The organism is Streptomyces sp. NPDC001380, assembly GCF_042895785.1.
Lineage (GTDB): Bacteria > Actinomycetota > Actinomycetes > Streptomycetales > Streptomycetaceae > Peterkaempfera.
The window spans coordinates 1-44581 of the sequence record NZ_JBIAWP010000032.1; the positions used below are offsets into that span (position 1 = coordinate 1).

At 75.6% G+C, this 44581-nt stretch carries 34 protein-coding genes; 25 read left to right on the forward strand and 9 right to left on the reverse strand.

Going from position 1 to position 44581, the window contains the following annotated elements:
* The first annotated feature begins 390 nt into the window (after positions 1-390).
* The 3 genes from ACFY07_RS26535 (at position 391) to ACFY07_RS26545 (ending at position 3435) form a co-directional block, all read left to right on the forward strand.
* Positions 391-1245 carry a GNAT family N-acetyltransferase gene (locus ACFY07_RS26535; protein ID WP_390872079.1) on the forward strand — a complete coding sequence of 285 codons (855 nt, stop codon included), beginning with the start codon at positions 391-393 and terminating at the stop codon, positions 1243-1245.
* Between the two features lie 21 nt (positions 1246-1266).
* Positions 1267-1812 (forward strand): GNAT family N-acetyltransferase, encoded by a 546-nt coding sequence (locus ACFY07_RS26540; RefSeq protein WP_390872080.1) that lies wholly within the window; start codon positions 1267-1269, stop codon positions 1810-1812.
* Between the two features lie 201 nt (positions 1813-2013).
* Entirely contained in the window at positions 2014-3435 is a 1422-nt protein-coding gene (locus ACFY07_RS26545; protein WP_390872081.1) for an FG-GAP and VCBS repeat-containing protein, read from the forward strand.
* Positions 3436-3498: 63 nt separating this feature from the next.
* Here ACFY07_RS26545 and ACFY07_RS26550 read toward each other — a convergent pair whose 3' ends face one another.
* The 3 genes from ACFY07_RS26550 to ACFY07_RS26560 all read right to left on the reverse strand — a co-directional run bounded on the left by ACFY07_RS26550 (position 3499) and on the right by ACFY07_RS26560 (position 5707).
* Entirely contained in the window at positions 3499-4413 is a 915-nt protein-coding gene (locus tag ACFY07_RS26550) for an aminoglycoside phosphotransferase family protein (RefSeq protein WP_390872082.1), read from the reverse strand.
* Positions 4414-4493: 80 nt separating this feature from the next.
* Positions 4494-4973 (reverse strand): ferritin-like domain-containing protein, encoded by a 480-nt coding sequence (locus tag ACFY07_RS26555; protein ID WP_390872104.1) that lies wholly within the window; start codon positions 4971-4973, stop codon positions 4494-4496.
* A gap of 173 nt (positions 4974-5146) precedes the next feature.
* Positions 5147-5707: a hypothetical protein gene (locus ACFY07_RS26560; protein ID WP_390872083.1), complete on the reverse strand. Its 561-nt coding sequence runs from the start codon at positions 5705-5707 to the stop codon at positions 5147-5149.
* Positions 5708-6002: 295 nt separating this feature from the next.
* Here ACFY07_RS26560 and rimP point away from each other — a divergent pair, with 295 nt between their 5' ends.
* The 9 genes from rimP (at position 6003) to ACFY07_RS26605 (ending at position 15637) form a co-directional block, all read left to right on the forward strand.
* Entirely contained in the window at positions 6003-6620 is a 618-nt protein-coding gene (rimP, locus tag ACFY07_RS26565; RefSeq protein WP_390872084.1) for a ribosome maturation factor RimP, read from the forward strand.
* Between the two features lie 2 nt (positions 6621-6622).
* Positions 6623-7591: a transcription termination factor NusA gene (gene nusA / locus ACFY07_RS26570; protein WP_390872085.1), complete on the forward strand. Its 969-nt coding sequence runs from the start codon at positions 6623-6625 to the stop codon at positions 7589-7591.
* Between the two features lie 95 nt (positions 7592-7686).
* Positions 7687-7965: a YlxR family protein gene (locus ACFY07_RS26575; protein ID WP_230748216.1), complete on the forward strand. Its 279-nt coding sequence runs from the start codon at positions 7687-7689 to the stop codon at positions 7963-7965.
* A gap of 186 nt (positions 7966-8151) precedes the next feature.
* Positions 8152-11268 (forward strand): translation initiation factor IF-2, encoded by a 3117-nt coding sequence (gene infB, locus ACFY07_RS26580; protein ID WP_390872086.1) that lies wholly within the window; start codon positions 8152-8154, stop codon positions 11266-11268.
* A 153-nt stretch (positions 11269-11421) separates the two neighbouring features.
* Positions 11422-11718 carry a DUF503 domain-containing protein gene (locus ACFY07_RS26585; protein WP_230747724.1) on the forward strand — a complete coding sequence of 99 codons (297 nt, stop codon included), beginning with the start codon at positions 11422-11424 and terminating at the stop codon, positions 11716-11718.
* A gap of 154 nt (positions 11719-11872) precedes the next feature.
* Positions 11873-12346: a 30S ribosome-binding factor RbfA gene (gene rbfA / locus ACFY07_RS26590; RefSeq protein WP_390872087.1), complete on the forward strand. Its 474-nt coding sequence runs from the start codon at positions 11873-11875 to the stop codon at positions 12344-12346.
* Between the two features lie 2 nt (positions 12347-12348).
* Positions 12349-13539 (forward strand): bifunctional oligoribonuclease/PAP phosphatase NrnA, encoded by a 1191-nt coding sequence (locus tag ACFY07_RS26595; RefSeq protein ID WP_390872088.1) that lies wholly within the window; start codon positions 12349-12351, stop codon positions 13537-13539.
* A 104-nt stretch (positions 13540-13643) separates the two neighbouring features.
* Positions 13644-14543 carry a tRNA pseudouridine(55) synthase TruB gene (truB, locus tag ACFY07_RS26600; RefSeq protein ID WP_390872089.1) on the forward strand — a complete coding sequence of 300 codons (900 nt, stop codon included), beginning with the start codon at positions 13644-13646 and terminating at the stop codon, positions 14541-14543.
* A 140-nt stretch (positions 14544-14683) separates the two neighbouring features.
* A complete protein-coding gene (locus ACFY07_RS26605) occupies positions 14684-15637 on the forward strand; it encodes a bifunctional riboflavin kinase/FAD synthetase (RefSeq protein ID WP_390872090.1) in 954 nt (317 codons plus the stop codon).
* Between the two features lie 119 nt (positions 15638-15756).
* Here ACFY07_RS26605 and ACFY07_RS26610 read toward each other — a convergent pair whose 3' ends face one another.
* The 3 genes from ACFY07_RS26610 to eccE all read right to left on the reverse strand — a co-directional run bounded on the left by ACFY07_RS26610 (position 15757) and on the right by eccE (position 20752).
* Positions 15757-18219, reverse strand: a complete 2463-nt coding sequence (locus tag ACFY07_RS26610; RefSeq protein WP_390872091.1) for an AAA family ATPase — start codon at positions 18217-18219, stop codon at positions 15757-15759.
* Between the two features lie 383 nt (positions 18220-18602).
* A complete protein-coding gene (locus ACFY07_RS26615; RefSeq protein ID WP_390872092.1) occupies positions 18603-19400 on the reverse strand; it encodes a hypothetical protein in 798 nt (265 codons plus the stop codon).
* Positions 19400-20752: a type VII secretion protein EccE gene (gene eccE / locus ACFY07_RS26620; protein ID WP_390872093.1), complete on the reverse strand. Its 1353-nt coding sequence runs from the start codon at positions 20750-20752 to the stop codon at positions 19400-19402. Before eccE ends, ACFY07_RS26615 begins: the two co-directional genes overlap by 1 nt.
* A gap of 203 nt (positions 20753-20955) precedes the next feature.
* Between eccE and eccB the strand changes: the two genes are divergently transcribed.
* The 4 genes from eccB (at position 20956) to mycP (ending at position 25012) form a co-directional block, all read left to right on the forward strand.
* Complete coding sequence (gene eccB, locus ACFY07_RS26625) at positions 20956-22593, forward strand: type VII secretion protein EccB (RefSeq protein ID WP_390872094.1); 1638 nt, start codon at positions 20956-20958, stop codon at positions 22591-22593.
* A 279-nt stretch (positions 22594-22872) separates the two neighbouring features.
* Positions 22873-23184, forward strand: coding sequence for a WXG100 family type VII secretion target (locus tag ACFY07_RS26630; RefSeq protein ID WP_390872095.1), 312 nt, complete (start codon positions 22873-22875; stop codon positions 23182-23184).
* Between the two features lie 75 nt (positions 23185-23259).
* Positions 23260-23556 (forward strand): WXG100 family type VII secretion target, encoded by a 297-nt coding sequence (locus ACFY07_RS26635; RefSeq protein WP_230747738.1) that lies wholly within the window; start codon positions 23260-23262, stop codon positions 23554-23556.
* 148 nt (positions 23557-23704) lie between these two features.
* Entirely contained in the window at positions 23705-25012 is a 1308-nt protein-coding gene (gene mycP, locus ACFY07_RS26640) for a type VII secretion-associated serine protease mycosin (RefSeq protein WP_390872096.1), read from the forward strand.
* 168 nt (positions 25013-25180) lie between these two features.
* Here the strand turns inward: mycP and ACFY07_RS26645 are convergent, their stop codons facing one another.
* The gene (locus tag ACFY07_RS26645) at positions 25181-26599 is read right to left on the reverse strand and encodes an APC family permease (protein ID WP_390872097.1); all 1419 of its coding nucleotides are present in this window, start codon (positions 26597-26599) and stop codon (positions 25181-25183) included.
* 581 nt (positions 26600-27180) lie between these two features.
* Positions 27181-31128 carry a type VII secretion protein EccCa gene (gene eccCa, locus ACFY07_RS26650; protein ID WP_390872098.1) on the reverse strand — a complete coding sequence of 1316 codons (3948 nt, stop codon included), beginning with the start codon at positions 31126-31128 and terminating at the stop codon, positions 27181-27183.
* Between the two features lie 453 nt (positions 31129-31581).
* Here eccCa and eccD point away from each other — a divergent pair, with 453 nt between their 5' ends.
* The 6 genes from eccD to ACFY07_RS26680 all read left to right on the forward strand — a co-directional run bounded on the left by eccD (position 31582) and on the right by ACFY07_RS26680 (position 39185).
* A complete protein-coding gene (gene eccD, locus ACFY07_RS26655) occupies positions 31582-33057 on the forward strand; it encodes a type VII secretion integral membrane protein EccD (protein ID WP_390872099.1) in 1476 nt (491 codons plus the stop codon).
* Between the two features lie 270 nt (positions 33058-33327).
* The gene (gene rpsO / locus ACFY07_RS26660; RefSeq protein WP_230747748.1) at positions 33328-33618 is read left to right on the forward strand and encodes a 30S ribosomal protein S15; all 291 of its coding nucleotides are present in this window, start codon (positions 33328-33330) and stop codon (positions 33616-33618) included.
* A 442-nt stretch (positions 33619-34060) separates the two neighbouring features.
* Positions 34061-36265: a polyribonucleotide nucleotidyltransferase gene (locus ACFY07_RS26665; RefSeq protein ID WP_230747749.1), complete on the forward strand. Its 2205-nt coding sequence runs from the start codon at positions 34061-34063 to the stop codon at positions 36263-36265.
* A gap of 212 nt (positions 36266-36477) precedes the next feature.
* A complete protein-coding gene (locus ACFY07_RS26670; protein ID WP_390872100.1) occupies positions 36478-37836 on the forward strand; it encodes a M16 family metallopeptidase in 1359 nt (452 codons plus the stop codon).
* 125 nt (positions 37837-37961) lie between these two features.
* Complete coding sequence (gene dapB / locus ACFY07_RS26675) at positions 37962-38717, forward strand: 4-hydroxy-tetrahydrodipicolinate reductase (protein WP_390872101.1); 756 nt, start codon at positions 37962-37964, stop codon at positions 38715-38717.
* Between the two features lie 6 nt (positions 38718-38723).
* Positions 38724-39185: a tetratricopeptide repeat protein gene (locus tag ACFY07_RS26680; protein WP_230747752.1), complete on the forward strand. Its 462-nt coding sequence runs from the start codon at positions 38724-38726 to the stop codon at positions 39183-39185.
* Between the two features lie 128 nt (positions 39186-39313).
* On the opposite strand, the gene ACFY07_RS26685 is transcribed toward ACFY07_RS26680, so the two are convergent.
* On the reverse strand, positions 39314-39937 hold the full coding sequence (locus ACFY07_RS26685) for a GNAT family N-acetyltransferase (RefSeq protein ID WP_390872102.1): 624 nt from the start codon (positions 39935-39937) through the stop codon (positions 39314-39316).
* Positions 39938-40298: 361 nt separating this feature from the next.
* Between ACFY07_RS26685 and thyX the strand changes: the two genes are divergently transcribed.
* The 3 genes from thyX (at position 40299) to ACFY07_RS26700 (ending at position 44172) form a co-directional block, all read left to right on the forward strand.
* Entirely contained in the window at positions 40299-41030 is a 732-nt protein-coding gene (gene thyX / locus ACFY07_RS26690) for an FAD-dependent thymidylate synthase (protein ID WP_230747754.1), read from the forward strand.
* A gap of 336 nt (positions 41031-41366) precedes the next feature.
* Entirely contained in the window at positions 41367-42266 is a 900-nt protein-coding gene (dapA, locus tag ACFY07_RS26695) for a 4-hydroxy-tetrahydrodipicolinate synthase (RefSeq protein WP_390872103.1), read from the forward strand.
* A 220-nt stretch (positions 42267-42486) separates the two neighbouring features.
* On the forward strand, positions 42487-44172 hold the full coding sequence (locus ACFY07_RS26700; protein WP_230747756.1) for a ribonuclease J: 1686 nt from the start codon (positions 42487-42489) through the stop codon (positions 44170-44172).
* Positions 44173-44581: the final 409 nt, after the last annotated feature.

Here is a 44581-nt window from a genome sequence, read left to right on the forward strand (position 1 = left end):
CCTCATCGAGGAGGCCCTCAAGCTCGCCGAGCAGATGGAGGCCGACGGCGTCGCCTCCGGCGAGCCCACCGTCACCCCCCTCGGCTGACCCCGCAGGCCCGGTCCTCCTCGGGCCGGCCCCCGCGGCCGGCCCCGTCCCGGGACCGCCCTCCCGGGAACGCCCGCGCCGGGGCCGGACGGCACCCGCCCTCCGGCCCCGCGCGCTCTCCGGCCGCCCGGGGGTAGGGTGCCGTCCGCAGGACCCGTACCCTCGGAAGCCGGGCCCCGAGACCGGGGCCCCGCAGCCCGGGACCCCGGAGCCCGGATCCCGCGGCCGACCCGGCCGCCGGGCGCCCGCACGGGGACGGGTGCTGCGGCACGGGCAGCCCGACGGCATGGTGAGGCGCGCAGATGCTGGGAAGTTCGGTGTCGACCACCCGCGTCCTCGAGGCGCCCGACCTCGAGGACGCCCTCGACGTGCTCGACCGCGACCCGGTGGCCAACGCCTTCGTCGCCGCCCGCGTCCACGTCGCTGGCCTCGACCCCTGGCGGCTCGGCGGCGAGATGTGGGGCTGGTACGACGACGCCGGCCGCCTCGACGCCCTCTGCTACGCCGGAGCCAACCTGGTGCCCATCTGCGCCGGGAGCGACGCCGTCCGCGCCTTCGCCGAGCGGGCGCGCCGCCAGGGGCGGCGCTGCTCCTCCATCGTCGGCCCCGCCGAGGCGACCGCCGAGCTCTGGTCGCTGCTGGAGCCCGGCTGGGGCCCGGCCCGCGACGTCCGCGCCCGCCAGCCGCTCATGACCATCACCGAGCCCTCGCCCACCGTCGCCCCGGACCCCCGCGTGCGCCGGGTCCGCCGCGACGAGATCGAGCTCCTCATGCCCGCCTGCGTGGCGATGTTCACCGAGGAGGTCGGCGTCTCGCCGACGGCCGGGGACGGCGGCCTCCTCTACCGGGCGCGGATCGCCGAACTCGTCACCGGCGGCCGGGCCTTCGCCCGTTTCGAGGAGGGCCGGGTCGTCTTCAAGGCCGAGATCGGCGCCGTCACCGACCGGGCCTGCCAGATCCAGGGGGTCTGGGTCGCCCCCGACCGCCGCGGCCAGGGGCTGTCGGAGACCGGCATGGCCGCCGTCGTGGAGTACGCCCTGCGCGAGGTCGCGCCCGTCGCCAGCCTGTACGTCAACGACTTCAACCTCCCCGCCCGCGCCGCCTACCGGCGGGTCGGCTTCCGCGAGGTCGGGGCGTTCATGAGCATTCTCTTCTGAGGCGCGGGTAACGTCCCCGCGATGGACGACGACGTGGTGGACGACGTGGTGATCGAGCCCTTCGGCCTCGCCGCCCGCGCCGAGGAGGCGCTCGCGGTGCAGGCCCTCGCCTTCGGGCTCACCGACGAGGAGGTCGCGGTCCGGCTGCAGATCGTGATCCGCCACGCCTCCTGCCCCGGCGTCGTCGCCCTCGGGGCGTTCCACCGCGGCCGCATGGTCGGCTTCGGGTACGGGATGCCGAACGACCGCGCCCACTGGTGGAGCACGGTGATCCAGCCCTTCCTGGAGGCGCGCGGCCACGGCGACTGGCTCGACGGCTCCTTCGCCGTCACCGAGCTGCACGTCCACCCCGGCTGGCAGCGCCGCGGGCTGGGGCGGGCCCTGATCACCGGCCTGTGCGCACGCTCCGGGCTGTCCCGCTCCATCCTGTCGGCGATCGACGAGGAGACCCCGGCGCGGCGCCTCTACCGGTCGCTGGGGTACGTGGACCTGGCCCGGCCGGTGCTCTTCCCCAACACGGCGCGCCCGTACGCGGTGATGGGGGCGGAGCTGCCGCTGCGGGGGTGACGGCGCCGGTGCCCGGCCGGCCGCGCCGAGGGGCGGTGCGGGGCGGGGCCGGACGGTACGGGAGGCCGCGCCGGTGCCGGGTCGTACAGGGGTGCCGGGATTCTGCCCGGGCGCGTGCAACCTTCGGACGCCGTCGGACGTCTCCTGGGCGCGCCGGGCCGTCGCGGCCCGCCCCGCCCCTGCACAGGAGGAGACCACCGCGTGCACCAGCACCTCCGTACCGTCCTGGCGGCCGCCGCCACCGCCGCCCTGGCCGGCGGCGCCCTCACGGCGTCCGCCGGCACCGCCGTCGCAGCCCCGGCCGTCGGCTCCGACTTCAACGGCGACGGCTACCGCGACCTCGCCGTCGGGGCCCCGAACGCCACGGTCGGGGGCCACGCCGGGGCCGGGGCCGTGGTGATCCTCTGGGGCTCCTCCGCCGGTGTCTCCCCCACGCGGCGCACCGTGTTCACCCAGGACACGACCGGGGTCCCGGGCGTTGCGGAGGAGCTCGACGGCTTCGGCACCTCGGTCACCTCCGCCGACCTCGACGGCGACGGCCGTACCGACCTGCTGGTGGGCTCCGGGAGGGAGACCGTCGGCACCCGGCAGGGCGTCGGCAGCGTCACCGTCCTGTGGGGCGGCACGAGGGGGTTCGCCGGCGGCGCGATCCTGCCGCAGCCCACGCTGCGGGAGTGGGCGGGCTTCGGACAATCCATTGCCGCGGGCGACTTCGTCAACAGCGCCGCCGCCGAGGTGACGGTCGCCTGCTGGGACGGCGCCTACCACTACCAGGGCCCCTTCACCCGCGCGGGCGTCCCGGCCTCGCGCGGCTGGGACGGCCGTCTCGGCAGCACGGACGACGCCGTCGCCGGTGACCTGACCGGCGACGGCCGGCCCGAGCGGGTCATGCTCCCCGGCAGCGTCGACGGCGACGCCAACGGCGACGTGTACGTGGACCGCTGGACCGCGAGCGGGGCGGTGCGCACCGAGCTGCCGAACGCCGACGGCATCGCCGGTGCCGTCGGCGACATCAACCACGACGGCTACGGCGACCTCGTGCTCGGAGCGCCCTACGACCCGGACGCCATCAGCCGGGGCGGCCACCTCGGCGGCCAGATCAGCGTCTGGTACGGCGGTCCGTCCGGCCCCTCGACCACCCAGCACCCGACCGTGGTCCACCAGGACACCGCCGGGGTCCCCGGCGTGGGGGAGGCGTACGACCGGTTCGGCTCCTCGGTGAGCGTGGGCGACATCAACGGCGACGGCTTCGCGGACGTCGCGGTCGGCGCCGGGAACGAGGGCGTGTCCGGCAGGTCCGGCGCGGGCATGGTCACTGTGCTGTACGGCTCCGCCGCCGGCCTGACCACCAGGAACGCCGCCGTCTACAGCCAGGACACCGCCGGGGTCCCGGGCAGCACCGAGCCCGGGGACGCGTTCGGCCTGCAGGTCCGTCTGGCCGACCTGAACGGGGACGGCCGCGCGGAGCTGTCCGTCGGCTCCCCCGAGGAGAACGGCTCCGGCTCCCTGACCGTGCTGCGCGGCACCGCCTCGGGCGTCGGGACCACCGGCGCCGTGAGCATGCTCGCGAAGGACGCCGGGGTCTCCGGCAACGCCTGGTTCGGCCAGGTCCTCGACCGCTGAGGGCGGCCCGCCCGGTGCCGCGGGCCGATCCGCGCGCGGCACCGGGACGGGACCCGGCCGGGCTCACAGCCGGCCCGCGAACTCCAGGAAGAGCTCGGCGGAGGCCCTGCCGCCGACGGACAGGCTCCACAGCCCCGCCTCGACGGTGCGGAAGAGCGTCCAGCCGCGCAGCCGCTCCCGGTCCACCTCCAGGGACTCGGCGAGCCGGTGCAGTCGGCGGCGCACGGCCGCCTCCGGCCCCGGGGAGCCCACCAGTGTGTCCTTCCGGTCCTGGACCAGCCAGGCCAGGTCGTACGCCCGCTCCCCGACCAGGGGTTTGGGATCGATCGCCAGCCAGGGGAACCGCTCGGCGGCCAGGACGTTGCCGTGGTGGAAGTCGCCGTGCAGCAGGTGGTCCTCCCGGGCGTCGGCGAGCAGGCCGGCCGACACCTCCAGGGCCTCGTCCACCAGCGCGCCGGCGTCCGCCGCCCCCGGCAGGCCGCGGCGGGAGCGCAGCTCCTCGCGCAGGCCGCCGACGTGCTCCGCCACGGTCCGGAAGGGGTGCCCGGCGGGCGGCGCCACCCACAGCCGCTGCAGGATGCCGGCCGCCTCCAGCATCGCCTTGGCCTCGGGCAGCGAGCGCAGGGTGATGTCGCCGTGCAGCCGCTCCAGCAGCAGGACGGCCCGTTCCGGCTCGGCCTCCAGCAGGCGGGCGGCGCCGCGCCCCGCCCAGTGGGCCAGCGCGGCGTGCTCCTGGGCCGTCTCCGGCGTCACCATGCCGGCCTTGAGCGCCGCGGGGGTGCCGTCGGCCCGGCGGACGTACACCACCAGGCTGATCTGGCCGCCGGGCTCGCAGACGCGCTCCGCGGTGAGCCCCCAGCGCTCCAGGTGGGCCTCCACCAGGGACGGCAGCGCGGAGAGCCAGGTGCTCCCCGCCTCCCCCTCCCACTGGCTCAGGGTGCGCTCCAGGCGCTCGGGGACGGTGATCGCCGGCTGCATGCTGTCCTCTCGTCGTGCTCCCCCGTGGCGCGGACGCCGTACCCATTGTCGGGCACGGCGCCCCGCACGGAGGCGCACGCTCACCGCGCCGCGCCCCCGGACGGCGCGGGGGACGCCGGTGCGGACGCCGGCGCGGACGGCGCGGCGGGCGTCGCGGCCCGCTCGGGGAGGCCCGGGAATGCGGGCCCGGGCGCGGCCGGGCCCCGCCAGCGCGCCGCGCGCACGGCGGCGCCGCACAGGGCGTCGGCCGCGGTGCGCCGCAGCGGGCCGCGGGCGGCGGCCACCAGGTCGGCGTGGACCGCGGCCAGGCGCTCCTCCAGCAGGACGGCGAGCCGCACGGCCGAGGCCGGACCGGTGACGGGGAACGGCAGCTCGTAGCCGGCCGCCGCGGCGGCGGGCGTGCCCCGGCGGGCCGCGATCTCGCGGTGGAGCGTGTCGCGCAGCGCCCGGTGGGCGTCGTAGGCGGCCCGGGCGGCGGCGAGGCGGGCGCCGGTGAGGTGGGCGCCCACGACGCCGTACCCGTAGACCGCGGCGTGCTCGGCGGCGAGGGCGGCCTGCAGGGCGGGCGGTACGGGGCCCGGGGCGGAGGGGCCGGGTCCGGCGGGGCCCGGGGCGGTGGCGGAGGGGGCGCTCGGCGTGGTCACGCGGTGGCTTTCGGGTCGTCGGGGCGGTGGTCCGCCGCGCCGGCGGGTGCGCCGGGCGCGGCGGCGGTCCGGGTGCGGGGCCGGGGCGGTCAGGGGCCGAGGGCGAGTGCGTGCACCGTGCCGCAGGCCGCGAGCGAGGCGAGCAGGCGGGCCAGCTCCGGGGAGGCGGCGTCGAGGGCCGCCGTCCGGGAGGCGGCGGTCCGGCGCTCGGCGGCGGCCAGGGACGCCAGCGCCGCCGCGGGCGCGGCCGGGACCGCGGCGGCGGAGGCGGTCGGCGGGGCGGCGGGCGCGCCGGTACCGGACGCTCCGGTACCGGACGGGCCGCCCGGCGCGGGGGCGGTGCCCGGGGCCGTCGCGGCCGGCGGCGTACCGGCCTCGGGGAGGCCCGCGGCGAGGGCCGCCCGGTGCCGCAGGACCTGGTCGCGCAGCGGCCGCAGCCGCCCGGCCAGCGCCGGGTGCGCGGCGAGGACCGCGTCGTAGGCGGCGGCGAGCGCCGCGGTGGCCTCGACCGCCCGGCGGCGGACCGCCCGGTCGGGGTCGGGCGGGGCGGTCCCCGCGGGCGCCGGGGCGTCCGCCGAGCAGGCGCCGAGGGTGAGGACGGCTCCGCCGACCGCGGCGCCGAGGACGGCCCGCCGGGTGGGGGACTGCATGCGCGCTCCCGCTGGTCTCTCGGGACGGTGGGGGTGACGGTGGGGTGACGCTGGGGGTGCCGTGGGGTGCGACGGTGCGGCCCCCGGGCCGGCGGGTGCGTGCCGGTACGGGGGGCGCGGAGGTGCAGGGGGCGGCGGAGGGCCGCCGAACGGAAGGTACCCGCAGGCGGGGCGCGCACCGGCGGCGGGGTGGCCGCTCGCCGGGACGGGTGCGCGGAATCGGCACCACGGGGCCCGACCGGATAGGCTTTGCAGCGCTTCCGACAACAGCAGACGCGGCCGAGGAGTCACCCGGATGAGCACCCACCAGAACGACCGGCTGCGTGCCCTGATCGAGCCGCTGGCCGTCGGAGCGGGACTGGACCTCGAGGAGGTCCGGGTCACCCAGGCAGGCAGGCGCCGCCAGCTCCAGGTCGTCGTGGACGCCGACGGCGGCGTCGGGCTCGACACCGTGGCCGAGCTGAGCCGGGAGATCGGACAGGCCCTGGACGACGCGGACGCCATGGGCGGCGCCCCGTACGTGCTGGAGGTCGGCTCGCCGGGCGTGGACCGGCCGCTGACCGAGCCCCGCCACTGGCGCCGGGCCGCCGGGCGCCTGGTGAAGGCGCAGCTGGCCGCGGGAGGCGAGCTGGTCGCCCGGGTGCTGGAGGCCGACGACGAGGGCGTCCTGGTCGAGGTGCAGCCGGTGAAGGGCCGGGGCAGGCCCGCCGAGCGGCGCCTGGAGTACGCCGAGGTGGCGAAGGCCCGGGTGCAGGTGGAGTTCGGCCGCAAGGACGCGAAGGACGAGGACGCCGGGGCCGCCGCCGGCGCCCCGGACGACGAGCACGACGAGCACGACGAGTACGACGAGCAGGACGACGAGCAGGACGTCGACGCCTCCGACGAGGGCGACGAGAGCAAGGAGGAGGCGTAGCCGTGGACATCGACATGAGTGCCCTGCGCGGGCTGGTGCGGGAGAAGGAGATCTCGTTCGACCTGCTGGTCGAGGCGATCGAGTCGGCCCTCCTCATCGCCTACCACCGCACGGAGGGCTCGCGCCCCAAGGCGCGGGTCGAGCTGGACCGCAAGACCGGCCACGTGACGGTGTGGGCGCTGGAGGAGTCGGACGAGGCGCAGGAGCCCCGTGAGTTCGACGACACCCCGAGCGGCTTCGGCCGCATCGCGGCGACCACGGCCAAGCAGGTCATCCTGCAGCGGCTGCGGGACGCCGAGGAGGAGCGCACCTTCGGGGAGTACGCCGGCCACGAGGGCGACATCGTCACCGGTGTGGTGCAGCAGGGCAACGATCCCAAGAGCGTGCTGGTCGACATCGGCAAGCTGGAGGCGATCCTCCCCCCGCAGGAGCAGGTCCCGGGGGAGGACTACAAGCACGGCACCCGCCTGCGGTCGTACGTGGTCGCGGTGCGCCGCGGCGTGCGCGGCCCGTCGGTGACGCTGTCGCGCACCCACCCCAACCTGGTGCGGAAGCTCTTCGCCCTGGAGGTGCCCGAGATCGCGGACGGCTCCGTGGAGATCACCGCGATCGCCCGGGAGGCCGGCCACCGCAGCAAGATCGCGGTCCGCTCCCACCGGCAGGGGCTGAACGCCAAGGGCGCCTGCATCGGCCCGATGGGCGCCCGGGTGCGCAGCGTCATGGCGGAGCTGCACGGTGAGAAGATCGACATCGTCGACTGGTCGGACGACCCGGCGGAGATGGTGGCCAACGCCCTGTCGCCCGCCCGGGTGACCAAGGTGGAGATCGTCGACCTGCAGCAGCGCTCCGCCCGGGTGACCGTGCCGGACTACCAGCTGTCGCTGGCCATCGGCAAGGAGGGCCAGAACGCCCGCCTGGCCGCCCGGCTGACCGGCTGGCGGATCGACATCCGGCCGGACACCGAGCAGTAGCCCCGGACCCCCGCCGGACGGGGGTGCCGGGGGTCCGCGGCCCCGGTGGGATCACCGGGGCCGCGGGAACCACCAGTGGAGGAGTAGACTTGGACGTGTCTGGCCGGACGCGTGCCCGTGCATGCCCTGAACGCACCTGCGTGGGCTGCCGCAGGCGGGCGGCCAAGCGCGAACTGCTGCGCGTCGTGGCGGTGGAGGGCGTGTGCGTCCCCGACCCCCGCGGCGCGCTGCCCGGCCGAGGGGCGCACCTGCACCCCGACCCGGGCTGCCTCGACCTCGCGGTGCGCCGCCGGGCGTTCCCGCGGGCCCTGCGCCTGCAGGGCCCGCTCGACACGGCGGCGCTCGACCGGTACGTCGGGGAGCGCACCCGCTGAACGCGGGAGGGTTCGCTGCACGGAACAGCACGGTGCGCGGGCATGCAGGTGCCCGCGCCGACACCAGGTACCTCGCGAGATGGAAGTAGGTCGAGATTGCGATGAGCACTCGATGAGTACGCGATGAGTACGCCCATGAAGTAGCAACGGTCCGGCGGACGACCACCCCGGACCAGAAGGAGCGATGTGGCTAAGGTCCGGGTATACGAGCTCGCCAAGGAGCTCGGCGTGGAGAGCAAGGTCGTCATGGCCAAGCTCACCGAGCTGGGCGAGTTCGTCCGTTCGGCGTCCTCGACGATCGAGGCGCCGGTCGTTCGCAAGCTGACCGACGCTTTCCAGGGGGGCGGCTCCGGCCGTTCCTCCGCCAAGCCTGGCCCGCGGAAGCCCGCGGCGCCCCAGCCGTCCGGCGACGCCGGCACGGCCCGTCCCGCACCCGGCCCGCGGCCCGCGCCGCGTCCGGCCGCCGGTGCCCCCGCGCCGGCTCCGCGCCCGGCCGCCGGCGCTCCCGCGCCCGGCCCGCGCCCGGCGGCGACGCCGGGTCCGCGTCCGGCGCCGGCCCGTCCGGCGGCTCCGGCCGCGCCCGCGGCGGAGTTCTCCTCGCCCGCTCCGGCCGAGCAGCCGGCCGCCGAGGCCCCGCGCCCGGCCGCCGCGCAGCAGCAGCCGCGCAGCGAGGCGCCGCGCGGTGACGCCCCGCGTCCGGGCGGTGCCCGTCCGGGCCCGCGCCCGTCGGGTCCGCGTCCGGGGAACAACCCCTTCACCTCCAGCAACACCGGCATGGCCCGCCCCGGCGGCGACCGCCGTCAGGGCGGCCCCGCCCAGGGCGCCCCGCGTCCGGGCGGCCAGGGTGCTCCGCGTCCGGGCGGTCCCGGTGCCGGTGCCGGTGCGCCGCGTCCGGGCGGTCCGGGTGCGGGTGCCCCGCGTCCCGGCGGCGCCCCGCGTCCCGGTGGCCAGGGTGCTCCGCGTCCGGGCGGTCCCGGTGCCGGTGCGCCGCGTCCGGGCGGTCCGGGTGCGGGTGCCCCGCGTCCCGGCGGCGCCCCGTCCCCGGGCGGGATGCCGCGGCCGCAGGGCCCGCGTCCCACGCCCGGCGGCATGCCGCGCCCCAACCCCGGCATGATGCCGCAGCGTCCCGCTGCCGGCCCCCGTCCCGGCCCCGGCGGCCGCGGTCCGGGCGGTCCCGGCGGGCGTCCCGGCGGTCCGGGCGGCCGTCCCGGCGGCGGCGGCTTCGCCGGCCGTCCCGGTGGCGGCGGCGGTGCCGGCCGTCCCGGTACCGGCGGCGGCTTCGGCGGTCCCCGTCCGGGTGGCGGCGGCGGCTTCGGCGGCCCGCGTCCCGGCGGTTTCGGCGGGCGTCCGGGCGGCCCGGGCGGCCGTGGCGGCACGCAGGGCGCCTTCGGCCGCGGTCCGGGCGGGCGTCCGGCGCGCGGTCGCAAGTCGAAGCGGGCGAAGCGCCAGGAGTACGAGGCCATGCAGGCCCCGTCCATCGGCGGCGTCATGCTGCCGAGGGGCAACGGCCAGACCGTGCGCCTCTCCCGCGGCGCCTCGCTGACGGACTTCGCGGAGAAGATCAACGCCAACCCGGCGGCGCTCGTCTCGGTGATGTTCAACCTGGGCGAGATGGTCACCGCGACCCAGTCGGTCTCCGACGAGACGCTGCGGCTGCTCGCCGAGGAGATGGGCTTCGTCCTGGAGATCGTCTCCCCGGAGGACGAGGACCGCGAGCTGCTCGAGTCGTTCGACATCGAGTTCGGCGAGGACGAGGGCGACGAGGACGACCTCATGGTCCGTCCGCCGGTCGTCACCGTCATGGGTCACGTCGACCACGGAAAGACCCGCCTGCTGGACGCGATCCGCAAGTCCAACGTGGTGGCGGGCGAGGCCGGCGGCATCACCCAGCACATCGGCGCCTACCAGGTGACGGCGGAGGTGAACGGCGAGGAGCGTCCGATCACCTTCATCGACACCCCCGGTCACGAGGCGTTCACCGCCATGCGTGCCCGTGGTGCCAAGTCCACCGACATCGCGATCCTGGTGGTCGCGGCGAACGACGGCGTCATGCCGCAGACGGTCGAGGCGCTCAACCACGCCAAGGCCGCGGGTGTGCCGATCGTGGTCGCGGTCAACAAGATCGACGTCGAGGGCGCCGACCCGACCAAGGTCCGCGGCCAGCTGACCGAGTTCGGCCTGGTGGCCGAGGAGTACGGCGGCGACACCATGTTCGTCGACATCTCCGCCAAGCAGGGTCTGCACATCGACTCCCTGCTGGAGGCCGTGGTCCTCACCGCCGACGCCTCGCTCGACCTGCGCGCCAACCCGACGCAGGACGCCCAGGGCATCGCGATCGAGGCCCACCTGGACAAGGGCCGCGGCGCCATGGCGACCGTCCTGGTCCAGCGCGGCACCCTGCGGGTCGGCGACTCCATGGTCGTCGGCGACGCGTACGGCCGCGTCCGGGCCATGCTGGACGAGAACGGCAACAACGTCACCGAGGCGGGCCCGTCCCGTCCGGTGCTGGTGCTCGGTCTCACCTCGGTCCCCCGCGCCGGCGACAACTTCATCGTCGTCGAGGAGGACCGCACCGCCCGGCAGATCGCCGAGAAGCGGGCCGCCCGCGAGCGCAACGCGGCCTTCGCGCAGCGCCGCGTCCGGATCTCGCTGGAGGACCTGGACAAGGCCATCGCCGCCGGCTCCATCGAGCAGCTCAACCTCATCATCAAGGGTGACGTCTCCGGTTCCGTGGAGGCCCTGGAGGACGCGCTGCTCAAGCTGGACGTCGGCGAGGAGGTCGAGCTCCGGATCCTGCACCGCGGTGTGGGTGCCATCACCGAGTCCGACGTGGACCTGGCGATGGGCTCGGACGCCATCATCATCGGCTTCAACGTGCGGGCCGAGGGCCGTGCACGGACCGCGGCCGACCGCGAGGGCGTCGACATCCGGTACTACTCGGTCATCTACCAGGCGATCGAGGAGATCGAGGCGGCCCTCAAGGGCATGCTCAAGCCGGAGTACGAGGAGGTCCGCCTGGGCTCCGCGGAGATCCGCGAGGTCTTCCGCTCCTCCAAGTTCGGCAACATCGCCGGTGTCCTCGTCCGCGAGGGCCTCATCCGCCGCAACGCCAAGGCCCGCCTCATCCGGGACGGCGCCGTGGTGGCGGAGAACCTCACCATCGAGGGCCTGCGTCGCTTCAAGGACGACGCGACCGAGGTGCGCGAGGGCTTCGAGGCCGGTGTGACCCTGGGGTCGTTCAACGACATCAAGGTCGACGACGTCATCGAGACCTTCGAGATGCGCGAGAAGCCGCGGGCGTAAGCACGCGGAGGTCGTCCGGGGCCGGGCGGCGGAACAGGGGCTTCCCCGAATTCCGTCGCCCGGCCCCGGGCGCGCTGTGTACGGTTCACCGTATGCACCGGCCCGTCCGCGGGCCGCCCTACGAGGCCTCCAGGCCGGCCAGGCCTGTCACACATGTTCGTGGGAACACTCACCTTCGACCTGCTCCTCGGCGACGTCCACTCGCTGAAGGGGAAGCGGTCGGTGGTCCGCCCGATCGTGGCCGAGCTCCAGCGCAAGTACGGCGTCAGCGCGGCCGAGGTCGGGAACCAGCAGCTGCACCGCAGGGCCGAGATCGGCTGCGCGGTGGTGTCCGGCGACGCCGGGCACGTCGGGGAGGTCCTGGACGGCTGCGAGCGGCTGGTCGCCGGCCGCCCCGAGGTGGAACTGCTCTCCGTGCGGAGGCGGTTCCACGGCGACGACGACGATTGAGGACGATGGAAGGGATGCGGCGCCCCCGCCGCACCCGAGGACCGAAAGCGCCCCACGGTTGCGGGCGCGGGCCGGTACACCGGGGCCGGGCCCCGGTGCCTCCGGCCGGCCACAGGCGCCGGCCGGTACCGTGCCCACAGCACGAGGAGGACACGTGACCGACACCGCGAGGGCGCGCAAGCTCGCCGACCGGATCCAGGTGGTCGTCGCGGAGACCCTGGAGCGGCGGATCAAGGACCCGCGCCTGGGCTTCGTCACCATCACCGACACCCGCGTCACCGGGGACCTGCGGGAGGCCACGGTCTTCTACACGGTCTACGGCGACGAGACCGAGCAGGCCGCCACGGCGGCCGCCCTGGAGAGCGCCAAGGGCATCCTGCGCTCCGAGGTCGGACGGCAGACCGGGGTGCGCTTCACCCCGTCGCTGACGTTCGTCGCGGACGCGGTCCCCGACAACGCCCGCCACATCGACGAGCTGCTCGACCGGGCCCGGATCTCCGACGCCCGGGTGCGGACCGCCGCTGCCGGGGCCGCCTACGCGGGCGAGGCCGACCCCTACCGGGCCCCCGCCGACGCCGACGCCGACGCCGACGCCGACGCCGACTCCGCCGACGACGAGGACGCGTAGCCGTGGCCGGCGAGCCGCCCGCGGCAGCCGCCGGGGCGCCCTTCGCCGAGCCGGCGGAGGGCGCCCCCGGCGTCCCGCTGCCCCGGGTCCCGGCCGGGGCCCCCGACGGCTCCGGACCCGACGGCTCCGGACCCGACGGCTCCGGACCCGACGGCTCCGGACCCGACGGCTCCGGCTCCGGCGGCCACACCGCCCCCGGCGACCGCGAGTGGGACGAGGTGGCCGCCCTGGTCGCGGCGGCCCGCGAGGTGGACCTGGTCTGCCACGTCCGCCCCGACGGGGACGCGCTCGGCTCCGCGCTGGCCGCCGGCCTCGCCCTGCGGTCGCTGGGCCTGCCCGTGCGGGTCTCCTTCGGCGACGACCCGCAGGTCGTCCCCGCCTCGCTGGCGTTCCTGCCCGGCCAGGAGCTGCTGGTGCCCGCCGCCGAGGTCCCGGACCGGCCCGACCTGGTGATCACCTTCGACGTCGCCGCCGAGGGTCGCCTGGGCCTGCTGCGGCACAAGGCGCTCGCCGCCCGCGCCACGGTGGTCCTGGACCACCACGCCTCCAACCCCGGCTTCGGCACCCACCGGCTCATCGACCCGGCCGCCCCCGCCACCGCCGTCCTCGTCGACGAGCTGCTGCGGCGGCTCGGCGTCCCGCTGGACGAGGCGATCGCCACCTGCCTGTACACCGGCGTGGCCACCGACACCGGCTCCTTCAAGTACCGGGCCACCACCCCCGGGACCCACGAGCTCGCCGGCCGCCTGCTGGCCACCGGCATCCGGCACGACCTGATCTCCCGCACCCTGTGGGACACCTCCTCCTTCGGCTACCTCAAGGTGCTCTCCGCCGCCCTGGAGCGCGCGGCACTGGACCCGGCGGCCGCCGGCGGCCTGGGGATGGTGTGGACCTGGGTGCCGCACGCGGACCTCGCCGCCCACGGCGTCGCCGTCGAGGAGGTCGAGGGCCTGATCGACGTCGTCCGGCGCACCGCCGAGGCCGACGTCGCCCTGGTCCTCAAGGAGGACCCCGACGGCACCCTGCGCGGCTCCTCCCGCTCCAAGGGTGCCGTCGACGTGGCCGCGGCCTGCGGCGCGCTCGACGGCGGCGGCCACGTGCACGCGGCGGGATTCTCCTCCCGGCACGGCCTGGAGCGGACGCTGGAGCTCTTCCGCAGCGCCCTGCGGCCCTCCGCCGGGCCGCCCGCCTGAACCGCCCCCGCACCGGCGGCATCGGGGTCACCGCCGTCACCACCTGCAGCACCCACCGATCGAACCGGAAGGGAAGTGCGGCGCACCCGCGCCGCCGCCACCTGATGAAGCGCAAGGGAACGGGCCCCGACGGCCTGGTCATCGTCGACAAGCCGGCCGGCATCACCTCCCACGGCGTGGTCGCCCGGCTCCGCCGCCTCGCGGGCACGCGCCGCGTCGGCCACGCCGGCACGCTGGACCCCATGGCGACGGGGGTGCTGGTCATCGGAGTCGAGAAGGCCACCCGCCTGCTCGGCCACCTCATGCTGACCGACAAGACCTACGAGGCCACCATCCGGCTCGGGCAGACCACCGTCACCGACGACGCCGAGGGCGAGGTCACCGCGACCGCCTCCGCCGCGCACGTCACCCCGGAGGCCGTCGACGCCGGGATCGCCGCCCTCACCGGCGACATCCTCCAGGTCCCGTCCAAGGTCAGCGCCATCAAGATCGACGGGAAGCGGTCCTACGCCCTCGTCCGGGAGGGCGAGGAGGTGGAGCTCAAGGCGCGGCCGGTGACCGTCTCCCGCTTCACCGTGCACGGGCGCCGGCCCGCCGAGGCCGAGGACGGCACCCCGCTGCTCGACCTCGACGTCACCGTCGACTGCTCCTCCGGCACCTACATCCGGGCCCTCGCCCGCGACCTCGGCGCCTCCCTGGGCACCGGCGGCCACCTCACGGCGCTGCGCCGCACCCGGGTGGGCCCGTACGGGCTGGAGCAGGCGCGCACCCTGGAGGAGCTGGAGGAGTCCTTCACCCACCTGCCGATCGAGGAGGCCGCCGCGGCCGCCTTCCCCCGCTGGGACGTCGACGCCGACCAGGCCCGGCTGCTGGCCAACGGCGTGCGGCTGAAGTCCCCCGGACTGGCGCCGGGGCCGGTCGCCGTCTTCGGACCCGAGGGCCGCTTCCTCGCCCTGGTGGAGGAGAAGCACGGGCAGGCCCGCCCCCTGGCGGTCTTCGCCTGAGGCCTGCCCGCGCCCGTGCCCGTCCGGGCCGGCCCGCCGCACGTCCGGGCGGGCCCGTCCGGTGCGGAGCCCGGCGGGCGGGCATGGCACGCTATAGGGGTAGATCGGCGAGCGAATGTGCGGACAAGGAGCGGGTCAGGGTGCAGCGCTGGCGTGGCCTGGAGGAAGTCCCCGACGGCTGGGGGCGCAGCGTCGTCACCATCGGTTCCTTCGACGGGGTGCACCGGGGGCACCAGTTGATCATCGGACGGGCCGTGGAGCGCGCCCGCGCCCTGGGCGCGGCCTCCGTGGTCGTCTTCTTCGACCCGCACCCCAGCGAGGTCGTCCGCCCCGGCAGCCACCCGCCGCTGCTCGCCGCCCCGCACCGCCGGGCCGAGCTCATGGGTGAGCTGGGCGTGGACGCGGTGCTGATCCTCCCGTTCACGCAGGAGTTCTCGCGGGAGACCCCCGAGGAGTTCGTCCGGCAGGTCCTGGTCGACGCCCTGCACGCGTGCGCCGTCGTGGAGGGGCCCAACTTCCGCTTCGGCCACCGCGCGGCCGGCGACGTCGCCCGCCTCGCCGAGCTGGGTGAGAAGCACGGCTTCGACGTCGAGGTCGTCGACCTCTACCTCGACGGCCGGGCCGGCGGCGGTGCGCCCTTCTCCTCCACCCTCGCCCGGCGGCTGGTCGCCGAGGGCGAGATGGGCGGCGCCGCCGAGGTCCTGGGCCGCTGCCACCGGGTCGAGGGCGTCGTGGTCCGCGGGGCCCAGCGCGGCCGCGAGCTCGGCTACCCCACGGCCAACGTGGAGACGCTGCCGCACACCGCGATCCCGGCCGACGGCGTGTACGCGGGGTGGCTCACCGCGGACGGGGAGCGCATGCCCGCGGCGATCTCGGTCGGCACCAACCCGACCTTCGACGGCACCGCCCGCACCGTGGAGGCGTACGCCATCGACCGGGTCGGCCTGGACCTGTACGGGCTGCACGTGACCGTGGACTTCCTGGCCTTCCTGCGCGGCATGGAGCGGTTCGGCACCGTCGACGCCCTGCTGGAGCGGATGGCCGACGACGTCAAGCGCGCGCGGGAGCTGACGGACGGCCACGACGGCCGCTGACGGCCGGGACGGCCGCCGCACGCCGGAGCCCCGCGACCCGTCCGGCGGGTCGCGGGGCTCCGGCGCGTTCCGGCCCGGGCCCGGCGGCCGCCCGCGGGGCGGCCGCCGGGGACCCGGGGTCACTGCTGCGGCGGGGGCGGCGGGTAGCCGTAGCCCTGCGGCGCGTCCTCCGGGCCGGCCGGTCCGGGACGGCCGTCGTGTCCGGCCTGCTCCGGGTGCCCGGCCTGTCCCGGATGCCCCGGGTGGCCGGGCGGGGGCGGCGGTGCGCCGGGGCCGGGCGGCTGGGCCCAGCCGGGCGGCATCGACTGCTCCGCCGGCGGCTGCGGCGGCTGCTGCTGGGGGTGGCCGTAGCCGCCGGGCTGCGGCTGGGGGCCGCCCGGCGCCCCCCAGGGCGCACCCGCCGCCGGACCGCCCGGACCGCCCCACGGCGCACCCTGCTGCGGCGCGCCCGGACCGCCCCACGGCGCGCCCGCCTGCTGCGGGGGCGTGCCCGGCTGCCCGCCCCAGGCAGGCCCGCCGGGCATGCCCGGCGGCGCCGGCTGCGGCGGCATCCCCGGCCAGCCGCCCTGCTGCTGCCACACGCCCGCGGCCTGCTGCGCCCGCTGGAAGTCCTCGGCGACCAGGGCGGCCAGGTCGAAGTAGGCCTCGCGGACCTTGGGCCGCATCATCGCGATGTCGACCTCGGCGCCGGCCGCCAGGTGCTCGTCGAAGGGCACCACGACCACGCCGCGGCAGCGCGTCTCGAAGTGGGCGACGATGTCCTCGGTCCGGATGAGCTTGCTCGTCTCGCGCACCCCGGAGACGACCGTGATGGACCGCTGCACCAGGTCGGCGTAGCCGTGCGCGGAGAGCCAGTCGAGGGTGGTGCTGGCGCTGCTCGCGCCGTCCACGCTGGGTGTGGAGACGATGATCAGCTGGTCGGCCAGGTCGAGCACGCCGCGCATGGCGCTGTAGAGCAGGCCGGTGCCCGAGTCGGTGAGGATGATCGGGTACTGCCGCCCCAGCACCTCGATGACCCGCCGGTAGTCGGTGTCGTCGAAGGTGGTGGAGACCGCCGGGTCGACGTCGTTGGCGAGGATCTCCAGGCCGGAGGGGGCCTGGGAGGTGAAGCGCCGGATGTCCATGTAGCTGTTGAGGTGCGGGATCGCGGTCACCAGGTCGCGGATGGTGGCTCCGGTCTCGCGCCGCACCCGGCGTCCGAGGGTGCCGGCGTCCGGGTTGGCGTCGATGGCGATCACCTTGTCCTGGCGCTCGGTGGCCAGGGTGGCGCCCAGGGAGGTGGTGGTCGTCGTCTTGCCCACGCCGCCCTTGAGGCTGATCACGGCGATCCGGTAGCAGCTCATCACCGGCGTGCGGATGACCGCCAGCTTGCGCTGCCGCTCGGCCTCGGCCGCCTTGCCGCCGAACTTGAAGCGCGACTGCTGGCGGCGCTCCTGCGGCTGGCGGCGCAGCAGCCGGTCCGAGGAGAGCTCCACCGCCGCGGTGTAGCCGAGCGGGGCGCCCGTCGCGCTGCGCTGCGGCGCGCCGCCCTGGAACGCGGCGGGCGGCTCGCCGCCCGGGCCGACCGGGTGGGGGGCCGCCTGCGGCCAGCCTCCCCGTCGCGGGTCGGCCGGCTGCTGCCGGGGGGCGGGGGCCGGCGGGCCCTGGTACTGCTGCGGGTCGGGGTACTGGGGATCGGGGTACTGCTGCGGATCGGGGTACTGGGGGCCGGGCTGGTGCGGATCGGGGTACTGGGGGCCGGGCTGCTGGGGGTCCGGGTACCCGGGGGTGCGGGGCTGCTGCTCCGGCGCCTGCGGTGCGCGGGCCTCCGGGCCGGGCGCCCCGGGGCCGTGGGCGCCCCAGGGGGCTTCCGGTCCCGGCCGGCCGCCCGGGAAGGGGCCGGGTGCCTGCGGCTGGTACGGGGGCTCGGGAGCGGCATGCTGCTGCGCGGGACCGGGGCCCCACTGCGGTGGCGGGCCGTCGGCCGCCCACGGCGGCGGGACCGGGGCGCCGGGCCCGGACCCCACCGACGGGCCGTCGGGTCCGGGTGCCGGGTCCTGCAGGCGCGGCGGGAAGGGCGGGGGCGCAGCGGGCCCCGGCTGCTCCCAGGGCTGCTGCGGCGCGGTGCCCCGCTGCCCGTCCTGCTGCCCGGCCGGTCCCGTCGGACCGGCCTGCGGCTCCGGGCCCTCCCCGGCCGCGGTGCCGGACCCGGCCCCGTGCGCGGCGGGCGGCACGGGGGCACCGGCCCGCGGACCGGGCGCGGGCTGCGGTGCGGCCGGCGGCACCGGGGCGGGCGCGGCGTGCTGCTCCGCCTCGGCGGGCCCGGCGGTGGCGCCGTGCGGTCCCGGCGGCGGGGGGACGGGACCCGGCTCCGCCGCCCGGGCGTCGGCCTGCGGCCCCACCGGGCCGGGCGCGGACGGGAAGGCGGGACCGGGGGCCGGTGCGGGAGCCGGCGCAGGGGCGGGAGCCTGCCGCGGGGCCGCCCCGGGCGACTCGTTCTGCGTGTACCAGGCGGGGGGAGTGTAGTCGGGCGCGTCAGACCACTCCTCGTCCTCGTCCGGCGCGTTCTCGCCGACGTAGACGCCGTCGCGATCGGTGCTCAACTCGAACTCCCTCTCTCAGCTCCGGCGGGCGGCCGCGTCCGCCTCGTCACCGCCGGTCGTCCCCGTGTCGGCCTCCGGCCCCTGTCGCCGGGGTCCGGGGTCCGCGGGGCACCAGCCTATGAGCTGTCCCGCGGTGGGGGTAGCCCGGGTCGCGGGGCCCGCCGTCCGCCGGGGCGCGGCGGGGGCGGGATCCGCCCGGACGGGGGATCCGCCCGGACGGGGGAACCGGCCGCGGGCGCACGGGGACGGATCCGTACGCACGCGCCTTCCCTGACGGTGCGTCGGGAACCCCGCGCGCCGCGGCTCCGCGGCACCGGCCGCGGGCGGGGGCGCGGCCGGGACAGGTCCGCCCGGCCCGGACCGGACGGCGCGGCCCGCCCGGTTCAGTCCACCCGGCGCGGGGCGCCGAGCAGCTGCGCCTCGGCGTCCGCCGGGGCGGTCATCACGAACTGGCGCCGCGTCCGCGTCGCCCACAGCGTCACGTTGTCCCCCATCGACGGGAGCGCGGCGACGTCCGCCTCGGTCAGGTTCATCGTCCGGCCGACCAGCTCCGCCTCCTGGGGCGAGATGCGCTGGATGCCCACCAGGTCGGCGGTGCCCAGCACCCGCTGGGCGTTCGGGCCCAGGTAGGGCAGGAGCGTCAGCACGGTCTGCCACGGCCCGGCCGACAGCCGGCTGCGGGCCGGACGGGCGCCGAGGTCGCGCACGACCAGGACCGGCGCCGACACCGACGGGCCCTGCGGCCCGACCCGGCCGACCTGGTGGACCGTCACGCACGGCTGGCCGCCGCCCGCCGCCTGCGCCATCGGGGCCCACACCTGCGGCCGGCCCGTCTCCACGGCGACCCGGGCCCCGGTCGCCGCGGCCCGCAGGGCGAGCAGCTGCGCCGTCCACACGCCGCCGACCAGCACGACCTCGTACGCGGAGGGCCGGAACATGCCGATCACCGCCGGCTGGTGCTGCGGGTCGACGCCGACGAGCACGCCGTCGTCGCCGACCGGCAGCGACAGCGCGTTCAGCTCCTCGGCGGTCAGCACGTGCCGCTCGCGGCGCGGCCCGCGCAGGCCGAAGCCCGGCCGCACCCGGACGGGGCGGTGCTGCGCCCCGCCCTGCTCCGGGCCCGGCTGCCCCGCCGGGTGCCGGCCGTCCTGCGGCTGGGGGGTGTACGTCCGGTACGCCATCAGCGGGTCCCTCCCAGGGGCAGAGTGGCGAGCACGCCCGGGGCCTGCTCCAGGTCCAGCCGCACCAGGCCGGTGCCCGTGCCCTGGGCGCGGGACTCCAGCAGCCGCCCGACCTGGGCGACCTCGCTCTCGCTGCGCGCGGTCACCCGCAGGTGCCCGGAGACCGCCACCGCACCTCCGGTGCCGCGGCTCGCGGTCAGGCTGAAGGTGGTGGCGAGCGCCGGGAGGCCCGTGAGCAGGTTCACCAGGTCGGGGGCGGCGATCCGGCCGCCGCTGCCGCCGGGCCGGGTCAGCTGCGGCCAGCGGGAGATCCAGTAGGTGGTGTGCCAGCGGTCGTCGACCCGCCAGAACCGGCGGCTCTCCTGGGTGCGGCGGCCCGTGCCCGCGCCGCCGCCGGTGCCCTGGCGGCCCGTGGTGGCGATCGGGTTGACGCAGGCGGAGGTCGCCAGCGCGGCCGTCAGCTCCCGTTCGTCCAGCACCGTCGCGGTGAAGCCGGCGCCGGTCAGGCGGGCGGCGAGCTGGTCCGCGGCGCGCTGCAGGGCCTTGCGGGCCCCCGCCTCGCCGCCGCCCCGGGCCTCCACCGCGGCCGACGCGTGCTCGGGGTCGAGGCGCAGCGCGACCCAGGTCAGGCGCAGCGAGGGCGTGGCGGCGCCCTCCGCGAGCTGCCGGTAGGCGCGGGCGGCCAGCGCCTGCTCCGGCAGGTGCGGGGCGGGCGAGGGCTGGGTGTGCTGGACGGCCTGGACGGACGTCAGGGGGATGTCGTCGACCTGCAGGGCCGAGGTGAGCACGTCCAGCGGCAGCGGCCGGGCGGTGCGCAGCGGCCGCAGCGGCTCGTCCCTGGACTCCACCAGCAGCACGGCGCTCAGGAAGGTGCCGTCGCCGACCATGCCGGTCTCCCGGCGGCCGCGGCGCTGGCCGCCGCTCCCCGGGGCGTCGGTCTCGGTGGCGTGGGTGCAGGTGCGCAGCGCGGGCTCGATCTCGACGGCGGGCGCGAGGCCCGGGTCGGTGCCGGGCGGCGGCACGTCGCCCGCGGCGGCGCGCCGGCGGCTGCGCAGCGCGGCGGAGACGCGCAGGTGGTCCGGGAGCGACCGGCCGCGGACCGGTACCAGCGCCACCGCCACGAGCAGCAGCGCGGGGACGGCCATCGCCCCGGCCACGGCCCTGCCGACGGTCCATCCGACCGCCACCAGGGCGGCCGCGACCTCGACCAGGACCAGCTGCTGAAGCCGCACCGGTCCGCCGATCCTCCCCGGCCGGGGGTGGACCCGTACGGAGACGGGTGTCCGCGGCGCCGGGTCCGGCGGTCCGTTCCGCGGTGCGCTGCGTCGCTCTGGAGCGGTCTGGCTTCGCATCCCCCGAATGACCCTCTCTGGTCGTGAACCGACGGCCGGTTGGCTGATCGCAACACGGTACCCGTACGGTACTCACCGTCCGCCCGCCGTACCGCACGGGGCTCAACCCCCCGGCGCCCGGGGGCGGTCCGGCCCCGCGGACCCCTGTGCGCGGCGGCCGACGGGGAGAACGGGGCGAGACGGACAGGTGGGAGACGACGAGGATGGCATCACGTCGGGACGAGCTGAACGCGTACACGTTCGCGCGGCGCCGCACCGTGGGGGCGTTCCTCCAGCCCGCGGGGGGCGGCAGCGACGAGGACGCCCCGCGCCCGGTGCGGGCGGTGGTGCCCAGCCTGGTGGCGGCCGCCGTGGCGGTCGCCGGCTTCGGCATGTGGGGCATGATCAAGCCGACCGCCCCCAAGGGGTGGGACGACGGGAAGTCGATCGTCGTGGGCAAGCAGTCGACCACGCGCTACGTGGTGCTCCCCAACCCTGACAAGCCGTCGGAGAGGACGCTCTACCCGGTCCTCAACATGGCCTCGGCCCGGCTCGTCCTCGACGCCGACTCCAAGGTGACCTTCGTCGAGGACAAGGTGCTCGACGCCTACGGCCGCCACGGCGCCACCATCGGCATCCCCTACGCGCCGGACAAGCTGCCGACGCAGGCCCAGGCGGCGGAGGCCAAGGTCTGGACGGTGTGCGACCGGCCCGGTGACGACGCCAACCACACCACCGTCAACCAGGCGGTCTTCGTGCTCGACCCCGCGCACGCCGCGGCCCTGCGCAACCCGGGCCTCGTGCTGTCGAAGGGGAACGCCGCGTACGTGCAGGAGCCGGGCCCGGACGGCCAGGGCGGCGACGAGTACCTGGTGGACGCCGCGGGCGTCAAGCACAGCCTGGGCCGGCCGGACGCGCGCAACCAGGGCACCCTCACCCTGCGGACCGGCCTGTTCGGCCCCCAGGCCGCGCCGCAGCGGGTGACCCAGCAGTGGCTGGACACCCTCACCACGGGCTCGCCCGTCGTCTTCCCCCGGATCCGGGACTACGGGCGCCGCTCCGCCGTCCGGCTGGCGAACCAGGCGGACTCGGTCGTCGGCCGGCTGATGTCCTTCGACTCCAACAACGACGGCCACCCCGAGGCCCACTACGTCGTCGGCGCGGACCGCCTGTACCAGCTGGACGACTTCCAGCTCCAGCTCTTCCAGAGCAACCCCGCGATCCAGCAGCTCTACGGCGGCCGGCCGGTCCCCGGCCAGCTCTCCGCGACCGAGCACGCCCGCTGGTCGGGGCCGGTCGGCAACGAGTACCGGCTGCAGTCCCCGGCGGACTGGCCCAGGTCCCGTCCCAACGTGGCGGTCAACAGCACCGACCCCGACGGCGGCACCCGCAGCGTCCTGTGCAGCACCTACTCGGGCACGGACGAGAAGGGCGCCCCCCGGCGGAGCGTGTGGGCCTCCACCGACTTCCCGGCGCCGGTCACCAACGGCACGGCCAGCGCCCACGTCACCCCCGGCACCGGCCTGCTGTACCGGGCCGTGGAGGGGACCCCGGGCACCGGCGGCGCGGGCGCGGACGTCTCGGGCTCGGTGTTCCTGCTGACCGAGGCGGGCCTGCGCTACCGGGTGGTGGCCAACGGCGACAGCACGGCCAAGAGCTCGGTGCTGCCCCACGGCGGGCAGTCGCCCGACCCGGCGGCCCAGGGCCAGGCGCCCGGCCAGGCGCAGCAGGGCAACGAGGCGCAGGCCAGGCTGGGCTACAAGGACGTGGTGCCGTCGATGGTGCCGAGGGCGTGGTCGGACCTGGTGCCCGCAGGTCCCAACCTGGACGCCAGGTCGGCCCTGCAGTCGCAGACCTCCTGACGCCCCGTCCGCCGGGCCCCTCGTGCCGGGCCGGGACCGCGCAGTGCCTGCGCTCCCGGCCCGGCAGGCTTTCTGACGGAAAGTCAGTCCCTGGTGTCCCCGGCCCCGCCCCGCCCGCCGCGCCGTCTGTCATGGTCCCGTAACCGTCCCGGGGGCGGTGTTGGGGGTGTCGGCGCCGAGGGCTAGAGTGCTCCTGGACATCACGTCGTGATGTTGACCGGGGGGTCTGGGACCGCGGGCCGCCCGGCCAAGTCATCTGTCTCATGGGGGACGTGGAACATGTCGGGTCAGTTCAGGACCACCGCTGAGGAGATGCGTGCCTTCTCCGGCCGCATCGCCGAGGTCAACTCGTCCATCCAGCAGGAGCTCAGCCGCCTGAACAGCCTGGTGAGCTCGATCACCGCCGGCTGGCAGGGCCAGGCCGCCACCGCCTACCACCAGCTCCAGGAGCGGTGGAACGAGGACGCGGCCAAGCTCAACCGCGTCCTGGACGAGATCAAGCAGGCGATCGACGCCACCACGCAGCAGTACTCCGCGACCGAAGAGGACCAGCGCTCGTCGCTGAGCAACGTCACCGCGCACTTCGGCTGACCGCTCGCCTCCGCCCGCTGAACCGCAGGCCCGCCACGGGCGGGCCGTGAAGAGCCTCTCGAACCAGGAGACGTCATGTCCGACGGCCACATCCTCGTCAATTTCAGCACCATCCAGAACGCCGGCTCCGAGGTCCGCTCCACCGCGGGCCGCGTCCAGCAGCAGCTGGACGACCTCAAGGCCGGCGTGCAGCGCATCGCCGCCAGCTGGGAGGGCAAGGCCCAGGAGGGCTACCAGGCCCGCCAGGCCGAGTGGGACCGCTCCGCGGCCGACCTCCACCAGGTGCTGAACCAGATCGCCGGCGCGCTGGACAACGCCGCGCAGAGCTACCAGCAGACCGAGAACAAGAACGCCAGCATCTGGGGTCACTGACCCCGGGCCTGCCGGTCAGGGGCGGACGCCCGAGGGCGTCCGCCCCTGACGGCTGTGCGGACACGGGCCGGTCGGCACCGGCCGGCCGACGCCGGCCGGCGGACGGGGACCGGCGGACCAGGACCTGGGCGGAAGAGGGGCGGTACGGGTGCGCAGGGGCAAGCAGGGGGAGGCCGGCCGTGCGCGGCGGGCCCTGGGGGGTGCCGCACGGCCCGCGGCCTGCGCCGCGGCCGCGCTCGGCGTGCTCGCGGGCGCGGCGGCCGCCCCCGCGGCGGCGGCCGGTCCGGCCGGGGGCGGGGACGCGCAGTGGTCGCCGCTGAGCCCGGCGGCCGCGGGCGAGTGCACCTTCCCGTCCGGGAACGTGGCGGCGGTGCCGTGGTCCCTCCAGCGGGTGGTCCTGGACCAGCTGTGGAGGAACGGCATCACCGGCAAGGGCGTCACCGTCGCGGTGATCGACACCGGTGTCGACGACGCCAACCCGCAGCTCCGGCCCGGCAAGGTGCTGCCCGGCGAGGTGCTGCTGACCGACCCGCAGACCAGGAAGCCCGCCACCGGTGGCGCCACGCTGGACCCGGTCGGCCACGGGACGAAGGTCGCCGGGATCATCGCCGCCCGCCGCAGCCCGGCGACCGGCTTCGTCGGCCTCGCCCCGGACGCGCGGATCCTGCCCATCCGGCAGAACGACAGCGAGGGCAGCGGCGACGTCAAGACCCTCACCCGGGCGATCCAGGACGCGGTGAAGGCGCACGCCCAGGTCATCAACATCTCGCAGGACGTCCGCGCCGGCACCGCGTCGGGCTTCTTCGCCGGCCAGGCCGAGCTGCACCAGGCGGTCCGGTGGGCCGTCTCCAAGGGCGTCGTCGTGGTGGCCTCCTCCGGCAACGACGGCAAGGACGCCCCCACCTACCCGGCGGCGTTCCCCGAGGTGATCGCCGTCGGCGCCTCCGACCGCAACAACGAGCGGGCGTCCTTCTCCCAGTACGGCCCCTTCGTCGACGTCGCCGCCCCCGGCGTGGACATGCTCTCCACCGTGCCCCGCGGCGGCCAGTGCACGGACAACGGCACCAGCTTCTCCGCGCCCTACGTGGCGGGCGTCGCGGCCCTGCTCAAGCAGAAGTACCCGCAGTGGACGCCCGCGCAGATCGCCGCCCGCATCGAGCAGACCGCGCAGCGCAACCGCCGCGACCGGGACGACTTCACCGGCTGGGGCGTGGTCGACCCGGTGAAGGCCGTCACCTCCGACGCCCCGCCGGCCGCGGCCGCCGTGCCCGACCCGCAGACCGTGCTGGCGGCCCGGCCCGTCGCCGCGCAGCCGCTCACGCTGGGGGAGTCCCGGGCCGACCGCGACCGCCGCACCGCCACCTACGTGCTGGGCGCCGGCCTGCTGGGGGTGCTCCTCCTCGGCGGCGGGTCGGTGGTGCTGCGGGACCACCGCCTGAGCCGCCCGACCGCCTGAGCCGGCCGACCGCCTGAGCCGCCCGACCGCCTGAGCCGCCCGCGGCCGGCCCGAACCGGGCCCGGACCCGGCCGCCGGCCGTAGGCGGCGCCGTCCGTACGACGCGACGGCGGAGGGGCGGGACACCATCCGGTGTCCCGCCCCTCCGCCGTCGTACGCGCCCCCGGGTCAGACCCGCTCGTCCTCGGGGAGCGTGATCACCCAGTGGGTGGCCTGCCGGGGCCGCAGGTAGAGCGCCCAGTACAGCGCCGCCGCGGCCACGATGCCGCCGGTGACCAGCAGGTCCTGCCCGCTCTGCTGCCACAGCACGTACGCCAGCACCACGATCAGCAGCACCGGGACGGCCGGCCACAGCGGCATCCGCCAGGCGGGGGTGTGCTTGTGGTGGTGGCGGCGGGAGAAGAGCGAGGCGACGGCGACCAGGAGGTACATGCCGGTCACGGCCACACCGGTGATGCCGCTCAGGTCCTCCACGGGGACGTAGCACAGGACCGCGCCGGGCACGCCGACCGCGAGGGTGGCCACCCAGGGGGAGCCGAAGCGGCCGATGGTGGAGAAGGCGCGGTTGACCGGCTCCGGCCAGGCGCGGTCGCGGGCGGAGGCGAAGAGCACCCGGGAGTTCTGGATCACCATCACGATGCCTGCGTTGATGATCGCCAGCGCGATGCAGAGGCTGATGAAGGTGCCGACCGCGGAGTTGCTCCACGTGGTGACCATGCCCGCGATGTCGCCCTCGGCCAGCGTCTTCAGGTCGGGGGCGCCCACGGTGATGGCGGCGACCGGGACGAGGATGACGGCGGCGGAGATGGCCAGCGTCCACAGCACGGTGCGGGCCACGTTGCGGCGGGGGTTCTCCAGCTCCTCGGAGAGGTACACCGCGGTGCTGAAGCCCTGGGTGACGAAGAGCGCGATGGCCAGGCCGGTGACGATCGCGCCGACGGACACCGCGGTGGTGGTGCCGCCGTCGCCCGCGTTGACCCCGTGCAGCAGGGTGGAGGCGCCGCGCTCGCCGTGGGCGAAGCCGAGCACCGCCACCACGGCGGCCGCGACGACCTCCAGCACCAGGAAGACGCCCGTGATCCAGGCGTTGGCCCGCAGGTCCAGCAGGCCGGCCAGGGTCGCCAGCAGCATCACCAGGGCGCCCGCCAGCGGGGCGCTCATGTGGAAGAGCGGCGCCAGGTAGTCGGCGGTGCCCAGCGCGATGATCGGCGGCACGATCATGACCACGATCAGCGACAGGATGAAGACCACCCACCCGGTCAGCCGCCCTGCCAGCGTGCCCACCATCGCGTACTCGCCGCCTGCGCTCGGGATCAGGGTGCCCAGCTCGGAGTAGCAGAAGGCGACGGCGATGCAGAGCACCGCGCCGATCGCGATGGTGAGGGCGGTGGCGGTGCCGAGGTCCGCGAAGAGGTCCGGCACGATCACGAAGAGGGAGGAGGCCGGCGTCACGCAGGAGAGCGTGAGCAGCGTGCCGCCCACCACTCCGATGGAGCGGGTGAGCTTCCGGGAGCCACCGTCGGCCCCCGCGGCCGCCTGCGCGTCCGCGGGGGCGCCGGTGCGCGGCGGGTGGATGGTGTCGGTCATGCGGGATCCGATCGGGTCGGCGGGTCTTTCGGGGGAGCGCTATCGCCTCCGGGGCTCTGCGCGGTCTCTGGTCGGTCGCTCCCGATCCGCATGAAACCTTTGATGAATCATTGGCGTCAACCCTGGTCGGGCGACGAAATCCGAAGGCCGGACGCGTGAAAACCATGCAACTGACGGATGCTCATGGCATCGGCCCGCTCGGCCCGCCCTGTTCGGTGCCTTCGATTGCATGGCTGCCAGGCTTTGATGCTGTTGAAGTGCAGGATCGCTCCAGGTTAACCCCGAATGAACGAAGAGGCCCGTGGAGGCCCTCCCCCCGGGCCGCGCCACCGGCCCGCACGGCACGGGAACCGCAGCCCGCACGTCCGCACCTGCGGCAAGCGTTACGGATCCGAGGCCCGGCCCGGGCCCCCACCCGCACACCCGCCGCCTCCCGCGCGCACCCGCCGCCTCCCGGCGGGGCCTGCCCCGCACCCCGCCGGGAGGCCCCGGCGGCCGTCCCGCCGGGGAGACGGCAGGGGCCGGGGCCCGCGCGCCGCAGCGCGCCGACCCCGGCCCCGTACCGTCTCCGGGCCGCGCCCTCAGTGCGAGGGCAGCCAGCCGGTCTGCACCATCTGGCCGGTGCCGATCCGGCGCGAGACGAAGACGCCCCGGCCCGGCGGCAGCGGCTGCGGCTTGACCGTGCCGAGCAGCGCGCCCTCGTCCTTGTTGCCGGAGAGGACGACGCCCTGGGCGCCCAGCTCCTTCATGCGCTGCATGACCGGCTCGAACATGGCCCGGCCGGCGCCGCCGGCGCTGCGGGCGATGATCATGCGCAGGCCGATGTCGCGGGCAAAGGGCAGGAACTCCACCAGCGGCTGGAGCGGGTTGCCCGAGGAGGTGGCGACCAGCTCGTAGTCGTCCACGATCACGAACATGTCCTTGCCGGTGTACCAGTTGCGGGCCCGCAACTGCTCCGGGGTGACGTCCGGGCCGGGCAGGCGGCGGGCGCAGGAGCCGCGCAGCAGCTCCACGATCTGCTGCAGGGCCGGCTGGGCGGCGGAGTACTCCACCAGGTGGCCCTGCGGCACGGTGCCGAGCAGCGCGCGCCGGTAGTCGGCGACGACGATGCCGGCCTCGTCGGGGGTGTACCGCTCGGTGATCTGCTTGATCAGCATCCGCAGCACCGCCGACTTGCCGGACTCGCTCTCGCCGAAGACCACGAAGAGCGGGTCGGTCTCGAAGTTGACGAACACCGGCGCCAGCTCGGCCTCGTCGACGCCGAAGGCCACGCCGCGGTCGGGGAACTCGAAGCCCTTGGGCAGCTGGTCCGCGGGCAGCACGGTCGGCAGCATCCGCACCTGGGGGGCGCGCGGGCCGGTCCAGGCGGCGTCCACGGCCTGCACGAGCTGCGCGACGCCGTCCTGGAGGTCCTCCACGGAGGAGGAGCCGTCCATCCGGGGCAGGCCGGCGAGGAAGTGCAGCTTGTCGGGGGTCAGGCCGCGGCCGGGGGCCCCGGCGGGCACGTTCTGCGCGACCTTGCGGTCGATCTCGGACTCCATGGAGTCGCCGAGCCGCAGCTCCACGCGGTTCTGCAGCAGGTCCTTCAGCGCGGGGCGGACCTCGGCGTACCGGGAGGCGGTGACCACCAGGTGGACGCCGTAGCCCAGGCCGCGCTGGGCGATGTCGGCCACGACCGGCTCCAGCAGCTCGAACTCCTGCTTGAAGGTGAGCCAGCCGTCGATGACGAGGAAGACGTCGCCGAACTGCTCCCCGGGCAGCGAGCCCTGGGCGCGGCGGGTGCGGTAGGTGCCGATGGAGTCGATGCCCTGCGCCCGGAAGAGCTCCTCGCGCCGGTTGAGGACGCCGTGGACCTCGCTCACCATGCGGCGGACCTTCTCGGCGTCCAGCCGGCCCGCGACCCCGCCGACGTGCGGCAGCCCCTGCAGGCCGATCATGCCGCCGCCGCCGAAGTCCAGGCAGTAGAACTGCACCTCGGCAGGGGTGTGGGTGAGCGCGAAGCCCGCGACCAGGGTGCGCATCAGGGTGGACTTGCCCGAGCGGGGGCCGCCGACGACCATGCCGTGGCCGGCCGCGCCGGAGAAGTCCTGGTACATCACGTCGCGCCGCTGCTCGAACGGCTTGTCCACGATGCCGACCGGCACCACCAGGCGGCCCAGCGCCCCGTACTCGGGCGCGGTCAGCCCGCGCTCGGGCACGGACTGCAGCGGCGGCAGCAGCTGGTCCGCGCTCGGCGCCTCGTCCAGCGGCGGCAGCCACACCTGGTGCGCCGCCGGTCCCTGGCCGACCATCCGCTGCACGATCACGTCCAGCACCGTGTCCACCAGCGCGTCGTCCTCGCGGTGCTGCTCCGGCTCCGGCTCGACCGCCGCCGGTTCGGCCACCGCCACCTCGGCGGCGGTGAAGAGCACCGGCTGCCGTCCGGCGACCCGGCCCGTGGAGCGCACCTGCCCGGCCGGGCGGTACGGCCCGGAGACGTACGCCGCCTTGAACCGGTCCATCACGTCGGTGCCGAACTTCAGGTAGCCGACACCGGGCACCGGCGGCAGGTGGTAGGCGTCCGGCACGCCCAGCGCCGCCCGCGACTCCGCCGCGGAGAAGGTCCGCAGGCCGATCCGGTACGACAGGTAGGTGTCCAGGCCGCGCAGGCGGCCCTCCTCCAGGCGCTGCGAGGCCAGCAGCAGGTGCACGCCCAGCGACCGGCCGATGCGGCCGATCTGGATGAACATCTCGATGAAGTCGGGCTTGGCGGTCAGCAGCTCGCTGAACTCGTCGATGATCAGCACCAGCGACGGCAGCGGCTCCAGGGCCGCGCCCGCCGCCCGCGCCCGCTCGTACTCGTGCAGGTTGGCGTAGTTGCCCGCCGAGCGCAGCAGCTCCTGGCGGCGGTTGAGCTCGCCGGTGATCGCGTCCCGCATGCGGTCGACGAGGGTGAGCTCCTCCGCCAGGTTGGTGATCACCGCGGAGGTGTGCGGCATCTCCGCCATGCCGGCGAAGGTCGCACCGCCCTTGAAGTCGGCGAGGACGAAGTTGAGGATCTCCGAGGAGTGCGTCATCGCCAGGCCCAGCACCAGCGTGCGCAGCAGCTCCGACTTGCCGGAGCCGGTCGCGCCCACGCACAGGCCGTGCGGGCCCATGCCCTCCAGCGCGGCCTCCTTGAGGTCCAGCATCACCGGCTCGCCGTTGGCGCCCAGGCCGATCGGCACCCGCAGCTTCTCGTGCTGGGCCCGCGGCCGCCAGGTGCGGGAGACGTCGATGGAGCCGGCGTCGCCGACGCCCATCAGGTCGGTGAAGTCCAGGTTCGACAGCAGCGGCTCGTCGTCGCCGCCCGCCGAGATCCGGTACGGCGCCAGCTGGCGCGCCAGCGCCTCCGACTGCCAGGCCGACAGGGTGTCCGGCACGCCCGTGTAGGCGGCGCCCGACGCCGACTGCAGCAGCAGCTCGTCGGGGGAGACCGTCACCACCAGCGACCCGCTCAGCTCGTCCAGGTCGCCGGGGACGACCTCGATGACGGTGACGCCCTGCAGGCCCTCCGCCCCGGCCAGCACCGAGTCCTGCGGCACCGCCGCGCCGTCGACCACGACCACCACGTGCGGCTGGTCGGGAGCGGGCGTCGCGTCGCGGTGGAAGCGCGGCCGGCCGGCCAGCTCGTCCGCCAGGAGCTCCTCCAGCTCGCCGAGGCCGGCGGTGATCAGGCGGCGGCTGCCCGCGCCGTCGTTCTCCTTGCGGTGCTGGGTGTGCGGCAGCCACTTCGCCCACTCCCACTCCTCCGCCGCGCCCGGCGCCGCGGCGAAGGCCACCACCAGGTCGTCGGGGGAGTGGAGGGTGGTCAGCTGGGCGACCATCGCCCGGACGCTGCCGTACACCGTGTCCGGGTCGCCGCAGACGGTGATGTGGTAGAAGGCGCGCAGCGAGACCGCCAGCGGCAGCTCCTGCAGGGTGCCGTGCGAGGCGAGGAAGGTCCGCATCGCCTCCGCGGTCAGCGGCTCCAGCTCGTCCATCGGCGCGGTCTGCGGCGCCACCAGCGGCGTCGCCAGCTGCTGCGGGCCGCGGCCCAGGCGGATCTGGGCGAAGTCCGGATCCCCCGGCCGCCGCTCCCACAGCCGCCGCCCCTCCGCCACGATCGACCACAGCTGGTCGGGCTGGGGGTGCAGGTACAGCTGGGCGCCGCGCTGCCGCTCCGCGGTGCGGCGGACCTGGCGGCGCATCTGCGCGAGGTACTTGAGGTAGTCGCGGCGCTCGTCCGCCATGGCTGAGCCGCCGCCCCGGCGGGCCCGGACGATCTGCCCCACCGCCATGCCGGCGGTGGAGGCGACCATCAGGATGCCCATGACCTTCATGGGGCCGGCCGAGCCCGGCATGAAGAAGAACGCCGCCGAGCCGCCCATGCCGAGCAGCGGCAGCATGTTCATCATCCAGTCGTCGCCGCCCGTGCGGGGCAGCTCCGGCGGGGACTCCAACTGCACCGGCTCGTCCGGCACCGGGGGCGGATAGGCCCTCGGCGGCCGCTTGACGGTAACCACGCTCACTTCGGCACCAGCCCTCACGCACGCTGTCGATCGAGTCGCTTCGTCGTTTCGCCGGACCGTCGGGCAGCCGCGCAGCGGTGCGTACCCGGCCGGCCCGGGGCGAGAGCCCCCGTGGCCCCCTCCGCCGACCGCAGGGGTCCGGGACCGGTGAGCCGCCCCCGCGTCCCTGCGCAGGGGCCGATCCTACTGGTACCTGACAACGGGTCGGAGGCCGTCCCCGCACCCGCTCCCCGCCCCCCTTCGTGACCCGCCCGCGCCGCCCCCGCGCCGCCCCCCGCGCGGCCCTCCGCAGGCCGACGGGCGGTCACCCCGCGCCCGGCGGCGTTCGGTAGGGTGTCCGCGCGCCGGTCCTGCCGGGATGCGGGCATCCCCGGGCGGGGCGGGCGCGAGGGGCAGACGGGGGCCGCCGCGCCGCCGCGCCCGCATCCGTCCACACAACAAGGGGGAGAACCGGTGAGCGCCAGCGCATCGACCGGATTCTGCCGGGTCACCGTCGTCGCACCGGACAGCCGGGTCGACGTCGCGCTCCCGGAGGACGTACCGCTCGCCGACGTCTACCCGGAGGTGCTGCGGCTCTCCGGCCAGACGCAGCCCGAGGGGACGCCGACCGGCTTCCACCTGGTGCGCCGCGACGGCACCGTCCTGGACAGCGGGCTCCCGCTGGCCGCCCAGCAGGTGCGCGACGGCGACCTGCTGTCGCTGCGCCCGTTCGCCGAGTCGCTGCCCCCGGCCGTCTACGACGACGTCGCCGACGCCGTCGCGACCGCCGTCGAGGCCGACCGCCGCTTCTGGGGCCCCGAGCTGATGCGGGTCTCCGGCCTGGTCGGCGCGGTGCTGCTGCTGACCCTCATGGGCTTCGCCCTGTGGTTCTCCGACCTCCAGCACGACATGCACAGCCTCCCCGGCATCCTCGCCGGGGTCACCGCCGTCGTGCTGACCGCCCTCGCCGGCGTCCGCGCCCGCGTCTACGACGACCACGGCGCCGCCCTCGCCCTCGGCCTCGCCGCCCTGCCGCACGCGCTCATCGCCGGATCCGGCGTCCTGCCGGTCGCGCACCCCGGCGCCCTGGTGGGCGGCGGCCCCGGCCGGCTGCAGTTCCTGGTCGGATGCGTCACCGTCCTCGTGGTCGCGGTCCTCCTGGTGGGCCTGCTGCCGGAGAAGGACTCGGTCTTCGTCGGCGCCGCCTTCGTGGCCGCCGCCGGCGCCCTGGCCACCTTCGCCGCCGTCCTCGCGGAGGGCACCTCCGCGAGCTCCATCGCCGCCGTCACCGGCGCCGCCGCGGTCGCCGTCACCGGCTTCCTGCCCGGCCTCTCGGCCCGCTTCGCCCGCCTGCCCGTCGGCTTCCACGCCCCCGGCCAGGCCCGCGGCCGCGAGCGGTCCGCCGGCCAGGGCGACCCCGCCGCCGACCGCGAGGCCGTGGAGTACGAGTGGATCGCCGCCCAGGCCCGGCGCGGCCACGAGGTCCTCGTCGGACTGGTCGGCGGCGCCGCCGCCGTGGTCGTGGGCGCCGGGGCCGTCCTCGGCTTCAGCGACCGCACCTGGCCCGAGGTGCTGGCCCTGGTGCTGGGCGTCGCCACCATGCTGCGCGCCCGCCTCTTCCGCTACTCGGCGCAGGTTTTCTGCCTGGTCGTGGCGGGTCTGGCCACCCTGGGCCTGCTCATCCTGGGCCTGTCGCTGCACACCCCGGAGTTCATCCTCTCGGTGCACGCCGGGCCGGAGGCCGACATCCGCACCGTCTGGCTCTCCGCGGCCGTCGCCGCCGGCGCCGCCGTCCTGGTGGCCGTCGCGCTGGTCGTCCCGCGCCTCGGCGTCTCCCCCTTCTGGGGCCGGATCCTGGACCTGGTGGACGGCCTGGTGCTGGTCGCACTGGTGCCGGTCACCCTCGCGGTGCTGGACGTCTACGCCACCGTCCGGGGCCTCACCGGCTGAACCTGCCGGGTCCCCGGAGGCCGCGCCGCAATCCCGGCGGCCGCGCCGGGACCCCCGCGGCCCCCGCGGCCCCCGCGACCCGCCGTCCGTGCCCGCCGTCCGTGCCCGCCGACCGCCCGGTCGGCGGGCACTGGTACGCTTGGTCACCGACCGTCGCCGCAGCCTGCCCGCACCCGGGCACCGCCGCCGAGGACGGTCCCCCGAGCCGAGTCCACCGAGGTCCTGTGGTGAAGACCAGGACCACTCGGCTGATCACACGAAGGAGTTGCCGTGGCCCTCGACGCCGCCGTCAAGAAGCAGATCATGGCCGAGTTCGGCACCAAGGAGGGCGACACCGGCTCCCCCGAGGTCCAGGTCGCGATGCTGACCCGCCGGATCAGCGACCTGACCGAGCACCTCAAGACCCACAAGCACGACCACCACTCCCGCCGGGGCCTGCTGCTCCTGGTCGGCCAGCGCCGCCGCCTGCTGCAGTACCTGGCCAAGAAGGACATCGAGCGCTTCCGTACGCTCGTCGACCGCCTCGGCATCCGCCGCGGTGCCGCCGGCGGCGCCCGCTAGCACCCCGCCCGGGGGCGGCCTCCCGTCACGGGAGGCCGCCCCCGTCGCGCATTCCGGGCCCCGCCCCTCGGGGCGGGGCCCGGGACGGCGCGCCGCACCCCGCCGGTATCCCCGTCCCGCAAGCGCGCGGAGGACCCGGTTTGTAGGGTGTGGATTTACAGGGTGGAGGGAACGCCCGTGGTGACGGCGCCGCACGGCAGCGGCGCCGACGGGCACACCCGACACCGCGCGGGCCGCAGGCCTCAAACGGAGGCCGCCCGCACCCAGGGGAGCGTCCACCACGCGACCGCCGACTCGGTGCCAGGAGGCGCCGGTCCTCGGTAGTGGCCGCCGGGCAGCAGCCCGGAGGCTTCGATCGAAGACCGGCCCGGCCGGGGCCGGACCGGACCACCGCGCAGGGGCGCTCCACCAGGGACGTACGCAGACAGAGGAGATCTTCCTGGTGGAAGAGAACGTGCACTACGCCGAGGCCGTCATCGACAACGGCGCCTTCGGCACCCGTACCATCCGCTTCGAGACGGGCCGCCTGGCCCGCCAGGCCGCCGGCTCCGCCGTGGCCTACCTGGACGACGAGACCATGGTCCTGTCGGCCACCACCGCCTCGAAGCAGCCCAAGGAGCACTTCGACTTCTTCCCGCTCACGGTGGACGTCGAGGAGCGGATGTACGCGGCCGGGCGCATCCCCGGCTCGTTCTTCCGGCGCGAGGGCCGCCCCTCCGAGGACGCGATCCTCACCTGCCGCCTGATCGACCGCCCGCTGCGCCCGTCCTTCGTCAAGGGCCTGCGCAACGAGATCCAGGTCGTCTGCACCGTCATGGCGCTGGACCCGACCCACCTGTACGACGTGGTCGCCATCAACGCCGCCTCCGCCTCCACCCAGCTGGCGGGCCTGCCCTTCTCCGGCCCGATCGGCGGCGTCCGCGTCGCGCTGATCAAGGGCCAGTGGGTGGCCTTCCCGACCCACCCGGAGCTGGAGGAGGCCGTGTTCGACATGGTCGTCGCCGGCCGGGTGCTGGAGGACGGCGACGTCGCGATCATGATGGTCGAGGCCGAGGCCACCGACAAGACCATCGCCCTGGTCGAGGGCGGCGCCGAGGCCCCCACCGAGGAGGTCGTCGCCGCCGGCCTGGAGGCCGCCAAGCCCTTCATCAAGGTGCTCTGCAAGGCCCAGTCCGACCTGGCCGCCCGCGCCGCCAAGCCGACCGGCGAGTTCCCGCTCTTCCCGGACTACCAGGACGACGTCCTGGAGGCGCTCACCGCCGCCGTCCGCGACGAGCTGGCCCAGGCGCTCACCATCGCCGGCAAGCAGGCCCGCGAGGCCGAGCTGGACCGCGTCAAGGCGCTCGCCGCCGAGAAGCTCCTCCCGGAGTTCGAGGGCCGCGAGAAGGAGATCTCCGCCGCGTACCGCGCGCTGACCAAGAAGCTGGTCCGCGAGCGCGTCATCAAGGAGAAGGTCCGCATCGACGGCCGCGGTGTCACCGACATCCGCACCCTGGCCGCCGAGGTCGAGGCCATCCCGCGCGTCCACGGCTCCGCCCTCTTCGAGCGCGGCGAGACCCAGATCCTCGGCGTCACCACGCTGAACATGCTCCGCATGGAGCAGCAGCTGGACACCCTGGCGCCCGAGACCCGCAAGCGCTACATGCACAACTACAACTTCCCGCCGTACTCCGTGGGCGAGACCGGCCGCGTGGGCTCCCCCAAGCGCCGCGAGATCGGCCACGGCGCGCTGGCCGAGCGGGCGATCCTGCCCGTGCTGCCCAGCCGCGAGGACTTCCCCTACGCGATCCGCCAGGTCTCCGAGGCGCTGGGCTCCAACGGCTCCACCTCGATGGGCTCGGTCTGCGCCTCCACCATGTCGCTGCTGAACGCCGGTGTGCCGCTCAAGGCCCCCGTCGCCGGCATCGCCATGGGCCTGATCTCCCAGGAGATCGGCGGCGAGACCCACTACGTGACGCTGACCGACATCCTCGGCGCCGAGGACGCGTTCGGCGACATGGACTTCAAGGTCGCCGGCACCCGGAAGTTCGTCACCGCCCTGCAGCTCGACACCAAGCTCGACGGCATCCCCGCCTCGGTCCTGGCCGCCGCGCTCAAGCAGGCCCGCGACGCCCGCCTCCACATCCTCGACGTGATGAGCGAGGCCATCGACACTCCTGACGAGATGTCGCCGAACGCGCCGCGCATCATCACCATCAAGATCCCGGTGGACAAGATCGGCGAGGTCATCGGCCCCAAGGGCAAGATGATCAACCAGATCCAGGAGGACACCGGCGCGGACATCACCATCGAGGACGACGGCACCATCTACATCGGTGCGGTCGACGGCCCCTCGGCGGAGGCCGCCCGCACGACGATCAACCAGATCGCCAACCCGACCATGCCGGAGGTCGGCGAGCGCTACCTGGGCACCGTGGTCAAGACCACGACCTTCGGCGCCTTCGTCTCGCTCATGCCGGGCAAGGACGGCCTGCTGCACATCTCGCAGCTGCGCAAGCTCTCCGGCGGCAAGCGCGTCGAGAACGTCGAGGACGTCGTCCAGGTCGGCGCCAAGGTCCAGGTCGAGATCGCCGAGATCGACCCGCGCGGCAAGCTCTCCCTCATCCCCGTGATCGAGGGCGAGGACGACGAGGCCGCCGGCTCCTGACCCGGGCGGTCACGGGCGCAGCCCCACCACGGCCCGCCCCTCCCGTTCCGCGGGAGGGGCGGGCCGCACCCTGTGCCGCACCCGGCCCCGGCCCCCCGCCCCCCCGGAACCGCGCCCCGCCCCGCGGCGCGGCATCCTGTACAGCACCACCCCGTGCCCCCGCGCCCGCACCGCGGCCGCACACCCCGCACCCTGCCCCAGGAGGTCCCACCGTGGCTCAGGTCCCGGCGGCGCAGCAGCAGCCCGGCACGACCCGCACCCTGCTCAAGGGGGTGGACGGCGCGGGCACCGTACGCCGCACCGTGCTCCACGGCGGTCTGCGCATCGTCACCGAGACGCTGCCGACGGTGCGCTCCGCCACCTTCGGCATCTGGGCCGGCGTGGGCTCGCGCGACGAGACCCCGGCCCTCAACGGCGCCACGCACTACCTGGAGCACCTGCTCTTCAAGGGCACCGAGCGCCGCAGCGCCCTCGACATCTCCTCCGCGCTCGACGCGGTCGGCGGCGAGATGAACGCCTTCACCGCCAAGGAGAACACCTGCTACTACGCGCGGGTGCTCGACACCGACCTGCCGCTCGCCACCGACGTCGTCTGCGACATGGTCACCGGCTCCCTGATCCGCCCCGAGGACGTCGACGCCGAGCGCGGCGTCATCCTCGAGGAGATCGCCATGACGGAGGACGACCCGGGCGACGTCGTCCACGACCTGTTCTCGCAGGTCATGTACGGTGACTCGCCGCTCGGCCGGCCCGTGCTCGGCACCGTCGACACCATCAACGCCCTCACCCGCGACCAGATCGCGGGCTTCTACCGCCGCCGCTACCAGCCCGAGAACCTCGTCGTCGCCGCGGCGGGCAACGTCGACCACGCGCAGCTCGTCCACCAGGTCCAGCAGGCCTTCGAGACCGCCGGCGCCCTCGGCCGCGAGGACGCCCGCCCGGCCGAGCCCCGCGGCGGCAGCCGCGCCCTGCGCACCGCGGGGCGCACCGAGATCCTCAACCGGCCCACCGAGCAGGCCCACCTCGTCCTCGGCCTGCCCGGCGTCTCCCGCCACGACGACCGCCGCTGGGCCCTCGGCGTCCTCAACGCCGCCCTCGGCGGCGGCATGAGCTCCCGCCTCTTCCAGGAGGTCCGCGAGAAGCGGGGCCTGGCCTACTCCGTCTACTCGTACTCCTCCTCCTACGCCGACAGCGGCCTCTTCGGCATCTACGCCGGCTGCCAGCCCAAGCGCGTCGAGGAGGTGCTGAAGATCTGCCGCGAGGAGCTGGACCGCGTCGCCGAGCACGGCATCACCGACGAGGAGCTGCGCCGCTCCGTCGGCCAGATCTCCGGCTCCACCGTCCTCGGCATGGAGGACACCGGCTCCCTGATGAACCGGATCGGCAAGGCGGAGCTCTGCTACGGCACCCACCTGTCGGTCGACGAGCTGCTGGGGAAGATCCGCGCGGTGACCGTGGACGACGTGCGCGAGGTCGCCCGCGACGTGCTCGGCGCCCACCGCCCCTCCCTCGCCGTCATCGGCCCGGTCGGGGACAAGCGGGCCGCCCGCCTCACCGGCGTCGTCGCCTGAGCGGCCCCGCGTCCCCGTCCGGCCCGCCCCCTCCGGCCCGGCACCGCCCGGCCCGGCACCGCCCGGCCCGGTACCTCCCGGCCCGGTACCTCCCCAGCACCGCCCCCGCGAAAGGAACCACCCTCATGACCGCGCCGCTGCGAGTGGCTGTCATCGGAGCCAGGGGCCGCATCGGCTCCGAGGCGTGCCGGGCCGTCGAGGCCGCCCCCGACATGGAGCTGGTGGCCGCCCTCGGCCGCGGCGACGACCTGGAGGCCCTGGTGGACGCCGGCGCCCAGGTCGCCGTCGAGCTCACCCACCCCGACGCCGTCATGGCCAACCTGGAGTTCTGCACCGCCCGCGGCATCCACGGCGTCGTCGGCACCACCGGATGGACCGAGGAGCGCCTGGCCGCCCTCCGCGGCTGGCTCGACGCCTCGCCCGCGACCGGCGTGCTCATCGCCCCCAACTTCTCCATCGGCGCCGTCCTCACCATGCGGTTCGCCCAGCAGGCCGCCCGCTTCTTCGAGTCCGTCGAGGTCGTCGAGTTCCACCACGACCGCAAGGCCGACGCCCCCAGCGGCACCGCCACCCGCACCGCGCAGCTCATCGCCGCCGCCCGCGAGCAGGCCGGCCGCCCCCGCCAGCAGGACCCCACCACCCACGGCCTGGAGGGCGCCCGCGGCGCCGACGTCGACGGCGTGCCCGTCCACGCCGTCCGGCTGCGCGGCCTCCTCGCCCACCAGGAGGTCCTCCTCGGCGACACCGGCGAGACCCTGACGATCCGTCACGACTCGCTGCACCACAGCTGCTTCATGCCCGGCATCCTGCTCGGCGTCCGCAGGGTCGCCTCCGCCCCCGGCCTCACCTTGGGCCTCGAGCACTTCCTCGACCTGGACTGACCCGCCATGAAGTCCCGCACCGGATTCACCCTGCTCGCCGCCGTCATGCTCCTCGCCTGCGCCCTGGTGGTCTTCGAGGGCCTCCAGCTCATCGCCACCGGCAAGCCGGCCGGCATCGGCATCGGCGTCTGCGCCCTCGTCATCCCCGCGATCGGCGTCTGGTTCCTCTGGAACACCGTCCGGTTCGGCCGCCGCAGCGAGGCCCTGGCCCGCGAGCTGGAGGCCGAGGGCGGCCTGCCCGTCGACGAGCTGGAGCGCACCCCGGGCGGCCGCATCGACCGGGCCTCCGCCGACGCCGTCTTCGCGCGCCGCCGCGCCGAGGCGGAGGCCGCCCCGGACGACTGGCGCGTCTGGTTCCGCCTCGCCGTCGCCTACGCCGACGCCGGGGACGTCCCCCGCGCCCGCAAGGCCATGCAGCGCGCCATCCGCCTGCACGGCGGCCACGCCCCCGCCGCCGGACGGACCTGACGGGCCCCGGCCGCCCGGCCGCTCCCGGCCGGGACCGGTGCCGCCCCCGCGGCCGGTGACGGGCCCGGGCGGCGTACGGACCCCGTACGCCGCCCGGGCGGCCCGCCCGTCCCCGCGGCCGGGAGGCCTCAGCAGGCGATCCGCGCCGCCCCCGGCCCCCCGGCCCGCCGCACGCCCGCGCCGCCCGGCCGGGAGGCCGGCACCGCCTGACCCGCCTCCCGGGGAGCGGGCAGCACCGGGGCCCCGTACTGCAGCTCCGGCAGCCGGGCCCCGCCCAGCCGCAGCAGGGTCCGCGAACCGGTCGGCCGCAGCCCGTGCCGCTCGTAGAAGGCCCGCGCCCGCATGTTGTCCTCCAGCACCCACAGCACCGTCGACGGGTAGCCGTCCGCCGCCAGCCGCCGCCGCGCCTCCTCCAGCAGCAGCGACCCCACCCCCGTCGACCACACCTCCGGGTGCGCGTACAGGGCGTGCAGCTCGCCCGGCCGCATCCCCTCCGCGGGCAGCGGCAGGGTCGCCCGCGCCGCCCCGCACACCGCGAACGCCACCACCCGGCCGCCCCGCTCCGCCACCAGGTGGTGCCGGTCCGCGGGACGCTCCCGGAAGTGCCGCAGCGCCCGGGTCAGGGCCTCCGGCCCGTCGTCCATCGCGCCCAGGTACACGGGCGGCACGATCCCCCGGTACGCCGCCCGCCACCCCGCCGTGCGCACCCGCAGCACGTCCGCCATGTCCTCCGGGCGGGTGTCCCGGACCACGGCCGGAGCGTGCGCCCCCGCCGTCCCCCGCGTCACCGCCCCTTCTGCCGCCGCCCCCTGCCCTGCCGCTTCCTGCGCTGCCGTCCCCTGCGCTGCCGTACCCTGCGCGGTCATCCCTGTCCCCTCCTCGGCCCGACGGCCCGACGGCCCGACGGCCCGTGCAGCCGGGCCTCCGCACCGTGCCTGCCGCCACCGTGCGCACGAGGATACGAACCGCGGGCCCTCCCGGTTCGCCGACCCGCGCGAACCGCGCGCCGCGCTCTTCCCCCTCGCCGGGGCCTGCCGAGTCGGCGCGGGAGGCCCCTGGGGCGCGGGATACGCTGGCCACCGCCGTGCACCCCGCCCCGAGGAGGACCCGCCCGTGACCGACGCAGCAGCCCAGCCCCGCTTCCGCGACGACGTGACCGTCGAGCTGGTGCGCCACGCCGCCCGCGACAGCGACGTGCTCTGGGCCGCCCGGGTCTCCACGGCCGGGGAGCAGTCCCTGGAGGAGCTGCAGAAGGACCCCGAGCGCTCCCGGGGCCTCATCAACTACCTCATGCGCGACCGCCACGGCACGCCCTTCGAGCACAACTCCATGACCTTCTTCGTCAGCGCGCCGATCTTCGTCTTCCGCGAGTTCCACCGGCACCGGAGCGGATGGTCGTACAACGAGGAGAGCGGCCGCTACCGCGAGCTGCAGCCGGTCTTCTACGTGCCCGGCGCAGGGCGGAGGCTGGTCCAGCAGGGACGCCCGGGCAAGTACGAGTTCGCCGAGGGCACCGCCGAGCAGTACGGGACGGTCACCGCCGCCATGGAGGACTCCTACCGGCGCTCGTACGAGGCCTACCGCGAGATGCTCGACGCCGGCGTCGCCCGCGAGGTCGCCCGCGCCGTGCTGCCCGTGGGCCTGTTCAGCTCCATGTACGCCACCTGCAACGCCCGCTCCCTCATGCACTTCCTGTCGCTGCGCACCAAGGACGAGCGGGCCAAGGTGCCCTCCTTCCCGCAGCGCGAGATCGAGATGGTCGCGGAGCTCATGGAGCAGCAGTGGGCCGGGCTGATGCCGCTCACCCACGAGGCGTTCAACGCCCACGGCCGCGTCGCCCCCTGAGCGGACCGGGCCGGTGCGGCCGGACCCGCGCACCGGCCCGGGGCACGGCGGCGCGCACCCGGTCGGCCACGTCCGGATTGCGGCCCCTCCTCCCCGTACCTAGGCTCAAGTCACGGATTCCGGTGCCGGCTGAACCCCCGAGCAGACGGCACCGGAATCCCTGCGCACGGCGGGTTCCCCCGGAGATCCTGCGGCCCCGGCCGCGGTCCCGCGCCGAACCCTCCCGCCCCCGCCCCGCGGGACCGCCCCCGGCGCAGCCCCCGCCCGGCCCCGGCGGGGCTCCGGCGGCCACCCGCGCCGGGCGCACCCAGGTCCGCTACGAGTAGCGTTGGATCCATGGCTCCGACCTCCACCCCTGAGACCCCCTTCGGCCGGGTCCTGACCGCGATGGTGACCCCGTTCGCCGCCGACGGCTCCCTCGACCTCGACGGCGCGCAGCGCCTCGCCTCCCACCTCGTCGACGCGGGCAACGACGGCCTCGTCGTCAACGGCACCACCGGCGAGTCCCCGACCACCGGCGACGCCGAGAAGGCCGACCTGGTCCGCGCGGTCGTGGAGGCCGTCGGCGACCGGGCCCACGTGGTCGCGGGCGTCGGCACCAACGACACCCGCCACACCGCCGAGCTGGCCCGCCAGGCGGAGGCCGCCGGTGCCCACGGCCTGCTGGTCGTGACCCCGTACTACAGCAAGCCGCCGCAGGAGGGGCTGGTCCGCCACTTCACGGAGGTCGCCGACGCCACCAGCCTGCCGGTCATGCTGTACGACATCCCCGGCCGCTCCGGCACCGCCATCGGACACGAGACCCTGGTGCGCCTCGGCGAGCACCCGCGGATCGTCGCCAACAAGGACGCCAAGGGCGACCTCGGTGCCGCGAGCTGGGCCATCGCCCGCAGCGGCCTCGCCTGGTACTCCGGCGACGACATGCTCAACCTGCCGCTGCTCTCCGTGGGCGCCGTCGGCTTCGTCAGCGTCGTGAGCCACCTCGTCACCCCCGAGCTGCGGGCCATGCTGGACGCCTTCCTCGCCGGCGACCACGCGAAGGCCGCCGCCGTCCACCAGGGCCTGCTCCCCGTCTTCACCGGCATGTTCCGCACCCAGGGCGTCATCACCGCCAAGGCCGCACTCGGCCTGCGGGGGCTTCCCGCCGGCCCGCTGCGCCTGCCGCTGGTCGGGGCCACCGACGCGGAGGTCGAGCAGCTCAGGAAGGATCTCGCCGACGGCGGGGTACACCTGTAGCCAGGAGCACCGAGGACGTGCGCGCCCCGGCTCGCCGGTTCCCGCCGGACACCCCGGCGGGGACCGCCGCAGGACCGGAGACGGACGCGAGGCACCGCCCCCAGACCCACCCGCCCCGCCCGAGGGTGGACGACCACCGAAGGAACGACGACACGCGCGCCATGTGCAGCCCGGGGACGAACCCGCGGCCGCGCGTGGCGCGCGCCGTGAGGAGAGACTTTTGAGCCATCCGCATCCGGAGCTCGGCCCGCCGCCGGAGCTGCCCGAGGGCGCGCTGCGCGTGACCCCCCTCGGCGGCCTCGGGGAGATCGGCCGCAACATGACCGTCTTCGAGTACGGCGGCCGCCTGCTCATCGTCGACTGCGGCGTGCTCTTCCCCGAGGACGAGCAGCCCGGCATCGACCTGATCCTCCCGGACTTCACCACGATCCGGGACCGTCTCGACGCCGTGGACGGCATCGTCCTCACCCACGGCCACGAGGACCACATCGGCGCCGTCCCCTACCTCCTGCGGGAGAAGCCGGACATCCCGCTGATCGGCTCCAAGCTGACCCTCGCCCTGATCGAGGCCAAGCTCGCCGAGCACCGCATCCGGCCGTACACCCTGGAGGTCAAGGAGGGGCAGCGCGAGCGCATCGGCCCCTTCGACTGCGAGTTCATCGCGGTCAACCACTCCATCCCGGACGCCCTCGCGGTGGCCCTGCGCACCCCGGCAGGCATGGCCGTGTGCACGGGCGACTTCAAGATGGACCAGCTGCCGCTGGACGGCCGCCTCACCGACCTGCCGGCCTTCGCCCGGCTCGGCGAGGAGGGCATCGACCTGCTGCTGGTGGACTCCACCAACGCCGAGGTCCCCGGCTTCATCCCCCACGAGCGGGACATCCTGCCCGTGCTGCGGCAGGTCTTCGACAAGGCGGAGCGCCGCATCATCGTGGCCAGCTTCGCCAGCCACGTGCACCGCATCCAGCAGGTGCTCGACGCCGCGCACGAGTTCGGCCGCAAGGTGGCCTTCGTCGGCCGCTCCATGGTCCGGAACATGGGCATCGCCCGCGACCTCGGCTACCTGCGGGTGCCGGGCGGGCTGGTCGTCGACGTCAAGGCCCTCAACGACCTCCCCGACGAGGACGTGGTGCTGGTCTGCACCGGGTCGCAGGGCGAGCCGATGGCCGCCCTCTCCCGGATGGCCAACCGCGACCACCAGATCCGCATCGTCGAGGGCGACACGGTGGTCCTGGCCTCGTCGCTCATCCCGGGCAACGAGAATGCCGTCTACCGGGTGATCAACGGCCTCACCCGCTGGGGCGCCAACGTCGTCCACAAGGGCAACGCCAAGGTGCACGTCTCCGGCCACGCCTCGGCCGGCGAGCTGCTCTACTTCTTCAACCTCTGCAAGCCGCGCAACCTGATGCCGGTCCACGGCGAGTGGCGCCACCTGCGCGCCGCGGCCGACCTGGGCCGCGCCACGGGCGTCCCGAAGGACCGGGTGGTCATCGCCGAGGACGGCGTGGTCGTCGACCTGGTCGACGGCGTCGCCCGGATCTCCGGCAAGGTCCAGGCCGGGTACGTGTACGTGGACGGCTCGTCGGTCGGCGACGTCACCGAGACCTCCCTCAAGGACCGCCGCATCCTCGGTGACGAGGGCATCGTCTCGGTCTTCGTCGTGGTGGACTCCACCACGGGCAAGGTCGTCGGCGGCCCCCACCTCCAGGCGCGCGGGTCCGGGATCGACGACGCGGCGTTCGCGCCGGCGATGGCCAAGGTCGAGGAGGCGCTGGCCCGCGCGGCCCAGGACGGGGTGGCCGAGCCCCGGCAGCTCCAGCAGCTCATCCGGCGCGCGATCGGCAGGTGGGTGTCGGACACCTACCGCCGCCGCCCGATGATCCTGCCGGTCGTGGTCGAGGTCTGACCTGCGGCAACGGGAGAGGGCCGGCCCCGGGGTGACTCCGGCGTGACCCCGGGCACGGCCCTCTCCGCATCCCGCCGCCGTCGGTGCCGACGCGGCGCTTGACAGCCTGCGGGACGGCTACTAAAGTTCTTCGAGCTGCCTGTAGAGGGAACCGGGCGCGCGGGATGCGCGGCCGTCCTCCGGGGAGCCAACCCAGTGACAGGAACACCGTTTCGAAGGAATTCGAACCGGATGATTGTCGCGGGCCGGAAGGCGAAAATGACTCACAGAGCCATCTGATAGAGTCGGAAAGCGCCGGAAGGCGAAAGCAGGAAAACGCAGGAACCCCGCCGGCGGGGGTCAGCGAAGCGGAGAGAGACACTCCGCGGGTCTGATAAGCTGGAGACACGGAAGAACGAAGCGCCCGGAG

Coding starts and splice junctions, on each gene's coding strand:
- dapB (WP_390872101.1), top strand. CDS start 37,962: ATGACCGCGCCGCTGCGAGTGGCTGTCATCGGAGCCAGGGGCCGCATC.
- ACFY07_RS26585 (WP_230747724.1), top strand. CDS start 11,422: ATGTTCGTGGGAACACTCACCTTCGACCTGCTCCTCGGCGACGTCCAC.
- ACFY07_RS26680 (WP_230747752.1), top strand. CDS start 38,724: ATGAAGTCCCGCACCGGATTCACCCTGCTCGCCGCCGTCATGCTCCTC.
- dapA (WP_390872103.1), top strand. CDS start 41,367: ATGGCTCCGACCTCCACCCCTGAGACCCCCTTCGGCCGGGTCCTGACC.
- truB (WP_390872089.1), top strand. CDS start 13,644: ATGAAGCGCAAGGGAACGGGCCCCGACGGCCTGGTCATCGTCGACAAG.
- ACFY07_RS26540 (WP_390872080.1), top strand. CDS start 1,267: ATGGACGACGACGTGGTGGACGACGTGGTGATCGAGCCCTTCGGCCTC.
- ACFY07_RS26635 (WP_230747738.1), top strand. CDS start 23,260: ATGTCCGACGGCCACATCCTCGTCAATTTCAGCACCATCCAGAACGCC.
- ACFY07_RS26615 (WP_390872092.1), bottom strand. CDS start 19,400: ATGGCGTACCGGACGTACACCCCCCAGCCGCAGGACGGCCGGCACCCG.
- ACFY07_RS26550 (WP_390872082.1), bottom strand. CDS start 4,413: ATGCAGCCGGCGATCACCGTCCCCGAGCGCCTGGAGCGCACCCTGAGC.
- ACFY07_RS26535 (WP_390872079.1), top strand. CDS start 391: ATGCTGGGAAGTTCGGTGTCGACCACCCGCGTCCTCGAGGCGCCCGAC.
- rimP (WP_390872084.1), top strand. CDS start 6,003: ATGAGCACCCACCAGAACGACCGGCTGCGTGCCCTGATCGAGCCGCTG.
- eccE (WP_390872093.1), bottom strand. CDS start 20,752: ATGCGAAGCCAGACCGCTCCAGAGCGACGCAGCGCACCGCGGAACGGA.
- ACFY07_RS26630 (WP_390872095.1), top strand. CDS start 22,873: ATGTCGGGTCAGTTCAGGACCACCGCTGAGGAGATGCGTGCCTTCTCC.
- ACFY07_RS26560 (WP_390872083.1), bottom strand. CDS start 5,707: ATGCAGTCCCCCACCCGGCGGGCCGTCCTCGGCGCCGCGGTCGGCGGA.
- ACFY07_RS26645 (WP_390872097.1), bottom strand. CDS start 26,599: ATGACCGACACCATCCACCCGCCGCGCACCGGCGCCCCCGCGGACGCG.
- eccB (WP_390872094.1), top strand. CDS start 20,956: ATGGCATCACGTCGGGACGAGCTGAACGCGTACACGTTCGCGCGGCGC.